This is a genomic window from Pseudomonas sp. (assembly GCF_028293835.1).
Lineage (GTDB): Bacteria > Pseudomonadota > Gammaproteobacteria > Pseudomonadales > Pseudomonadaceae > Aquipseudomonas.
Genome location: NZ_JAQGNX010000105.1, coordinates 57,672 through 115,168, shown reverse-complemented (window position 1 = coordinate 115,168; position 57,497 = coordinate 57,672). Strand labels below are relative to the sequence as shown.

The following is a 57,497-nucleotide window of genomic DNA, read 5'->3' as shown; positions in this document are numbered from 1 at the left end:
TGCCTATCTGGAACGCTACGGCGCGCCTACGCATCCGCAGCAAATCATCGATGAAAACTTCCCGGTTGCCGGCTACTTCTCGGCTCAAACTGGGGGGATGGTACCGTTGCATTTCAATCGGCAAGGGCATGCCATGGAAATCACACCGGCCTGCAAAGTCATGGTCAACGAAAGTAACGCTCACCTTGCCACGGCGATGGCCGGTATTGGTCTAGTACACACGCTGGATTTCATGCTGCGCCCTGCCATCAATGCAGGACACCTGGTCCCCATCTTGGAGACCTGGCGGCCAGCCCCCCTGGATGTGTACATTTGCTATGCACCCAGCCGCCAACTGAGTACCAAAGTCAGGGTATTTGCCGACTGGGTAACCGAGGTTTATACGCGCTTGGTGCAGGATCGTTGATCTCACGAATGAGCTCTGACTACCAATCGGCGAATGGTTTTCTGCGAGGACAAGTTGATGTTCTCAGTATCCAGCAGCACTTGATGTCCAGCAACAAGCTCGGCGATTAACTGGTCATCAATAGACGCGTAGAGCCGACCGAAAGGGTCTCGATAATTTTGAGCACTGGTACGCCAACTCAAAGCCAGAACACCACCCGGAACGAGCAATGCCAACATTTGCAGGATTGCCTGGCTCACTTGCTCCGGGGGCAAATGCATGATCACCGTTTCACACAAGACGTTCTGGAACACAGCCCGCTCGACCCCTTCAAGGGTAGGTAGCAAAGAGTGCTCAAAATGTATCTCAGGGTACCTGCGTTGCGCCTCCCCCAGAAGACCAGGAGATCCATCGTAGCCCACCACGTCGAAATCCTTCGACGCGAGCCAAGCGGTGTCTCTGCCAGCTCCGCAACCGATATCCGCCGTTTTTCCTGGCTCGAAATAATGCTCCAGTAACGCGTAGAGATCAGTAGGTACTGGTTGAGCTAGCCAATCCTCGGCGAAACCGGAAGCGCCGCTGTCATAGGCGGCCAATGTTTTAGTATCCATGGTTGTTCCTCGCTTACACGGATGAGGCTTGATGGGCATTGTCACCCTACACCGGTGACGCCTGCGGTCAAACAAACCGCACTGCCAATAATTGACATTGTTTACCTATTTTGTCAATCTTGTAGTCATGACTACTCAAACAGATTCTCCCTCTCCCAATTTTCAGCATCGCCGCATCGCAGTGATCCGGGCCGCGATTGACGTCTTCGCGCGTTTCGGATACCGAAAGGCATCGATGGAAGAAATCGCTAAGTCGGCCCTAGTCTCCAGACAAGGGCTTTACTTGAACTTCAGCAACAAAGACGATCTCTTTCGCGCGGCTGTAGAGCTTGCAATGCAAGACCAACTGAGTGCAGCAAAGGCTCAACTGACCGACGCATCGTTGCCGCTGGATTACCGATTGGCCGCAGCAATGACCGAATGGGCCGGCCGCTACGTCGAGGTTATGCGCCCGCACGCCACAGAGCTTATCGAGACGAGCCTTAAACTAGCGGGTGAAGCCGTAGGACTATATGAAAAGCAATTTGAAGATGCGCTGATCCTAGCCATTAATGATGCCAATCCCACGCTTACTCCTCGCACCGACTGCACAGCGCCCGACATTGCCCAGACCTTGCTTGCCACCGCAAAAGGACTAAAGCACAGCTGTCCTTCACAAGAGGTGTTTTTACAACGAATCACAGTCGCCACCCGCTTGCTATGCGCGGGATGGTTGCACGCGTGATAGCGCCCTCCTCAGCAAACTCAAATTGGGAGTCACAGCATGTCATCATCCATTTCCTATAACCGCCGCTCAACGGCTGAGTATGTTCTGGCCGACGTCGACCTTAGCGGGAAGAACATGCTCCTGACCGGCTGCAGTTCCGGTATTGGCTTGGAAACGATGCGGGTCTTGGCAAACCATGGCGCACATGTCATCGGCCTGGCTCGTTCGGCTGTAACAGCTCGAAATACCTGTGCCAAGCTGGGTATCCAGGCCACGATCATCGAGTGCGAAATGTCTGATCTAGACTCAGTCTGGCGAGCAATCGATTCAATACGAGGTCTGGGCAAATCCTTGGACGCTATCATCACCAATGCGGGCATCGCTGCTCCGCACTCGCTGGAGGTTCTGTATGGTGTCGAGAAGCAGTTCTTGGTCAATTATCTGAGTCATTTCCTCTTGGTGACCCAATTGCTCGATATCGTTCCAGACCATACTGGCAGGATAGTAGTCGGGAGTAGCAGTGCCAGCATTGGCCAAGCTCCCAAGGAAGGCATACAGTTCAATAATCTTGACGGTCATGAAGCCTACAAGCCTTTCGCTTTTTATGGACAATCCAAACTCGCCACCGCTTTGTTTGCCAAGGCGCTTTCACAGCGCTTGCAGCAAAGGCAAATCGCAGTCAACTCGGTGCACCCAGGCGCGACCCGTGGAACTGGCCTGAATGCTAGCCTCCCAGTACCGTTGAAATTGGTGCTGAGCGTCGCGCAATGGTTCATGAAGTCCGTTCAGCAGGGAGCTGCAACCCAAGTGTTGCTGGCCGGATCCGCACAAGTGCAAGGAGTGACGGGTCATTACTGGGCGGACTGCCAACCGGCTATAGGCCCAGCTTTGCTTGACGATCAGATCTTGATAGATCAGCTGTGGGCGGTGTCTGAAGACCTACTTCGCCTTCACTCGACACAGCAGTCATGATCAAAAATCTCAGCCGGTTCGTCGCATTCGACGCCGCAGCGCGTTACCTGAGCTTAGACCGAGCCTCTCGCGTATAGAGCTTGGCGCCATCTTCTGTAGCCGTAAATATCGCTAAGTTCGAACAACCCCTAGTCCCTGATTGATCTTGCGCCGCCAAGCAAAATTCATCTGCTAACGCTTCTGGTCAATAATTTCCCTAATTGCGGATTGAATGCTATCCGGATACTCAGGCCACTAACATCCGGGCGCTCGCTCCGCACTCATTTGGACAGGCAGTCGGGGCGCAACGACGCAGGTTTGCCCTATTAGTCTAGAGCCCATGCCATCGTCGAAGCATCCAACCAGACCTCAACTCACGTAGCACGCTCATCCAGAGCAATTCGCCGCCTTAAATAGCCACGGTATTAGCGTAGCGGCGCTTCCAAGCGACATGATTTCATTTGGTTGGACAAGTGAGACATCGTCCAGATTTACATGAATGACTGTGGCGCCAGCCGCGAGGGCGACTTCAGGTATATCAGCCGCTGGAGTAACAACTCCCAAGGTGCCCACGAAACAAGAACGTCGCAGGCTTTAACTAAGCTCACAGCGGTTTTCCAAGCCCCCCGAGGTAGATCCTCCTTGGACCTAGCTCGTAACGGCATTTCTGCGCGGGCGCCGTCAGGGCGCTCGGCGGTTTCGCACAATCTCAGATCCACTACTTACCATATGGCTGAGTGACTGCAATGGGCCGAAAGCGACGGGGTGACTGCCCCGTCGCGGTTGCCCGGTCAGACTTCAGTCTGCTCGGCCATCTCAAGCGCGTCGTCCACTTCGATGCCAAGATATCTGACCGTGCTTTCCAGCTTGGTGTGACCAAGAAGTATCTGTACTGCTCTGATGTTTTTCGTTCTCCGATAGATCAACGATGCCTTGGTCCGTCGCATCGTATGAGTACCATATGACACTGGGTCGAGGCCGATGGAGCTTACCCAGGCTTTCACTATGCGTGAGTATTGACGCGTGGATAGGTGTTGGGAAGTTGTTAGCCGACTGGGAAACAGGAAGTCTCCGTTTCTGAGTCCAGCCTGTATTACCCATTCCTCCACAGCGAGTCGCGTCTGCGCAGTGATCTCGAATTGGACGGGCCGTTTTGTCTTCTGCTGCATCACCATTGCCTAGCTACAACGTGATTTCCGTGCGCGACATCACGAACACGTAGCTTCGTCAGATCGCATGCACGAAGCTTGCTGTCGATTGCTAAATCGAAAAGCGCTAGATCCCTCACGTTTTGCGCAAGCTCAAGCCTGATTCTGATGCCCCAGATGTCTCGCAAGCGGAGCGGTGATTTTTGACCAACCAGCTTGCCTTTATTCCAGGGCTGGTACGAGGTAGCAGTTTTTGCGTTCATGTCATTACCTCCGTTGATGGAGGGTTAGCATGACCCTGTGCAAGAAGGGCAGCAGTCGGCCAGAAGCGATCATTCAAGACGAGGCAATAAGCCCTGTTACCAACAGAGGACATACCTGCGCGGCTCGCTCGGCAAGGAGATTGCGCAGAGTCTGCATTTGTTTGACACGTTCATTCAGCGGTTCACGCCAAGGGCGGACGCGCTTTCATGCAATTGATCCACGGCGGCCGTCAAAGCCACGTCGAAATGACGGGCGGCGTCGCCCCGCTGGCGCCTTCGGTGGTGCCGTTCGAAGGTGTTGCCTTGACTAAAGACGGTTTTGTCCCGGCGTCACCGCATCGGGCGCTGGCGATCGAGGAAATCCCAGGGATCATCGAGGAATTCCGCGTCGCTGCCCAGCGCGCACTTGAGGCCGGTTTCGACGGTGTTGAATTGCACGGTGCCAATGGTTATCTGGTTGACCAGTTCATTCAAGACGGCACCAACCATCGTACCGACGCCTACGGTGGCCCGATCGAGAACCGCGTGCGGTTTCTGCGCGAAGCCGTTGAAGCGCTGATTTCGGTGTGGGGTGCGGATCGTGTCGGCGTTCGAGTCTCGCCGTCGGGTCAATGGGGCGACATCTCCGACAGCAACCCAGAAGCCACTTTCAGCTATGTCGCTCAAGTGCTGGATGGCTACAAGATTGCTTACCTGCACGTGATCGAACCACGCATCAAGGGCGACGACACTCTGCTCGAAGATCACCCGCCAGTCGCCACCAAGTACCTTCGCCCACATTTCAAGGGCCCGATCATCGCAGCAGGCGGGTTTGATCGCGCTGGAGCAATGGCCATTGTCGAATCCGGCGATGCCGACTTGGTCGCGTTTGGTCGGCATTTCTCGTCGAACCCCGACCTGCCGTATCGCCTTAAGCACAACTTGCCACTCACCCCTTATGTGCGCTCTGCGTTCTGGGGCGGTGATGAAACGGGCTACACCGATTTCCCGGTCGCCGATGTCGCACTCACCGCCTGAGTTTAATTCCCTTCTTTTGGAGTTTTGACATGACCATCAGCAAGCGCAAAGTTCTGGTAACCGGTGCAACCAGACAGATTGGCGGCGAACTCATTCGTCTTCTGGCCAACGACGGCAGCCTTGGTGGTAGATTCGATCCGGGGCCACATGGCGCCGATCGAGCCCAACGCCCAGCAACAAATCGACGCCGTGTTGTCCCGCTTGCTTGCGGCTGCTTAAACCTCATCGCCTCAATTTTTCATACTCATGAGAGGACTTAACATGTCACGCATTATCCAGTTCACCACCCCCGGCGGGCCCGAGGTTCTTAGTTTCAAAGACATCGAAGTCGGGGCGCCCGGTCCCGGCGAGATCCGTATCCGGGTCAAGGCGCTGGGTTTGAACCGCGCTGAGTCCATGTGGCGCAGCGGAGAGTATGTCGAAGAAGTCAAACTGCCTGCCCGGCTCGGTTACGAGGCAGCGGGCATTGTCGACGCGGTCGGCCCTGACGTCACTGGCTTTGCAGTGGGTGACGCCGTGAATACCGTACCGGCGTTTTCACAGAATCAGTACGGCATGTATGGCGAGCTGGTATTGGCACCGGTGTCGGCGGTGGTGAAACATCCGCCGTCGCTGTCATTCGAGCAAGCGGCGTCGATCTGGATGATGTTCATCACGGTGTACGGCGCCTTTATCGAGGCCGCCAACCTCACCGCGGGCGACGTGGTCCTGATCCCTGCCGCGTCCAGCAGCGTCGGACTGGCCGCCATTCAGCTGGCGAACATGGTCGGCGCAACACCGATCGCCTTGACCCGCACCGGTGCCAAGCGTCAGCGATTACTGGACGCGGGAGCCGCTTTTGTCATCGCCACCGAAGAGCAGGATCTGGTCGCGGAAGTCATGCAGATCACTGAGGGCGCCGGTGCCAGGGTGGTGTTCGATCCGGTCGGCGGCCCAAGCTTCGGCAAGCTGATCAAAGCCATGACCACCGGCGGCATGCTGCTGGTGTATGGCGCGCTTAGCGAAGAACCGGCGCAACTGTCGTACCTCGATCTGTTGATCAAGTTGCCGACCATCGTGGGTTATACGATCTGGAACACCAGCGGCGATCCGGTACGTCAAAAAGCTGCGGTGGAATTCATCCTGGCCGGACTGGCTTCGGGCGAGCTGAAACCGGTAATCGACAGCACCTTTGCGTTCGACGACATGGTCGCAGCGCATCGTTATCTGGAAACCAACGCCCAGTTTGGCAAGATCGTGGTGACGGTGTAATACGCGACTGCCAACTGTGTCGGCTCTTGGCCGAACTGATCGAGTTTGGAGTTGGCCGTGACCGGAATAAAATCGTCATTGATCACGCACCTGACGGCCAGTCGGTGTAGCCTTTGGCGCCGCCGCCGTAGTACGACTCACGCGGGGCAATAGTGAGTTCTGCCCCATGGCGCAGGCGGGCAACCAGGTCGGGGTTGGAAATAAACAAGCGGCCGACCGCCACCGCGTCGATCTTGTCCTGAGCCCGGCGAACTGAAGAGAAGCCATCACCGAATCCATTAAAAATGGTGGTGGGTCGGGCCAGCTGGCCCTGGCAAGACTGCGCCATACCGTAAAGCAAATATCTCTATTGCCCGGCGGTCGCATCAAGAATCAAGGTTACCAAGCTGGGATTCGGGCTTTCGCTATTTGAACGGTTTGCGCACATGCGTTGGCTGGCGCGCTAATACGTCGACTATGCACGTGCGAAAAATATTGAACAGGGGTGCGTGGCGTTGCAGGTATTTGGCTACTAATACGATCTCGCGGTAAAACGTATCTTTTCCCAACTCGATAACCCGTACTTCGGCGGCATGCTCTAACCACATGCCAGCGGTCGGCACCAACGAGACTCCAAGGCCGCTGTGCACCATTTTTACAATAGCGTCAAGCTCATCCAGCTCCAGCGTTTGATTGACGTGAATTTTCTGCTCTCTAAGATATTGAGTCACCAAACGGCCGCCGAATGAGCTTCGGTCGTAACGAATGAAAGGATTGTCCCGAAGTATTTGTAGTGGATCGCTTCCCTTTGTCCCCTTTGAAGTGATGAGTACAAAGGGTTCCCTGATGATTACTTCGGCGTGGAGTTCTTTGGGGAGAGAAAACGGCGGCTTGATCATGATAGCTAAATCGAGATCCCCGGCGTCTACTTGACTGAGCAGATTCAAAGAAACGCCCGGTACCAGATTTGCGTCGATAAATGGCGCCCGCGTCTTCAGAGCTACCAGCGTTTGAGGCAGGAGGCCGGTCTGGACGGTGGCTATTGCACCTATGCGCAGTGCCCCGTGAAAGTCGTTGGCACTGTCGGGGGACCCCATACGAAGGAACAACTGCAGGATTTGTTCGGCCAAGGTCACAGCTCGCTGACCTGCCGGATTGAGCGTCGCAGCTCGACCCGTCCGGTCGAAGAGAGTGACGCCTAGCGTATCCTCAAGGTTTTTAATTTGTGCACTCACTGCGGATTGCGTCAGACCTACCTCTCGTCCAGCTGCGGCAAATGTACCTCTGCGTGCAACACAGATAAACGTCTTTAATTCTCTGATCATCATGAGGCCCCGATCGAATGGTGTAACCAAACCGGAGTTTTTAAGCCCTGGCAGCTACGTAATGGCAGTTGCGGCTGCGCCTGACCAGCGTGACCTGCGCATCAACAATGCGCCAGATATAAAAGCGAATTCCTTGGGGCAACACTAATAACGCGGAGGTATTTTAGGCGAGGCGGATGGGAGGCTGATCGAGGTAATCAATCACGAGAAATCCACGCTGCCCATGCTCGACGAATGTTTCAGCGCTAACTGATCGAAGTCTGTGTGCCTCAATGGTGCATAGCGAGCAATATCGGTGCAAATCCGGTTCATATCGCTTTAAGCATCGAATTTATTGTTGCTCAGGACATAATATTTCCGCTTTATAACGCGGCTTTTCCGGTTAAGAATTGGCTCATGTCAAAAACAACCACTAGGAAATGACCGTGAGCCTATCTCCTTTTCACCTAGCAATTCCTGTTTACGATCTTGCCGCTGCCCGCCACTTCTACGGCGATGTGTTTGGCCTCTCCGAAGGCCGTTCAAGTGAGCAGTGGGTAGACTTCGATTTCTATGGTCACCAGTTGGTGATCCATGAACATCCCAAGACGGCATCGCAAGAGTCAGTGCACTCCAACGCAGTGGATGGTCATGATGTTCCGGTTCCTCATTTCGGCATCATTCTGCACTGGCTGGAATGGGAAGCATTGGCCGAGCGTCTCAAGGCCCGCGAGACCCAATTTGTGATCGAACCGTATATTCGCTTCAAAGGCCAGGTGGGTGAGCAGGCCACGATGTTCTTGTTTGACCCGTGCGGCAATGCATTGGAGTTCAAAGCGTTCAAAGACATGAGTCAGCTGTTCGCCAAGTAAGTTGTTGCCCAAGCGACCGTCGCCAGCAGAGCGACGGCGCGCTACAAGCCGTGAAGCCTTGCAGCGTCTTGTTGGATATCAGCGAAAGTGTCCGCTTTCACTGTGTCTCATCGCGGGCCCGCCTGGCTTATTTTTCTGCCTGCCGCATGAGGATAGAGAGCGTTATGTCCGATGTCAGTCGCACCGTGCATGAGCCGTTGGCTGTACCCCATTACCCCGAAAGCGTGGGCTATCAATGGCAGTTTGAGGCTTGCGGTGATCGCTGTGTCATCCTGGTGTTCGGCAACGTCTTTTCGATCGATCTCAATCGTCAGGCCGCCTCGGCCGGAAATAAATTGCGTGCGCTTGCAGCCCAAGGTCTGCTGTCTGGGATCACAGATATTGTCGCTGCGATGGTGACGGTCGGCGTCCATTATTCTCCCGAGTCCGTCGCCACGCGCTATCCAGATGTCTCGCCTTACGAATCGATATGCAAGCTGGTGACGGAAAGTCTCAATGACTCCCAAAGCGTTTCATCAGCTGCCGGCAGCCGGTTTGAAATTCCGGTGTGTTACGAGGCGGAATATGCACCTGATCTTCAGGACATTGCGCAAGCCTGCCTGATCACCATCGACGAAGTTATAGCGGCTCACACCGCTGATTGGCTAGATGTCCTGATGATCGGTTTCGCGCCTGGCCATCCCTACATTGGAATGCATGACAGCGTGCTGTCGCTGCCTCGTCTGGCAGTACCGCGCAAGCTGGTCAAGCGGGGCAGCATCGGTATCGCCAACCAGCAAAGCGTGATTTATCCCGCCGATCTCCCGGGCGGCTGGAACCTTGTTGGCCGGACGCCGTTGCGAATGTTCTCACCGGCAAGTGAGCCTCCGTGTCTGCTGCAAGGCGGCGACAAGATTCGATTTGTACCGATAACCAGCCACGAATTTGAGCAGTTGGCTCGGGGGGACACGAAGTGACCATCAAGGTAATCAAACCCGGCATGCTCTCGTCCTTTCAAGACACCGGACGACACGGATTCCAGCACTGGGGCGTTCCGGTGGCCGGCGTGATGGATGAGGATGCTCATGCACTGTGCAATCTTCTGGTAGGCAATCCTCGATCCTTCAGCACCCTTGAGATGACCCTTCAGGGGCCGACCCTGTGTTTTCAGGCCAAGGCAGTTATCGCGCTAGCCGGTGCAGATCTTGGTGCCGATCTGGACGGAACACCGCTCAAGCCAGGCGTACCCGTCCTGGTTTCCCCAGGCAGTATTTTGCGCTTCGGCAAGCGGCTGCACGGCGCGAGGTGTTACCTGGCGGTGGCCGGTGGGTTCCTGCTCCAGCCTGTGATGAACAGTACCAGCACCTATTCGCGCGGAGGATTCGGAGGGCTGCGGGGCAGGACACTACAAGCTGGTGATCTAATTCCCATCTGTTCTTCATTTGCTAGCCCGGCACGCGTCAGTCCCGCTACACACCTCGGGCTTTATCAGGATGTCGCCTCCAGCCCCATAAGAGTTCTGGCGGGCCGGGAATGGGACGATTTTTCCACCCGGTCTCAAACGGATTTCCTGAACCACAGCTACAGGTTGACGAGTGACTCGGATCGCATGGGATACCGACTTGATGGAGAATCATTGGCCCTGTCTGCACCCAAGGAGCTTTTGTCCGAAAGCGTTGCATTTGGCACTGTTCAGGTTCCTGCAAGCGGCAAGCCGTTGATCTTGATGGCCGACCGACAGACCACAGGGGGATATCCGAGGATTGCCCAAGTGATCAGCGTTGATTTGCCTCGGCTGGCGCAGTTGCTGCCTGGCGATAAGGTGCGGTTTTCGCTGGTTGATTTGAGAACGGCCGAAGAACTGCTTTTAATCCGGGCTCGAACCTTCAAAACGATGGAGGCTTTCAATGCCTGAAATTGATTTCAACAGTGACCTGGGTGAAGGCTTCAGTATTTACCGCGCGGGCGACGACGCTGCGATTCTTCCCCACCTCACCTCTGCAAATATCGCCTGCGGATTTCATGCTGGGGATTCGCGGTCCATGCGGTCAACCGTAGCCTTGGCTGCGAAGCTGGGCGTAGCAATAGGTGCGCACCCGGGGTTCGACGATCTGCAAGGTTTTGGTCGGCGCATGATGACGCTGTCGGAAGATGAGGTTTACGAGTTAGTGGTCTACCAGGTCGGCGCTTTGATGGGTTTCACCAAAGCTGCAAATGTCGACTTGCGACACGTCAAACCCCATGGGGCGCTGTACAACTTTGCGGCCGTTCACCACCCACGGCAGGCGCCATATGCCGGGCAGTCAAAGACATCGATCCAGGACTGATCTTGTTTGGTTTGTCGGGAAGCGCTTTGATCACCGCAGCCGAACAGTGCGGCTTGACAGTGGCGCATGAGGTATTTGCCGACCGTAGTTATCAGGACGACGGAACCTTGACTCCCCGCAGTCAGGCCGGAGCAATGATCGAAAACGTCCATGACGCAGTCGATCAGGTAATGAACATGCTCCATCTAGGTGAAGTGCGAACGACGCAGGGCATCTGGATTCCTGTAAAGGCGCAAACCCTTTGTCTCCACGGCGATCAACCAGGTGCCTCAGGTTTCGCCAGCGCGATCAGGCAGGCGCTTCTCCGAGAGGGCGTGACAATTCAACGACCCGCGCGCCGGGATGACAGCGAGATCGATCTTCAATAATTAAAAACATTGTTGGCCAATAATAAAAAGGAACATCCCATGTGTTGCGAGTTTGAAGTCAAGTTATAACTGCCGAGCTTAAAACCTCGTCTGAAAACTGAATAGTAAAGAACGTCTTAGTCTGGACGATTGTATTCCCGGATGAACTGCGCACTGTCGGTTTTCAGCACGTTAATTTCAAGGCAGAACCCTCTGCCCCATAACTCTTTTGGCCAGTGGCCAGAGTGGAAGGTATTTATGTCTCGTGTTCTTTCCGAAATCACGAATCCATCCGGTATTGACGTCATGGTGCAAGCAACTGCGCCCGGTGATGGGTCGACTCTAATTGCGAAGCGCGCTGCCATGGCTTCCGCCACGGGAACCGCTGTGGAATATTATGAGTTCAGCATCTACGGCTATATGGCGACTATTATTGCGCCGTTGTTTTTTCCAGGTGATAACCCGGCAGCTGCGTTATTGGCAACATTGGCCGTGTTCGGTATTGCATTTGTCATTCGCCCAATAGGCGGGGTTCTGCTAGGTCGACTTGCCGACCGTATCGGCAGGCGCAAGGTGCTGCTGAGTACCGTTATCGGGATGGGCACTGCCACCGCGCTGATTGGCGTATTGCCTACCACCGCCCAGATCGGCCTGGCTGCACCCATCCTGCTGGTGCTGTTGCGACTGTCCCAGGGCTTTTTCGCCGGCGGCGAAGTGGTTGGCGCCGCGGCATTTGTGGCCGAATCCTCACCCAATGGCCGCCGTGGTTTTTTTGGTTCATTTACCCCACTTGGGGTGGCGGTCGGTGGCGCTCTAGGTGCGATTGTTTGCGGCATCACGACAGGGCTCCTTAGCGCCGAACAACTGCAGGCATGGGGATGGCGTATCCCGTTCTTCCTTTCCATACCGCTTGTGGTGTTTTCGTTTTATATGCGTCACAACGTTGAAGAAACGCCAGAGTTCAAGGCCTTCCTTGCCAAAGAGAAGCCACCGGTAGCGCCGGTCAAAGAAGTTTTCAGCAAGAATTTTCCTTCGTTGCTTCGGGTTATCGTGTTCGCGTCTGCACAAAACGCCGGGTATTTCATCGGGATGGTCTTCATGAATATCTACCTGACGACCTATCTACATTTCGACAAATCCAAGGTCTACTGGGTGATTGCGGTTATCAGCTTGTGCATGGCGGCCATGATGCCGTTCTGGGGTGGCTTGTCAGACCGCATAGGTCGCAAGAAAGCCCTGAGCATCGGCTTTATGGGTTACGTGGTTTTGGTAATTCCCATGATGGTACTCATGGACAGCGGCAGCCTCTGGATTGCCGCACTGGCTATGCTTGTCGCCACATTGCCCATGCCAATCGTTCAATCGGTAGGTTATCCCACTTACGCTGAGCAGTTCCCCACACGTGTGCGCTATACGGCGATGGCCATCAGCATTAATCTGGGCGCGATACTCGGAGGGGGAATTACGCCATACGTGGTCACCTCAATTATTACCAAGACCGGAAATCTATTGGTTCCTGGCTATTTCATGGCGGGTGCTGCGGTTTGCGCGTTGCTGGCGATCCTTACATTGCGTGAGACATCCAAAGGCGACCTTCTTCGCTAAGTCGGTTCAACTTCCCCACGGAGTCGAGGCTAGACTCGGCGCCTCCTGTAGATTTGCCACTCAACAACGACACGTACTCGCAACAGCGTATGCTTCCGGCGAACACACCTTCCTGATCCCGAAGCCAAAGGCGATGGTGTCCACCTAAATTTAAGTGGACACCAGTTCTAGCCTTTTAAGCGGGTATCGCATGCAACCACCACGTCGTTCCTATTCCAAATCCTTCAAGGCTCAGGTCATCCAAGAGTGCGCCCCGCCCGGCGCTTCGATTGCGAGCGTCGCACTGAGCCACGGCATTAACGCAAACCTCGTCCATAAGTGGGTTCGGCTGCAATCGCAGACAAGCGTTGCCAAACAACCAGCCTTCATTTCGCTGGCTCTACAAACAACCGCGTCACGATCAGACTCCACTACGGCAACCATTTGCCTCAAAATCCCGCACCCGCGCGGCACCGTCAAAATAAGCTGGCCAACCGAAAAGCAGCGGCTTGCGCAGCTTTTCTTCGAGATATGTTGCGATGATTCGCATCGATTTCATCTGGCTCGCCACTGAGCCCATGGACATGCTCGCTGGCACCGAAACCGCTCTGGCACGTGTGGTGGCGGTGTTCGGTGCGGCGCAGCCGCACTGTGCTTATTTGTTTGCCAATCGCCGCGCCAATCGCATGAAAGTGTTGGTGCATGACGGATTGGGTATCTGGCTGGCGGCCCGCCGTCTGCACCAAGGCAAGTTCGTCTGGCCGGGTTCTCGGCACGGTACTCAGGTGGAATTGGGTACCGAGCAACTACAAGCCCTAGTGCTAGGTTTACCTTGGCAACGAGTCGGGCCAGGCGGCGCAATTTCCATCCTGTGACGCCTGCCACAGCAGGTCTGGCTGTGCAATTCTCCAATGGATCTATCGCCGATATCACACCGCTCTGGCAAACTCAGCGGCATGACTTCGCTCCCCAACCTCGACCAATTAAACCCTGAACATCTGCGCGCTTTGGCGGCGCAGTTGTTATTGCAGGTCGACACCATGGGCAAAAAGATTCATCGTGATCAAACGGTGATCGAGAAGCTGACCCACGAGATTGCACAGCTCAAATGCTTCAAGTTTGCCAAGCGCAGCGAGCAGCTAAATCCGCAACAAGCCAGCTTGTTAGACGACCTAATCGATACCGATATCGCGGCAATTGAGGCTGAACTTCAGGCACTGCAAACACCTTCCGTTCCTACCGAAACAAAGCAAAAGCCTAAGCGCACCGCATTGCCGCCAGAGTTCCCGCGTACCCTGATCCATCACGAACCCAACAATAGCCACTGTCAGTGCGGTTGCGCCCTCAAGCGTATTGGCGAGGATGTCAGCGAAAAACTCGACTACACGCCGGGCGTGTTCACGGTTGAACGCCACATCCGAGGCAAGTGGTCTGCGATGATTGTGAAACGCTGAGCCAGGCACCGGTTCCGGCGCACGTTATCGACAAGGGCATCCCGACCGCAGGGCTGCTGGCCCATGTCATGATTGCGAAATTCGCTGACCATCTACCGCTTTATCGTCAGGAATCGATTTTCGGTCCGGCTGGTCTGCCTATTGCCCGTTCAACGTTGGCGCAATGGGTTGGTAATTGTGGCGTGCAGTTGCAGCCGCTGGTGGATGCCTCGCGTGATGCCGTTCTTGCCCATGGCGTGATTCACGCTGATGAAACGCCGGTACAGATGCTCACGCCCGGCGCAAAGAAAACCCATCGCTCCTATGTCTGGGCTTACGCTACCAGCCAGTTTTCGGACTTGGCTGCGGTCGTTTATGACTTCAGCCCCAGCCGCGCAGGCGAACACGCTCGCAACTTTCTGGAAGGCTGGAAAGGCAAGTTGGTCTGCGACGATTTTGGCGGCTACAAGGCCAGTTTTGATCTCGGCGTGACCGAGATCGGCTGCATGGCCCATGCACGGCGCAAGTTTTTCGATTTGCACGCCACGCACAAAAGCCAACTAGCAGAACAGGCTTTGCGATACATCCAGTTACTGTATGAAATTGAGCGTGAAGTCCGCGAACTGGAACCGGATTTACGTCGCTTAATAAGGCAAGAAAAAGCTGTATCCGTGATAGATGCGCTGCATGCTTGGATGATCGCCCAGCGCCAGATTGTGCACGATGGTTCGGCTATCGCCAGAGCTTTAGATTACAGCCTGAAACGCTGGGCAGCGCTGTCGCGCTACCTCGATGACGGGGCCGTATCCATAGATAATAATTGGTGTGAGAACCAAATCCGGCCTTGGGCCCTTGGCCGTAAAAACTGGTTGTTTGCAGGCTCACTGCGCAGCGGAAAACGTGCGGCGGCGATCATGAGCCTGATCCAGTCGGCCCGGTTAAATGGGCATGATCCGTATGCCTATTTAAAGGACGTCGTTACGCGCCTGCCGACACAGCGTGCGAGTGAAATTGAAGAGCTGCTGCCGCATCGGTGGCAACCGCTTTAAGCGGGCGAGTGAGATTTCCGAGCTGCTGCCGCATAAATGGCTACCCGTTTAGTTACGCAAGTCGGGATGCCCTGACGCGTATTGTTGTCCCTTCCGTGACCTCGAAACAAACATCAGTAATTCGTGAAACGGGTGCACACTGAGATATCAGACTGCATTTTAAAAACCAGCTGCAAGAATATGACTTCCAATAGCACGAAATTCAGGGTCGGCAACTACCAGCAGATAGGAAACGATGCCCACCTACGACGGCCCATGGTGCTGCGGTGGTGGTTCTATAGCAACAAATTCGAGATTTCTATATGAAACCCAATCCGCCAATCGATAATGCACTACGCGTCGCGTTGGTTACAGGATCGACATCCGGTATCGGCGCGGCCATTGCACGTGTACTAAGCGGGGCTGGCTATGCAGTGGTTCTCCATTCGAGAAATTCTGCGGATACAGGTCGCGCTATGGCTGCCGAAATGAAACAGGCTATCTACGTGCAAGCTGATCTTGCTTTTGAAGCTGACAGGGTCAGGCTTATCAACGAGGCGATTGGCGCGTGGGGTCAGCTCGACGTATTGGTCAATAACGCTGGCATCAGCAGAGTTATTCCGCATAGCGACCTTGCGTCTGCCACTTCGGCGGTGTGGCATGAACTTAACGAGATTAATGTCGTGGCGCCGTTCCACCTAGTCGCATTGGCCGAATCGGCATTGCGCGATGCCGCCCGTTACCGTCGAGCAGGTAGCGTTGTAAACATCAGTTCGCATGCTGGTGTCCGCCCTAAGGGTGCATCCATTCCCTACGCGGTGAGCAAAGCTGCGCTCAATCACATGACCCGCTTGCTCGCGGTGTCACTTGGGCCAGACATTCGCGTAAATGCTGTGGCGCCTGGCTTGGTCGACACGCCTCTGACCGCAGAGTGGACAGGTGCCCAAGAGTTGTGGCGAGATCGCGCCCCAATGCGCAGGGCCGCTAGCCCAGACGACATTGCAAAGGCTGTTGCAATGTTGGTTGATTCGGACTACTTAACCGGTGAGATACTCCTGTCAGACGGCGGATTAAATCTGACCTAGGTTTAGCGCGCTCCGCAGGGGCGGCGCGAGAAGACGAGTTAATTTGCTTTGCCGACGGGCTCAAACGCCGGACGGATACTCTGTATCGGCAGGAGAAAATCTTCGGGCGAGCCAGTTTAGCGATCCCCCGCTCAACGCTGGCTCAATGGGTCGGACAGACCGGTGTACAGCTTCAACCGCTGGCGCAAGGCGTGTTTCCCGTTCGCTTACGGATGTTTGGGAAGGCTGGTTGGCGCGTGGCTGGTGTCACTCCTCCACGATGCATAGGGAGGAGTCGTACTGGGGTTCCCGGCTTCTTATTGACGCGCACAGCGTTGATCCGAAAGAGACAATGGAGCGTATTGACCCTGCATATGTACTCAAGCTGGGTGAAGCACGAGGGTGGGTGCCCTCGGCTACCAACACTGTCGTTGACTATCTGCTTAGATGGCTTGCCGTAATGAGCGAAAGTGTCCGTCTCGGTTCTGTTGCGTCGTTGCCTGCGATGAATATTGCTGACGACTTGCGTGCGAGTCCTACCGACGCGTTTTCAGTCACGATATCGAGCATCGCCCCAGACCGTTCGATACGGTTTATTAGTCCGTCGATTATCTGGGGTGGCACATACGCTAGCGGAAGTTTGAGCAATGAAGTCTTCGAAGAGGAATCGGGTTCTGAATGGCAGGTTAGAAGTAACCTTGTGGTAGATGCTGTGCAATCTGCAAGGTCGCACGGTGCTTACTGGCTTGACGAACGAGCCACAGTGGAGGCAATCGAGCACATTCTGGAGGCTGATCCTTCGATCGAAGCAACGTTGTGTCAACTCACTGGGGCTGAGGGCACGGGATCGGACAACTTTATCGTAGAGTCCTATGGCCTGCTGGTCCCGTTGTGTTCACACCTCCTCAATAAAAAGCCGGATGTCGGTGCACAATTTTATCGTCGTTTGACAGCTCGCAAGACTGCTGTGAATCAGGTGGCCGGCGGAACGGAGCTGGACTGGGTCGATATTGTCCTGTTCGAGTCTTACGACTCCGAACCCGTACGGGCTCTCTGGGAAGAGGCACTTGAGAACTGCAAGTCAGATGGTGATCTGATATCGCTGTCTATGCTAACCCTCAACGGGGATGCTCGTGCCTGGATGGAATACAGAGTATCGGCGGACGAGAACGCATCGAGCCAGTTTGTCCGGGCCCGGGCCATCCTGATGGCGGGTTTGCTTGGTCTGACGATACCTCAAACACAACCCGAGACGTGGCTCTCGGATGTCGCAGAGCTTGCTACCCAATATCAAAATGTCGATTGTTGGGGCAGAGAGTGGTTCGACCGCTTTGTGACAGCTGAGGCTGACGCCCATGCATTCTCAGCATTCAAGTTGTTGCTCGAATGCGTGGACAGAAGGTTCTGGACCTGGAAGGAAACGTTGATCGCTGGTCGCTCTGAGCCCATATCCACTCGGCGCGCGGCTTTCCTGAACCAGAATATTGGAAACATCAAGACTGCAATCAATGAAAATGAGAAAGCGATAATCGAAAGCTTCCTGACAACGAAGGTGGCGGAAGGGCAGGTATGGCCGTGGCTGAATATTCAAGCATGAAAGCCAAATGCTCGGGACAGTTCCTAGCGTCAAATTGACACGACTATCAGGTAACACGCCAGCTCGACTTGAGCCGGCCGCTTTTGTTTCGACTGAATTTAGATTTGGGACCGGGCGCACGCGATGCTGGCGCGTCAGTTGTAGGTGTAAACGCCGTGGCGTGACTTAAGCGGAAGGCACACATCCCTCGATGTCTCGAGTCTCCCGCTAAGCGGACATTCGTTGGCCCTGCGTGAGTGACGCCTGTGGGTCGAAAGCAGTCATTCATGAATGGCAGATGTTGATCAGATTTTGTGATCCGCGAGCTTGCCACAACCGCTATTTGCCATGGCGCTTTCCTAAAGCTTTGCGAGTGTCTTACTGCGCCGATGCAACGCGGCGATCTATGCCTGTATTTCTGCTTGTTCGGCCTCGAGTGAAACCAGATTCCAGCATCCCTGTCAGGACAAGAACTGCACCTGCTGCCACGGCTGCGTGCTTGGCTGGCCCAGGCAGAACGATGCCTGGACTTGGTCAGCCAGCTCGAACACAACCGAGCCGAAGGTCTGGGTGCGGGTCTTGGCCCCGGGCTTGATGGCCAGCGGAACATCGGTGCGCGACAGCAAGGCCATCACGGCAGGGGCTTCGGCCGCCACGCCCAGGTTATCATCAAGGCATGCCAGGCGCGCTTCGGAGTTGGCCACTCGTCCAACCGATTCGAGCAGTGCCAGGCCGTGCGGGTTGATATCCTGGCTATGCAAAGGGTGGTTGGTATGGCGCACAGTACCGGCCCCAAGCCTCGGGCCCACCGCGCAGCCGATGGCAGAGCATTCCTGGCTGTAAAGACCATGGCGGTCGCCCACCAGGTAATGCTGGCCGCTGGCGTGATCCAATGCCTTCAGTGCCTGGTCCGCCGCCTCGGCGGTGTGTTGGGCCAGCGCATGGCGGAGCGCAAAGGCAACCGGCAGGCCGTTGGGCTGGTGGCGAAGCATCAGCAGGGTGTTGACGCACACACCTACGCCAGCGCGGTTTACCCCGGTAAGGCCGATAAGTCCGGCGGCGCTTAGCACCAAGGCTTCTGGCTGGTCGTTTGCAGCCAGGCGCAACACCACTTGGGAACCGTCCATGAACGCTGGCAGATCCATGTGCTGGGCCAAAACGGTTCGTTGGCCGGTTGTGTGACCCAGCACGCTGCAACCAGGCTCCCAAGGCGGCGGCGTGGGAAGGTCGAACCACCACTGCTCATCCATGAAGTTAGGCGGCGATCACTTCGAAAGGCAGCCCGGCGCCTTCGGCGATGCCGCGCACCTCATCCACAAAGTCTGGGAGTTGCCGCGTGGCTGTGTTCAGCAGCCCTGTGCTGCTCAGCATGCCTTGAGCATATTGCTCAATACTGACGGCCGAGGGGTTGCTGGCTAGTGTTGCCTGGGCCCAATGGTCAATGGCGGTTAGCACTTGGGCCCGGGCAGATTCGCCGTGTGCCCGGCCACGTTCCAGCCCGGTACCGCGGCAGTCGATAATGGTCATGAATGCTTCCAACTTTGGCTCAGACAAAGCGCGCATGATAGTCAAGCCAGATTGGGAATACACCTCGAATTCCGAGGTGGCCGCCAGGCGGGCGAGCTGGGGTTATTCGGGCGAGGGCGCTTGCAAGCCGGATGTAATGAACGGGGTGTTGTAAGTCAGACTGATGTTGCCTTCAGATGGACTGATAGGTGTGCTCATAAGGATCTCGTCGCTGGGCATTCACTCCCGGAGGGATGCTGCAAGGACGAGACTCACTGTGATGGAAATGCGGCGCACCATAACAACCATCAGCGGTCCTCATACAGTTCGCCGGAAGCATCGCTTAACTGTAGCGCTCTTCACGTCAGCTATCGGCTAAGAGCGGACGTTTTGAGTAGAGGAATAAATCCGTCCCCTTTATCCTAGGCACCTACGCAAGATTCACAGTAGTCCTAGATAGACGGGCTGCATATCGATCCGGTCAAATGGGGCTGGGCACCGTTTTGGGCCAAAGGCAAACGGCCAGCCCCTATTAACGCCCGAATCGAAACGGTCGCGACAGGTAAGTTCTTCAAAGAGCTTTGGCCGAACGGCCGCGGCTTGGTTCCTTCCGAAGGGTGGTATGAGTGGATCGCCGATCCTGTTGACCCTAAGAGGAAACAACCCTACTTCATCAGGTTGAAAAGCCAGGCAGCAATGTTCTTTGGCGCGTTGGCCCAGGTTTATCCGGGGCTGGAACCGCACGACGGAGACGGGTTTGTGATCATCACGGCGGCAAGTGATTCAGGAATGGTCGACATTCATGATCGACGGCCGTTGGTGTTTTTGGCTGAACATGCGCGAGAGTGGATTGAGCCGGGCTTGCCAGCGGCGCGAGCTGAGGAGATGGCCAAGGAGTTGTGCCGGCCGGCCGGCCGATGACTTCGAGTGGTTCGCGGTGAGTAAAGCGGTGGGGAATGTGCGGAACGATGAAGCGGGGTTGATTTGCCCCATATTCTGAACACGTACGTGACCCTGAACCTGCCCCCGTATCGCTACGTGCAGTTCGACTTGAGTGATTCCAGTGGAATCATAGTGGCAGTTGGGCACTGTGATTCCACTGGAATCACTTGACCTGAGGAAATAACGTCGTCATGCAAGAGGAATGGATTCAAGCCGTAGGAGCCGCCTTGGTGGTGATGGCGGTGACACGATTTGCCGGCCATCCGAATATGCTTTCGCCACCAAGGCAGCGCATATGCGCCTATGGTTTTAGCGCCAAGGTCTCAGACGAAAATGCCCATTCAAGAAAATCGCGCACAGCGGCGCAGGGATCGGCCCGCTGCATTAGCTGTATTGGAGGTAGGCCGAGGGTCCGAAGGACCGCCGGATAGTTTGTGGGGATTGACCAAACACGCGTCGAAAGGCCCGGCGCATTCGCTCGCGATGATCGTCGTTCGGGGCTGCCCACAATCATCCAGGGGTCTAGTCCGTCGATTGCGGTACAAACCAAGAAGCCCCCATGAGGGGGGCTTCGTTTGGTCTATCCGCTACAGCAATTCGCGCTTGGCGAAGACGTTACGCAGTCGCTTCTTCTTTATAGAACTCGTAGTCGGTGTAACCCACTTCGGTACCGCCAAAAAAGGTTGGACGGTCATAAGCGTTCAGCGGCAGATTGTGGCGCAGGCGTTCCGGCAAGTCAGGGTTGGCTATGAAGTGGCGACCGAAGGCCACCAGATCGGCGTCGCCAGCCTGAATGATGGCCTCGGCGGATTCGCCGTTAAAGCCACCGGCGGCGATGATCACGCCTTTGTAGTGTTTGCGCATCAGCTGGGCAGCGACCGGCGCCGGGTCGGCATTCTCGTCCTCGATGTTGCCCAGGATGCGCGGCTCGATCAGGTGCAGGTAAGCCAGGCTCAGCGGCGCTAGTTGTTGCGCGACGTAGGTGAACAGGCCTTCTGGATCCCTGTCGCCCATGTCACCCCAGGTGCCGCTGGGGCCGACACGTACCGCCACACGATCACTGCCCCACACCGAAATCAGCGCGTTGGTCACTTCCAGCAGGAAGCGTGCGCGGTTTTCGAACGAGCCGCCGTAAATGTCGGTGCGCTTGTTGCTGTTGTCCTGCAGGAACTGGTCGACCAGATAACCGTTGGCGCCATGCAGTTCCACGCCGTCAAAACCGGCTTTCACGCCGCGTTCAGCTGCGGTGCGGAAGTTTTCTACCAGGCCTGCGATCTCTTCGATGGTCAGGGCGCGGTTCGGGGTATTGGGCACCCAACCTTCGGTGGTGTAAGCAACGCCGCCGTGCAGGACTTCCGATGGGCCGACGGGGATACTGTCTTGAGGTTGCACGTCGACATTGGATTGGCGACCCGCATGATAAAGCTGCAGGAAGATCTTGCCGCCCTTGGCATGCACGGCGTCAGTGATTTGTTTCCAGCCAGCGATCTGGCTGTCGTCGAACAGGCCAGGTGCGCCGAGATAGCCGTTGCCGTTTGGCGCGGCGATGGTGGCCTCACCGATCAGGAAACCGCCTTCGGAAGTGCGCTGGGCGTAGTACTCGGCCATCAAGGTGCCGGGGCGAGCGCCATCTTCGGCACGCATGCGGGTCAGCGGTGCCAATACGACACGGTGGGCGAAGGTGAATGGGCCGACTTTAACTGGGGAGTGAAGTTTGGACATGATTGCCTCGATCTGAAGTGTAAGGAGAAGAACCATTGAATATCTGCCCGAGTCGATAGCCGTGTGGGCTTTCGGGGTTGAGGCGCTTGGTGCTAGTAAATGCGATTTCTCAGGGTGGATAAATGGGCCGAGTTTCCCAACACTTCGGACTTTTCGGCTGTAATGCATGTCGATCTATGAAGATCAAACTGTGGGATTAAGCTTGTTCGCGATTGATTGGGAGGGCACCCGCCTCTACTCTGCTTAAACCCTTCAGCATCGAGCACACCTCCCATGATGGACAACCTCAGCGGTATTACGGCCTTCATCCAAGTGGCCGAAACCCGCAGCTTCACCGAAGCAGGGCGAATGCTGGAAATCTCTTCCTCGGCCGTGGGCAAAAGCGTGGCGCGCATGGAAGAGCGTCTCGGCGTGCGTTTGTTCCATCGCAGCACCCGCAGCGTCACCTTGACCACCGAAGGCGAGCTGTTTTTGGACCGTTGCAAACGCATCCTCAGTGAAGTGGAAGCGGCGGAAATGGAGCTGCTGGAGTTATCCGCCACACCGCGCGGCAAGGTGCGGATCAGCGTGCCGATTCAGAACGTGCTGATCATGCCGGTGCTTGCCGGGTTCATGCGTGCCTATCCGGACATCGAGCTGGACGTGGATATGTCCGATCGCATGGTGGATGTGATCGAGGAGGGGTTCGATGCGGTGATCCGCACGGGTGCACCGCAGGATTCGCGGCTGATGGCGCGCAAGCTCGGTGGCTATCAGTTGCAGTTGGTGGCGTCGCCGGCGTACCTGGAGCGTAATGGCGACCCTGCACATCCGGACGATTTGATCCGTCATACGTGCCTGCTGCACAAGTTTCCGGCCACCGGGATGATCGAGCGCTGGCCGCTGCGCGTGGACGACACGCACATCGAGCCGAAGTTGGCGCGTGCATTGACCTGCACCACGATGGATCCGCTGACGTACCTGGCAATCGATGGGGTAGGGATTGCCTGCCTGCCGGATTTTTCAATCCGTCAACCGTTGGCCGATGGCAGGCTGAAGGTGGTGCTGGAGGACTACACTGACCACACCGGCAACCTTTGGATGCTCTGGCCTGCATCAAAGCAGACCGCACCGAGGTTGCGGGTGTTGATCGATTTCTTCAAGGACAACATTCTCAAGGTTTAGCGTTGCAGGGCCTCGGCAATTGGGGCTTTGCTGATACCGAAACTGAGCATCACCGCCAAACCGAGCACACCGATCCCGGCGCCCAGCCACAGCGACGAAGACACGCCCGCGTGATCGACCATCAAGCCGCCAAACAACGACCCCGAGGCGATAGCCACTTGAAAGGTGGTCACCAACATCGCCGAACTGGCTTCCGGCAATTGCGGCGAGGTCAGTTGCATCCAGCTGCTAACACCGAGCGGAATGGCGCCGTAAGCAATGCCCCATGCCAATATCGCCAAGGTCACTCCCCAGCCCTGCAACTGCGGCAAAGCCAATTGCGCAATCACCATCAGTAACAGTACCGAGCCCAGCGAGACACGTAGGTGTGTGGTGATGGTCCCGGCCATGGCGAAATTCGCCAGCATACCAACCAGGCCAAACCCGAGCAGAATCGCGGTGATCGCGCTCGGCGAGAAACCGACGTCATGCCCCAGGAACGGCGCAATGTAGGTGTAGGCGGTGAAGTGCGCTGCCACCACCGTACCCAACAACAGCATGCTGCGTCGGGCGTTGCTGCGTGAGAGAAACGCCAACAACGTGCGCATCTTCAAACCCTCCCTAGAGGGCAACGATGGCAAGGTCAATGCCTGCGCGGCCAGCGCTAGCAAGGCTAATCCAGCGGTTACCGCGAACGACATGCGCCATGAAAACAGCGTGCTGACAAATGTCCCGAACGGCACACCGAACACCGTCGCCAAGGTGATCCCGGCGAAGATCAATGCCGTAGCTTTCGCCGCTTTTGATTCACTGACCAGACGCCCAGCAGCCGCAATCGCCACTGCCCAGAAACCACCCAGCGCCACACCCAGCAACCCTCGGCCCAGCAGCATGATCGCCAGATTGGGCGCCACGGCCGACACCAGATTGGAAACTACCAATAGCAGCGTCAACAACAGCAGTAGATGCCGCCGATTCATTCGTCCCGCGCCGAGCATGATCGCCGGCGCCGACACCGCCGCGACAACGCCCGGCACGGTCACCATCAGCCCCGCCACCCCGTCGGTGACGCTCAAGCTGTTGGCAATCTGCGGCAGGACGCCGACAGGCAAATATTCAGTGGTAACAAACGCAAAGGCGCCAAGTGCCACCGAGTACACCGACAGCCAGTCGCGCCAGGAAGAAGGCGCCTGCTGCGCGAGCGCAGCTGGCGTCGGTAAAGCATGTAAATCGTTCATGGGAAAGCTCCACAGTAAAGAGTGAAGCCATGCTAGGGATCTTCTCCCTCGGGAAAAACGGGGTGCGGGTCCGATCACTGTGGATCAATCACTCCACAATCAAACCCCTCTGGCTAGAGGATTAGAGCCGTCCGTGTCCGCAGTGTTCGGCCTTTTGGCCGGTTTTTCCTCAAGGTTGCGCTCCCTAGACTTGACCTCCTCAACCATCACCTTACGAGGACTCTCCCATGACAACCCCACACTCTCCGATTCGCGTCGGCATCATCGGTGTTGGCAATTGGGCCCGCCACGGTCACCTGCGCGTGCTTAGTCTGCTGCCGCAATATCACTTGCAGGCGGTGTACAGTGAAAGCCGCGATCGCGCCGAAGCAGCAGCCGGTGAATATAACATCACGCAAGTGGCGGATTCCGTTGACGCGCTGGTCAACAACCCTGAAGTCGATCTCGTCCTGGTCCTGAACACCGCGCCCCAACACGCAAAAACTGTGCGCGCCGTCATCGCCGCCGGCAAAGACGTTTATTGCGAATGGCCGCTGACCACCAACACTTCTGACTCCGAGAACTTGCTGCAACTAGCGAACGATGCCGGTGTGCGTCATATCGTCGGCTTGCAGCGTCGCCATGCGCCGCACAACCGCTATTTACAAGACCTGCTGCAACAAGGCTACGTCGGCAAAGTGCGCTCGGTGCGCATGCACGTCAGCATGAACTACTTTCAGGCCCTGCGCCCCAACGCCCTGCGCTGGACCGCCCCCGAGGAAAACTTCTCCAGCGTGATCGCGATCTACGCCGGGCACTTCCTCGACATGCTCTTCACTTCCACAGATTGGCCAACCACTGTCTCAGGGTTGATGGTCAATCAGTTCCCCAAGATCACCATCAAGGAAACCGGCGAAGTGCTGGAGAGCAGCGCTCCAGACCAACTGGTGCTAAGTGGCTTGTTGGAAGACGGCGCGATCATTTCGATCCACATCGAAGGCGGCAAGCGCAACGGCTCGGGCGTGCAGATCGACATTACCGGCGATCAGGGTGACCTGAAAATCACGAACCGCTCAGCCTTTGGTGATGTCGGCGATGATTACCTGATTGAGGGTGCCCACGGCGACAATCTCGCACTGCAATTACTCCCGCTGCCTGAGTGCTACCAACGCCTGCCGGCCTCTTCATTGCCATCAGCCGTACTGGAACTGGCGGAGCTCTATCATGTGTATGCGCAAGATGTGGCCGAAGGCACCCATGCGGCGGCGACATTTAAGGATGCGCTACGCTTGCATCAGTTGCTGGATGCGGCAAAAAACGGGGTTCAGTCGCCACTTCGCTGAATCCTCTAGCGGCGTCCACGTACGTATCAAGTGGACGCTCCGTCCATTGGCTCACTGCCGTGAGCCAATGGACGGAGGGGCGAGAAATGTCATTGATTCTGGCCACTGCAGCAGTCAGCCGTGACCAGTCCCCGTCTTCCAGCTGGCCCCGCATCAAATTAGCCAAGTCCAGCTGACCGAGGATGGCCAACATCCGGTACATCAAGGCCTGGGCGGGCATTTCCAGGCTGTAAATCTGAACGGACTCGGTCGGATATTTCTGCAGCACCGCGTCGACAAAATTCAACGCAAGGCTGGTTTTGCCCATTGAAGGTCGTGCAGCAACGATGACCAGATCTGCGTCCTGGAATCCGCCGGTTTTCTGGTCCAGGTCTTCGAGCCCGCTGGGTACACCGGTAACGCCATTTCCGTAGTTAAAGTTGAAATCAACCTGCTCCAGCACTTTCATCAGCGCGTCGTTTACATCGACAAAGCTGTTGGGCGCACGCCCCTGCCCCAGGGCAAAAAGCTTTTGCTCAAAGCTCTCCTGTACCTCAAGACTTTTTGCCTGCGTAGATGACGCGTTTCGAGTGCACTCATGACCCAGCATGATTAGCTGACGCAGATGAGCGCGCTCTCGAACGATCTCGGCGTAAGCGCTGATGTTTGCCACCGAGGGGACGTTTTTTGCCAGCTCGGCCAGATAAGCGAGCCCTCCAGCCTCTTCCATTTTGGCCAGGGATTCGGACACAGTGACGACGTCGAACGGCGTGGTGGCCTCCGCCAGCTTTTCGATGGCTTTGAAGATCAAGCGGTGCTCATGCTTGAAAAAATCTTCCGCACCGATGATGCCCGCGACTAGTTCCCACGCTTCGTTGTCGAGCATCAACCCGCCGAGCACACTCTGCTCAGCTTCGACGGAATGAGGCGGCATCAAATCAAAGAGATTCATGAGGCCACCTCCTGGTCAGCCTTACGCCGGCCATTGAGCGTCTGCTCGCTCAACAGCTCGAACTGTGCCTTCCACTCTGGAAACAACTCCACGGCTAACGCTTTGATGACGCTGAAGGCCGACGGCGAGCGGCGATTGAGCGGCTGGCGGTATTCGAGCCGGTGGGCCGGAACCCCCTCAGTCGCCGCCCGACGGAAGCTGACTGCCGCTGGAAGGGTTGTTTGCAGCAGGTTGATCTGCGGATGGTCGGCCAGGGTTTCGGTGAGCGACTGGTAAATCAGGCTCGCATCGTTGGTGGCATCGAGCTTGTTGATCACAATGTTCAACGGCGGCGTATGCACGCCCAGCACCGCAAGCGGTTCCAGATCCTTGAGCAGTTGCTGTGTCCCCCGATAAAACTCACGTGCGGCGAGCATGTCCGGGGTGATCGGCGAGATCGCCAGGTCGGAACAGAGCAACGCCATCTCCAGCACCACAGACCGCGCACCTTGGGTGTCGATCAGGATCAGGTCAAAGTCATCAGCAAAAGCCGAGACCAGATTTTTCAGGCGTAAGCGCCCGTCAGCGGCGTGCAGCAGCAGGTTGCTGAGCTGGTTGTAGGGGTCGTTGGAGAGCACCAGTGGCAGATTGGGGATGCAGGTCCGGGAAATGATCTGCTCTGAGCGGGTATCGTTTTGGGCAATGAGTTGATAGGTCCCGCCGGCAGCTTCGTGATCGATGCGATAGAACGAGGACAACGACGGTTGGGTGTCGAGATCTATCAGCAGGGTACGGATATTGGCGTCGGCGCAGAACGCGCCCAGGTTTGCGGTCACCGTGGTTTTGCCAGGGCCGCCTTTGGTTGAAACGATTGATGCGATTTGCATGATGCTGGCCTCTAAATCAAGTCGATTAGAGGCAGCGCATTGCACGTGAAAACTGAACTGAAAACATTGTTACCAGATGTGTTTTCGAGGCGGTTAAGCGGGTTTTCGGACCTCAGGCGCCAATGATCAGAAATCATTTACCACTGGAAACGTCCTACAACACCCGCTCAACCCCTTGAAAAGTAACTGGCTCCACGACCTGGACTCGAACCAGGGACCCAATGATTAACAGTCATTTGCTCTACCAACTGAGCTATCGCGGAATGACTCGTATGTTACTGATTGAAAAGACTAAGTCAAGCCTTTCATACGTGCTTTACCCGAGTCCGATCTGAAACCAGGCCAGGTATAAAATCCGGCTCAGGACGGGAAGTTGGCCTTGAGCGCGTCCAAACCACCGGCGTAAACACCTTCAAATAACGCAACAGCTTCTTCCTCAGTGATGCCTGCACCAGTGAACGTGCCTGACCAAATGATTTTCGTCGCCTGCTTGCCTGGCACTTCGATGACTTCTACTTTTGCCAAGTAATGGGTCACTGGGAATGGACCTTCCTCGATGGAGTAGGTGTAGTTCCGTGCTGCGTTATCGAAGGTCTGCAGACGTTCGACAATCACGCCACCGTCGGCCGCCTTCAGATGACGAACCCGGCCGCCCTCCCCCAGCTTGCTTTCAACGATAAACGGCAGCCAGTCAGGCAACGAATCGAAGCCTCCCATCAATTGCCAAACTTCATCGGCGGTTGCCGACACTTCAACGGTTGCAGACGCCTTAGCCACGGTAGATCTCCAAAATTGATTGAAAAGGACTCAAACGGTCAGGTAAACGCAGTCGCCCAAAGAGAGGCGAACTCAGGTGCTGTAATGTAAACCACCCCCTGGGCGACTTCATCCCTTTCTGCAGCGTTTAACCCTTGATGAAGCTTAAATCCGGGTGGCCTTATCGGCACTTGGATGAACCGCGTCGCCTGCCTCGCCAACAAGTTGGCTCCTACCGAGGGGCGGTGTTTACACCACCATCCCGTCCCGCGCCACGGTCACGTTTTCTGGCAAACGATTCCCGGCCGTCATCAACCACGCATCCAGCGTATGGCCGATGTGGGTCAGGACTGCTCGCTCAGGTTTCAGGTCTGCAATACAGGCCAACGCCAGGTTTAGGTCGTTATGGTTTCGCGGCGGTTGCGGTTGCGCGGGCATCGAGCAGTCCAGCACCAGCACGTCCAGCGGTAGATTCTGCAGGAAGACCAGCGTCTGCTCGGGCAGGCCGACAGTGTCGGTCAGGTAAGCAATACGCCGCCCGTCGCCTTCCAGCACGTAACCCAGGGTTGGTTTTGAGTGCACCAACGGCACCGCAGTCACCGTTAATGCGCCCAGCTGTCGGGTTTCGAAAGCGCTAAACGGCTGGCTGAAATCCAAGATGCCGGGGTGCTTATACAGATCCGACAAGCCTTCCGCGTCCACCGGCCCGTGCACTGGAATCACCCAGCCTTGGCCCCAACGCAAATGCAGCAGCCCTTGGGCGTGATCAGCGTGGTAGTGGGTTTGCAGGATGCCGTTGAAACTGCGCGGCGCAAATCGATCCGTCAGGTCGGTCAGACCGGAATCAATTAACCAACGCTGGTCGCCACATTCGATCAATGCGCTACAGGGTCGACGACGCAAGCCATGATCGGCCTGGGCCGCCGCGCAGGCTGGACAATCACACCCATAGACCGGGACCTGCCGCGCATCGGCGGTGCCCAGCAGCGTCAGACGCATGCCGCGTCTTTGCCGATCAGTTGCAGCAAGCGTGCGAGGGTTTGTTCGATCGGCCCGGAGTTATCCAGCAGCCATAGGGCGGTGTTCTCACTGGCCATCAAGGTTGCGGCGAAATCGGCGTTACGGGCCAATCGTGCTTCGATCTCTGGCAGTGACTCGCGACCACGAGCCTGTAGCCGTTGACGCAAAATTTCCTGGTCTACGGTGAGTAACAAAGCGAGCAAATCCGGATAACGCTGCCGCGCTTGAGCCAGGTGCCCCCGTGAGCCGTTGACCAGTACGTCGAGCCCCGCCTCCAGCCATTCGTCGATCTGGGCAGGAATCCCGTAGTGCAGGCCGTTGGCTTGCCAACTGAGGGCAAACGCGCCCTCAGCCTGCATCGCCACAAACTGCTCCACGCTAACCGCTTGCGCCGACTCGCCCACCGCTTCCGCCGAGCGGGTGATGACCCTGCGCACGATCCGGCAGCCTTGATCGGCCAATGGCTCGCGCGCAGCATCCAGCAGGCTGTCCTTGCCCGAACCTGAAGGTCCGATGAGATAGATCAACCTGCCTGCCATCAGAACACCCTCTTCGCTTGTCGCCATACCTGTTGAATCACCGGCAGCCCGTCCTGATTTTTTGCATGAACCAAGTCCGCGCGTAAACCGATGCGAATCTCGCCGCGATCGTCAAGCCCCGCTGCGTGGGCCGGTGCGCGGCTGACCATGCCCACCGCTTGCGGCAGTTCGCAGCCATTGTCCCCGGCAGCCAGGATAAACGCTGCTTGCAGCAGACTGGCGGGATAGTAATCGCTGGACAGGATATCCAGTAACCCTTCTTTAGCAAGGTCTGCCGCCGCCACGTTGCCCGAATGGGACCCGCCACGTACCACGTTCGGCGCCCCCATCAATACGCCCATGCCCAGGCGGTGGCTGCCACGGGCGGCCTCCATCGTCGTCGGAAATTCAGCGATGGTCATGCCGTAGCCAGCGGACTCTTCGACGTGGGCCAGGGTGGCGTCATCGTGGCTGGCCACAGACAAACCACGGGCCAGGCAATCCTCAGCAATCGCACGCCGATACCGGTCGCTGAACTCACGGGAATTGGCCACCTGGAACACAATAAACTCATCCATCTGCTCGGTGTTCAGGTGGTACTTACCCATGTAGTACTCGCGGTACTTGGATTCAAGGGCAAATTGTCGCTGACCCGGCGAGTGGTCCATTACCGATACCAGTTGCACCAAGGGGTGCTCAACCAAGTCACGGTACACGCTTAAGGTGTCGGGATGGCACAGTTCGCAGCGCAGATGCAGCCGGTGCTCGGCACGGGTCAGGCCTGCGGCGTTAGCGCTGGCAATGGCCTCGAGCATGCCGGGCAACTTCTTCATGCGATTGCCCTTGGGGTTCACGTCGCCAATGGACAGCGCGTCGAACACCGTGGTGATGCCCGCCGCAATGATCTGCGCGTCATGACTCAGCACCGCAGAAACCGACGGCCAATCCACGCCGGGACGGGGGGTCATGTGCTTTTCCAGGTTGTCGGTGTGCAACTCCACCAGGCCCGGCAGCAGGTAATCGCCGCGCAGGTCTTGAGCCTGGGGCAAGCGGCTTCGGCCTTCGTCGACTTCGGCAATCAGCCCGTTGCGCAGGACCACAGTGCCATTGAACACGCGATCAGCAGTTACAACTTGAGCATTGCTGAGAATCTGTTCGGTCAGCATGGCGCGGTTTCCTTGGCGATCGGGGCGTTGGGTGTCATGTCGAGATGGCGATCGGAAACCGCTTCACGGGCAGCGCGGTCGTGGAAAATGCCGATCAAGGCCGCACCCGCCGCCTTGGCTTCTTGCATCAGCTCCAACACCACTTGGCGATTGATGTCATCCAGCGAAGCAGTCGGTTCGTCTAGCAACATCACCGGCCACTCAACCATGAAGCCCCGTGCGATATTCACCCGCTGCTGCTCGCCGCCGGAAAAAGTGCCGGGCGCCAGTTGCCACAGACGTTGGGGAATATTCAGACGGGCAAGCAAATGTTCCGCTCGGGACTTGGCGTTTTCTTTCGACCAACCGCGGGCCAGCGCTGGCTCCATCACCACATCCAGAGTGGCAACCCGTGGGATCACCCGCAGAAACTGGCTGACGTAACCCAGGGTTTGCTGGCGCACCGCCAACACTTCACGGGGTTGCGCGCCCACCAACTCCAGCCAGTCGCCGGCATGCCGCAAACGAATGCTGCCGCCTGCGGGTAAATAATTGCCGTACAGCGTGCGCAGCAAGGTGCTTTTGCCGGCACCCGATTGCCCGTGCAACACCAGGCATTCACCGGCACCGACGGTAAAGCTCAAACCATCGAGGACATTAAGCACCACACCGTTTTGCTGATGCAGCGTGAAAGTTTTCGAGAGGTCGCGGACCTCGATCAACGTGTTCATCAAGCTCACCCCAAAAAGACGGCGGCGACCGGAGGCTGTCCGGTCGCCGGATAAATCACGGTTGCAGCACCGACGACACCAGCAGCTGCGAATAAGGATGCTGCGGGTCATCAAGGATCTGATCGGTGAGCCCGGATTCCACAACGCGGGAACGACGCATCACCATCAACCGGTCCGCCAACAAGCGGGCCACCGCCAGATCGTGTGTGACGATCACCACTGCCAGGTCCAGCTCCCGCACCAGACCGCGCAACAGGTCGAGCAAGCGCGCTTGTACCGACACATCAAGGCCGCCGGTGGGCTCGTCCATGAACACCAGACGTGGGCCGGAAACCAGATTGCGGGCGATCTGCAAGCGTTGTTGCATGCCCCCGGAAAAGGTTCGTGGCAGGTCATCAATGCGCAGCGGATCGATTTCGACTTGGCTAAGCCAGTCGATACCGGCTGCGCGTAGCTCGCTGTAATTGCGCACGCCTTGGGCCATCAAGCGCTCGCCGATGTTGGCGCCGGCCGAGACGCCCATGCGTAGACCATCTCGCGGGTTTTGTTCGACGAAGCCCCATTCAGTGCGCAACAACGTGCGGCGCTCGGCTTCGCTGGCGCTGTAGAGGTCGATCCAGTCCCCCTCTTTGCGCCGATAAGCGATGTCGCCACGATCAGGCGGGCAACGGCCGCTGAGCAACGACAACAAGGTCGATTTGCCTGAGCCGGACTCGCCGACGATGCCCAACACTTCGCCGGGATACAGGTCGAAATCCACGTCCTGACAGCCCTTCTCGGGCCCATACAAACGGCTCAGGCCACGGACCTTAAGCAAGGGTTGTGCACGCTCAGCCTGGCGGTCCAGCTCAGGTATTTTCGCTGGACTGTTCATTGGCCAGCCTCCTGTTCGCCGCTGCGTTGGGCGCAATAATCGGTGTCGGAACAGACGAAGCTTTGGGTGCCCGCGTCGTCGAGGATCATTTCATCGAGGAAGGAATCGCGACTGCCGCAAATGGCGCAGCACTCTTCCCACTTCTGGACTTCGAACGGGTGATCCTCAAAGTCCAGACTCACTACTTTGGTGTACGGCGGCACCGCGTACAGGCGCTTCTCCCGACCGGCGCCAAACAGCATCAGCGCCGGGCTCATGTCGAGCTTGGGGTTATCGAATTTCGGATTGGGCGACGGGTCCATGACGTAGCGATCATCGACCATCACCGGGTAGGCGTAACTGGTGGCGATATGACCGAAAGTCGCGATGTCTTCATAAAGCTTCACGTGCATCACCCCGTAATCGTTCAGCGCGTGCATGGTTCGGGTCTCGGTCTCCGACGGCTCGATAAAGCGCAGCGGTTCCGGGTTTGGCACCTGATACACCATGATTTGACCGGCGTGCAGCGGCGTTTCCGGAATCCGGTGACGGGTTTGAATCACCGTCGCTTCGGGGGTGCGTTCGGTGGTAGCGATGCCAGCCGTGCGGGCAAAAAAGCGTCGAATCGAGACCGCGTTGGTGGTGTCGTCTGCGCCTTGGTCGATGACCTTCAGCACATCGTCAGCGCCAAGGATCGCCGCAGTAACTTGCATGCCGCCGGTGCCCCAACCATAAGGCAGCGGCATTTCCCGGCCGCCGAACGGCACTTGGTAACCCGGAATCGCCACGGCTTTGAGCAAACCACGGCGGATCATGCGTTTGGTTTGCTCATCCAGGTAAGCGAAGTTATAAGCCTCGTCCCGGGCTGGACTGGCCTGCGTCTGGCTGCTGCTCATTGCTGATTCTCCTGGGCGGTGGGCTGAGCCGCTGCGGGCTTGCGCAATTTGCGAATCAGTTCCAACTCGGACTGAAAATCGACGTAGTGCGGCAACTTCAAGTGCGAGACAAAACCCGCGGCTTCGACGTTGTCGCAATGGCTGAGGACGAATTCTTCCATCTGCGCTGGCGACTCGATCTCTTCGTTGAACTCAGCGGCCCGTAGCGCTCTATCCACCAAGGCCATGCCCATGGCCTTGCGCTCGGCCTGGCCAAACGTCAGGCCGTAGCCACGGGTAAATTGCGCAAGTTCGGTGCCCGAGCCGACGAACTGGTTGACCATCTCGCACTCGGTGACTTCGATGCTGCCGATGTTGATGGGGAAACCCAGCTCTTCCGGCTCGATCCAGACCTCCACTTCACCGATACGGATTTCTCCGGCGAACGGGTGATTGCGGCCATACCCGCGTTGGGTGGAATAGCCCAGCGCCAATAGAAATCCTTCATCACCCCGGGCCAGTGCCTGTAGGCGCTGGGCACGGTTGGACGGGTATTCCAACGGGTTACGGGTGATGTCGGCGATGCTCTCATCACTGCCGCTTTCGTTCTTGACCAAGCCTTCTTTGGCCAGCAAACCCAGTACCCGTGGGCAGGCTTCCAAGGTGGCGCCGTCTTGCACCAGCGGCCCCGGATGTTCGCCTTCAGCCAATAAGGCAAAGTCCAGCAAACGATGGGTGTAATCGAAGGTCGGACCCAGCAGCTGGCCGCCCGGCACATCCTTGAAGGTCGCCGACAAACGACGGCTGAGTTGCATGTCCGAGGTGTCAATCGGCAGGCTGCCGGTGAAGCGCGGCAGCGTGGTGCGATAAGCACGCAGCAGGAAAATCGCTTCGACCATATCCCCCGCCGCTTGCTTGATTGCCAGCGCGGCCAGTTGCTCGTCGTACAGCGAGCCTTCGCTCATGACTCGGGCGACGGCCAGCGGCAACTGTTGCCGAATCTGTTCCACCGCCAGTTCGGCCATTGACGTGTCGCCCCGGCGTCTTTTCGCCAGCAGGCGGTGTGCATTGTCGATGGCCTGTTCGCCACCTTTGACGGCTACGTACATCAGGCAAACTCCTCTGTCGTCGTGTGGGTTTCAGCGACGCTGACGCGGGTGCTGCGTGGAAGGCCAATGACGCTATTTCCCGCGAGGAAAAATGCATCCAGTCCACGGGGGAAGTCATTGCGCGTGGCGCGCTCGCTCCAGAAACCTTCGGCCAACGGCAACGCCACCTGGTTTTCGCTTTGAATGCCGGGGCCTCGCCATGTCAGGCAACGGCCGCCGTCCAATTGCGGCAGTTGAATCAGCAAGGTGCAGGACTGATCGGGATAACGATCATTGCCCAGTTCAAAGCCGCGCAAGTCATGCAGTTCGCTGTCGTCCAACAAGGCAAAACGCGCTTGCTCACGGCTGCCGACAATCGGGCAGCCGCAGTGGAACGTCAGGTTGGCGCGGATGGTCGGCGTATCGAACCCGGGCGCCAGCCACAGCGGCGTGTCCACGTCCAGCAATGTCAGGCACAGCGCATAGGTAGCCGCTGCCAAACCTTCCAGGGGCGGCGCGTCCAATGGCTGAGCGACACCCGGGCCGGCCAGGGCCTTGAGTGCGGCACGAAAGCTGCGCACGGAATCCAGCACCGCATCGGCGAATGCCGGTTGCAATAGGGTTGCACTCATCAGTCTTCTCCTCGCACCAGGGTGAAAAACTCAACTTTGGTGGCTGCGGTTTCTGCGGCTTTGACGGCGCAACGCGCGGCATGCGCTCGGGCCAGGGGTTCGATCAATTCAGTTAACCAACGTGATTGTTGCGAGCCTTGCAGGTGCGCATCAGCCAACGCGGCCAGTTCGGCGTGCAACTTGTCGCGCCCGGCACGGTAGCTAAAACCGGTGCGCCCATCGGCCAAACGCACCACGCAACGGGTGACGCTCATTTCACCGACGTTAAACGGCGCGCCGGTGCCGCCCATGCGCCCACGAACCAGGGTCATGCCGATTTCCGGGGCACGAATCAGTTGGTACTCGGCGTCGCGCAAGGCGGCTTCATGGCGGCTCAACTCGATAATCGGGGCGTGGGCCAACACGCTGATCCACTGTTGACGGGCGGTGGTTGTGGCTACAGGAGCGGGATTCATGGTTGAGGTCTCCATCAAGTAATAACCTGGTACTGAAAGCGATCCGAGCGGCTGGTGGACTGGGAAAGCTCCACCGGTTGCCCGGCGCTGTCACGGGAAAGGGTCAGGACGCTGAGCGCCGGTAAATGCCGAGGCATCAGCAGCAGGCCGGCTTCTTCGCGGCTTGGCAGGCGGGCGCCGATCAGGCTGAACGTACGGGTTAACGGCAGATCGTGCTCGGCGAAAAATTGCCGCATTGAGCCACCGGAATAGGCCGCCAGCATCTCGGTTCGGCTGGCGCAATAGCGGTGGCGGATCAGGCTGACCGGCTGGTCGTCGACCATGCGTAAAGTCTGCAATTCGATCAGCGGCGCCTGATCGGCGAGGCCCAAATGCCGGGCCTCTTCGGGGTTAGCGAGACACACCCGGCGCAGTAACAACCGCGCCTCGACGCCATGCCCCAAGGCCGAGACCGATTGGCTGTAGGCACTTTCAGCGGCCACGGGGTAAATCAAACGTCGCTCCAGCACTTGTGTGCCTTTGCCTTGTTGCCGCAGCACGCTGCCTTCGGCGACCAACTCATCGATGGCCCGTCGTACGGTGTGGCGGTTGACAGAAAAGCGCGCGGCCAGACGGATTTCTGCAGGCAGGTAATCTCCCGGCTGATAATCGCTAAGCTCACTGCGCAACGTGTCTGCCAGCTCGCGGTAAACCGGTTCAATTTGTCTAGACAAGTGCATGGTTAAAAAAAGCGCCGTGAGGCACTGTCTCCCTAGATGAACTGTTTGCGCAGGCGCTGCGACATAAGGTCGATCACGCTGACAACGAAAATAATGATCAGTAAGACGGCGCAGGTTTGGGTGAACTGAAACGAGCGAATGTTTTCCCAGAGGATCACCCCGATACCGCCTGCACCGACCATCCCCACCACCGTCGCCGAGCGCACGTTGGACTCGAAGCGATACAGCGCATAGGAAATCCACAGCGGCAGCACTTGAGGGATCACCCCGTAAATAACTTCCTGCAAGGCACTGGCGCCGGTGGCTCGCACCCCTTCAACCGGCCCCGGATCGATCGCTTCTACCGCTTCGGCAAACAGTTTCGCCAGCACACCGGTAGTACCGATCCACAAAGCCAGAACTCCGGCAAAAGGACCCAGGCCCACCGCCACCACGAACAACATGGCGAACACCATTTCGTTGATCGAGCGGAACGCGTCCATGACCCGGCGTACCGGCTGATGAACCCACCACGGGGTGATGTTCTCGGCGCACAGAATGCCCAACGGCACCGAACAGATGATCGCCAGAACCGTGCCCCAAACGGCGATTTGCACCGTGACCAGCATTTCCTTCAGGTACGAACGCCATTCGTGAAAGTCAGGCGGGAAGAAGTCGGCGGCAAAGGTCGCCATGTTCCCTGAGTCGCGGTACAGCGCCAGCGGGTTCATTTCAGCGCCATGCCATGACCAGACCAGCATGGCCAGAACCAGGCCCCAGCCGATGTAGCGGGGCCAAGTGCGCTTGCCGACGGCTTCGACGTATGCAGCGTGGGTCGTCATAAAAAGCTCTCGCAAGGTCAAACATTCAAAGGCAGCCACTCACCGACGCCGTCCCTGGCGTCAGGTCATTGGGTATTAACCAGCGCTGGCGGTGCTCTTCTTTTCAAGCTCGGTGATGCGCTGTTGCAGCTTGGCCAGACCGTCATCGAGGGTCTTCAAGCGCTCAGTCTTTTCTTTTTCATCCAGCGTGGTGCTGGCAGCGACTTCAGTGCGTTGTTTGAACAATTCAAGCTGACGGATTGGCAGGAGTTGATCGTCGGAAGACTTCAGGAACTTGCCCAGTTGCATGTCCTTGAGGACAGCTTTCTCGTGATCGGTGTCGCCGTAGGTGGCGAAAAATTCGCGGATTTTGGCTTTATCGGTGTCCGACAGACTCTTGTTCCAGACCATCGGGTCTGCCGGGATCAGCGGCGACTTCCAGATCACTTTGAGCAGTGCGGCCTTGTCCGGCTGAGTCACTTCCAGGCGATCCCAGCTTTCGGTGTTGAAGGTCGCTACATCCAGCTGACCTTTGGCCACGCTCAGGGCGTTGACTTCATGGCTGGAGTTCAGCGTGCGCTTGAACGCGGTCGAGGCGTCGACGTGGTTCTTGGCGAACACGTAGTAGCCCGGGACCAGATAGCCGGAGGTGGAGTTTGGATCGCCGTTACCGAAGGTCAGGTTCTTGGCGTTTTTCAGCATGTCTTCTACTGAGTTGATCGGGCTGTCTTTGCGCACGATCAACAGGCTCCAATAACCGGCAGCGCCATTGGCGGCGGCGGTCTGGGCGAAGATTTCACCGTTGGAACGGTCAACGGCTTCCATCGCGCCCTTGTTGCCCAGCCAGGCGATATCAACTTTGTTGAAGCGCATGCCTTGAATCAAACCGGCGTAATCAGACGCAAAGGTTGCGTTGATTTTCAGGCCGGTTTTTTTCGACATATCGTCAAGAAAGGGTTGCCACACGCTCTTGAGGTTGGTCGATGACTCGGTGGACATAAGGCCGAAATTGATGACTTTTTCTTCAGCTTGAGCGGTGCCCAGACAGAAGGTGGCCAACAAAGCGGCAGACGCAAAAACGCGACCGATACGATTCAACATGGGCAGGTTCCTGAAAGAGAAATAGGAGGTTCGGTTGGGTGCAACAGCAACGTTTTGCAAGCGGTTACCGCACGGCCGCCAAAACCAGCTTTACCGGTTTATCCGCACTGCGCGCCTTGTCGGAGAACAGCAGACGGGTGTCCAGGTCTGCGCCATACAGGTCGTTAAGGAACTCGGTGCTGAGGGTTTCGGCGGCGCCATCGAAATGAATCCGCCCGGCTTTGAGGGCGACGGCACGCTGGCAATAGCGCACGGCGTAATCCACTTGATGCAGGGTAACGACGACGGTTTTGCCGTCGCGTCGGTTGATGTCGGCGAGGATTTCCATGACTTTGCGTGCGGACTCAGGGTCCAGCGAGGCAATCGGTTCGTCCGCCAAAATGATCTCGGCGCGCTGGGTCAGCGTGCGGGCAATGGCCACGCGCTGTTGTTGGCCGCCGGACAAGGTTGAAGCGCGTTGTGCCGCCAGATCCGCCAGACCGACGCGGTCCAGAGATTCCATTGCCCGCCGCTTTTCTTCGGCATTGAACAAGCTGAGGTTGCCGCGCCAGCTAGGCATGCGGCCCAGGCAACCGAGCAATACGTTGTCCAGTACGCTGAGGCGATTGACCAGGTTGAACTGCTGGAAGATGTAGCCAATATCCGAGCGCAACTGACGAACATTCCTGTTCAGACGGCCGCAGGATTGCACTTCACGGCCCAGCACCTGAACGCTACCGCCGTTGTGTTTATCGCAACGGGCCAAGCCCGCCATATGCCGCAACAGGGTGGACTTGCCGGAGCCAGAAGCGCCAATCAGCGCGACCATTTCACCGGGTTGTATAGACAACGCAAGATCGATCAACGCCGTCTTGCGAGCAAAAGTCTTGTTCAGACGGTCGACATGGATAGCTGCGTTCATAGGCGTCTCTGTGTCTGGTTGAACAGCCTTTGCACGGCTGCGTTGAAGTGCGTCAGACATTAGAGAGGCTGTGTTTCAGCCCTATGAACTACGCATGACAATCCGATAACGGTTGGTTGACGGTTTGAGGTTGGGGCCGTCTGAAGACCGCCGCCGTCAGTGTGGTGTATGGTGCTGGCGGGCCCGGTTTGAGAGGCTTGTACTGGTGAGGAGAGTTCGCGAGATGAACAACGTGCAGCGCCTTAACACCCTGTTAATTCTGCTAATGAGTATTTTCCCGTTGGTCGCACAGGCTAATTCCACCCCGCAACAGCCGCCACAGTCGGCGTCCGAACCGACCCTCGCTGACCGTGGTTCTGCTTATTACCGCTTCGAGCGTTTGCATGTGGACTCCGCCGATGGCAAGCGCCGTTATCGCCTGGACCTCGCCATCCCCCGCCGCGCTGCGCCCGCTGCTGGCTACCCGGTGGTGTATTTGCTGGACGGCAATAACGTCCTGGCCGAGCTGCGTGACGATTGGCTCGGCGAACTGGACGCCGGTAATCCGCCGGTGCTGGTGATGGTCGGTTATGACATTGATGGGCGTTACGACATGGACCTGCGCACCCGGGACTACACCGGCGCCAGCTCGGCGGACTTTTTGAAAAGTTTGATTACAAAGATCAAACCACTGATAGAAAAACAACAGCCGATTGATCGAACCCGGCAGATGCTGTGGGGCCACTCCTTTGGCGGGCTGTTTGTGTTATATGCGTTATTTGAAGATCCACAGGCGTTTCAAACGTGGTTCGCCGCCAGTCCATCGCTGTGGTATCAGCCGCAAACGTATGCCAAAGGAATGGGGTTCGCCGGTATCGCCAAAGATTCGAAACGACACGTCATGATCATGCGCGGCTCCAAAGAAGGCCGCCCCCCGATCAAATCATTTGATGGCGGCTCGCTGGAACGCAGAAAAGCCATGGCGGCGGTGCCCTTGGATGCCAACCAGAAAGTGGCGGAGCACCTGGCGACACTGCCCGGCGTGACCGCTCACTACCAGGAATTCGAAGGGCTGGCCCATGGCGAGATGTTTAATGCCGCGTTGTACCCGGCGCTGAGAATGGCGGCGGGGTTGAAATAGCTTTCCGCAAGAGGCCAAATCTCCTGTAGGAACCAACGTGTTGGCGAGGCGGCAGATGTCTCGCCAACACGTTGGCTCGTACAGAAGCTAATCAAATCCTGAACGTCCCCACCAAATGCTGCAACTTGCTCGCTTGCTGTTCCAGATCAGCACAGGCAGCCAGGGTCGATTTCAAGTTATCGACCCCGGCCTGGTTCAGCGTGTTGATTTGGGTGATATCGACATTGATCGATTCAACCACCGCCGTCTGTTCTTCGGTCGCTGTAGCAACAGACTGGTTCATGCCGTCGATTTCGCTGATCCGGCCCGTCACGCTGCTCAAGCGATCACCCGCCTGGTTGGCGATGGTTACGCTATTTTCGCTCTGCTTCTGGCTTTCAGTCATGGTCACCACTGCCTGCCGTGCGCCGACCTGCAATTCTTCGATCATCTTCTGCACTTGCTGCGCGGAATCCTGAGTGCGATGCGCCAGGTTTCGCACTTCATCAGCCACTACCGCAAACCCACGGCCTGCTTCCCCTGCCCGCGCAGCTTCAATCGCTGCGTTCAACGCCAACAAATTGGTCTGCTGGGAAATGCTGGTGATCACTTCAAGGATCTGCCCGATATTCACCGTCTTGCCGTTCAGGCTTTCGATCGTGGTGCACGATTCACTGATGTTGGTCGACAACAGGCTCATCGCCTGAATGGTTTGCTGCACGACTTTTTGACCGTCGCCCGCGAGCTGGCTGGCATCGCTGGAGTGCTGAGAAGCCAACGCGGCGTTTTGCGCAATTTCTTGCGCAGCAGCACCCAACTCATTGATGGCCGCCGCGACGCTGCTGGTGCGATTGGCTTGCTCGTCAGAGTTGACCATTGACGAGTTCGAGGCACACACCACCCGCGCAGCAACTTCACTGAGGTGCCCCGCAGTGCCTGCCACTTCGCGGATCGAGCCGTGTATTCGCTCGACGAAATGGTTGAAAGACTGCGCCAACGCGCCGAACTCGTCCTGGGACTCGATGGCCAGGCGTTTGGTCAAATCCCCCTCGCCGTCAGCGATGTCGCGCATGGCACGGCCCATCTGATGCAGGGGGCGCATCAGTACCCGAATTAACAGGCCCAGCAATAGCACGACGAACACGACGATGATAATCATCGCCGTGAGCCCCGAGGTGCGGAACTCGCTGAGCATTGAATACGCTGCGTCCTGATCCAGCACCAGCGCCACGTACCAGTTCGCCGACGACAAGCCGTCAACATGAGTGAAGGAGATGAATTGGCTTTTACCTTGAGCATCCACTTCAGACACGCCCGGTACAATTTTCGGTGTGCCAACCGGGTAAGCCTCGCTGATGTTCTTCAGCACTAGCTTGCTGTCCGGGTGAACCAGGATCTTGCCATCGCCACTGACGATGAACGCATAACCATGACCACCAAAATTGAGCGAGTTAATAGTGTTGCTGATGCTATCGAGGGAGATGTCCGCGCCCGCAACCCCAACGAATTGAGTGTCATGTTTGACCGGCGTGGCCAAGGTGACCACTAACTTGCCTGACGAAGCGGCGATATACGGTTCGGTGACGATAGTGGTTTGAGCGCTGGCGGCCGCCTTGTACCAACCGCGCTGGCGTGGATCGTAATCGCTGGCCCGGTTGCCTGCAGGAACCGAAAACATCACGCCTTCGCTGGAACCGAAATAGCTCAGTTGGAAGTTATCGACGTAGGCCGGCAAACCCACCGCGCGCTGAAGGTCAGGGACTGCGCTGCCATCGACCGAAATCTGCTGCGCCATTGATTGCAGCAATTGAACACGGCTTTCCAGCCAGGTTTGAATATTTTGCGTGGTGAGATTGCCCAGCTGCTTCAGCTCCGAAAACACATTGGCCTTCAGCGTTTCACGTTGTCGATAGTCGTTTACAACGATGAAAGAGGAAAACGCGACCACGATAATGACCGTGGCGGCCAGCAATATTTTCTTGCTGAAGCCCAAACTTCTAATCATACGAGTGTATCCAGCCTGAAAATTAGCAATGGCGAGCGCGCAAAGTATGCGAACAGGGGGATTGCGATGGAGCGTTGTACGGACTTACATAACGAAAAGGAAGCACCTGTGCTGAAAAGCCATCAGCGTTCCGACCATTGGCTGTAAAGCCCTTCGGACGCAGCCCCGGTTCTGTGTTTGCTGCGCGACAGTGGGGCGTCGGCTAAACCTCCTCCAAAGTTCTGTGCTCCCGTTACCCCACCACTGATTCCAAATGGCAGCGCACTAGGTTGTCACCGATGGCGCCTGCTGCTGCGGCCAATAATTGTGGCTTGTCGCAGCCCGTTGTAGCTAGCGGGCAACGGTCGCGGAAGAAGCAGCCGGTGGGCAACTGGCGGTTACCCGGCAGCTCGGTAGGCGCCGCGACTTGCGCGTTGTCCAGGGGCGCACCCAGGCGGGGCACTGCTTCGAGGAGCAATCGGGTGTACGGGTGGCGCGGCCGTTCAAGCACTTCTGCGGTCCTGCCCAGTTCGACAATCTGCCCCAAATACATCACCGCTACGCGGTCCGCCATGTGCCGAACCACAGACACGTTGTGGGAAATCAGGATGTAGGTGAGGTCCCGACTGCGCTGCAACTCCTGCAGTAGATTCAAAATCTGCGCCTGCACCGATATATCCAGCGCTGAAGTCGGTTCGTCGAGAACGATAATGTCCGGATTGGATGACAGCGCCCGCGCGATGGCGATCCGTTGTCGTTGCCCACCGGAAAATTGATGTGGGAATCGCTCCAGGTATTCAGTACGAATCCCTACTTGTTCCGCCACCTTCGCCGCGATCTCGCGCATTTCCCCACGTGGCGCCGAGCGCTGGACAAACAGCGGCTCGGTGATGATTTTCCAGATCGGCAGACGCGGATCCAGTGAGGATTGCGGGTCCTGGAAGACGATTTGCACATTGCTGCTGCGCTCATGGGCATCGTTATAGATCCAGTTCAGCGAACCACTGGTGGGTTTGATCAAGCCCATCAACAGCTGCGCCAACGTGCTTTTGCCGCAGCCAGACTCACCGACCACACCCAGTGTTTCGCCCCCGCGAACGTCCAGGTCAATTCCGTTCAGCGCATGGGCCAGGCCTTTCGGTCGGCCCATCCAGTCGCTGCCCACCGGAAAATGCACCCGCACCTCCTTCAGGTCGAGAATCGAGGCGCTGTCCGTGGGCAGCGGTTTACGGGTGCTGCTGATCATGCCGATTGCTCCTGCACCGTCAGCCAACACGCGCTTTTGCGCAAGTCGTTGCCGTCGATGGCCTGTAGGGGTGGACGTTTGCTGCAAACCGGCATCGCATAGGCGCAGCGATCACGAAAGGTGCAACCGTCTGGCAGCGCTGACAGATTAGGCACCTGACCGGGAATGGTCATTAGCGCTTCGCCCGGCTGCACCTGTTCCGGCAAACCGCTGAGCAGGCCTTTGGTGTAGGGATGACGCGGATCGGCCATGACTTCGCCAGTTGCGCCCTGCTCTACCACGGCGCCGGTGTACATCACGTACACCCGGTCGCAGAACTGCGAAACCAAGGCCATGTCGTGGGTGATCAATAGAATCGCCGTACCGCGTTCACGGGCTTTCTCCCGCAGCAGCAACAGCACCTGACGTTGCACCGTAACGTCCAGCGCGGTGGTCGGCTCGTCGGCGATCAACAGCTGCGGATCACATGAAAATGCCAACGCAATCATCACCCGCTGACGCATGCCACCGGACAGTTCGAACGGGTAACTTTCCAGCACCTGTTCAGGGTCGGCAATGTGCATGTCGCGTAGCAGACCGAGGGCTTTCGCGCGGGCGTCGGACTTGCTCAACTGTTGGTGATGGATAATCACATCGAGCATCTGCCGGCCGATACGTCGGGTCGGGTTAAGCGCAGTCATCGGTTCTTGAAAAATCATCGCCGCATCGCGACCGCGAACCTTTAACAGGTCTTTTTCCTTGGCGGCGAGCATATCGCGCCCAAGAATATGCAAGCTGCCGCCGCTGACCCGGTAACTGCGCTCTGGCAGCAGCCTTAGGCTGAGCATTGCAGTGACTGACTTGCCAGAACCCGACTCGCCAATCACGCCGACGATTTCTCCTGGATTAACGTGCAACGAGACCCCGTTCAGCGCCTTGACCGTGCTGCGATAAGCCGGGAATTCGATACTCAGCTGGTCGATGACCAACACCGGAGTTTTGCCGACGGGCAGTTGAAGAGTTGGTGCGCTGTGCATGGTCATTTCCCCTGTTGGCGAGGGTCGAGCAAATCGCGCACGCCATCGCCCAATAGATTGAAGCCGGTAGCGGTGATCAGAATCGCCAGGCCGGGGAACGTCGAATACCACCATTGATCAAGGATGTAGTTACGCCCGGTAGAAACCATTGCGCCCCACTCTGCAGTCGGCTGTTGTGCGCCCAGGCCGATAAACCCCAGCGCGGAAGCCATCAAAATAGCGCTGCCAATATCCAGGCTCAGTTGTACCAATAACGGCGGCATGGCATTACGCGCCACATGCCAGAGCACGATGTGCCAGCGCCCGGCACCGAAAGTCTGCGCGGCTTTCACATAGCCCATCTGGCGAATGCTTAAAGCTTGCCCCCGGGCCAGACGCACGTAGAACGGAATCCGCACCAAAGTAATCGCCAACATCGCATTGAACAGACTCGGCCCTAAGGCGGCGGCTAACGCCATGATCAGCACCAATGACGGCACCGAGAGCATGATGTCCATCAAGCGCATCATCAGTCCGTCGAAGCGCCCACCGATGACACCGGACATGCAGCCCAGCAAACCGCCGATCAGGCACGAAGCGAAGGCCACGAACAGGCCGACACCCACCGATTGCTGACTGCCATACAGCACGCGGCTGAACAGATCACGGCCCACTTCATCGGTGCCGAACCAATGCGCAGCAGAGGGTTCAGCCAGACGTTGAGCAAGGTTCAGGGCGTTGGGGTCATGGGTCGCCAGCCACGGCGCAAACGCCATACAGAGCAATACCATCAAGGTGATTGCCATGCCGGCCATGGTCAGCGGACTGCGCCGGATCTGATAGCCCAGGTAGGCGGCTTTCTCCCGCCAGCGCGGAGTACCCGGCAACGGCGCAACCGTTATCGGCGTTAATGGAACGCTCATCTCAACCTACCTCGCCAATGCGCGGATCGATCACCCGGTACAGCAGATCAATAGCCATGTTCAGCACTACATAGATGAAGGACACCAGAATGGCGAAACCCATGACCGCCGGGAAATCCAACGACTGAATCGACTTGACCACATAGGCGCCCATGCCCGGCCAGGCAAAAACTGTTTCGGTCAATACTGCGCCATACAACAAGTCGCCCAGGGTCAGGCCGAGCACGGTTACCGAGGGGATCAACGCATTGGGCAGCGCATGCCGCAAGATCACCGCCCAGCGCGACAAGCCGTAAGCCCGCGCGGTACGGATGTAGTCTTCGCCCAGTTGATCGAGCATTGCCGAGCGAATCTGCCGCGCCACCACACCCAAATTGACGAAACCCAGGGTCACGGCTGGCAAGATCAAATGCTGCAGTGCATTCCAGAACAGCGCGCCATCCCCGGCCAGTAGCGAATCGATCAAGTAAAAACCGGTGCGCGTTGGCGGCGGGTCGAGCCCTTCGTCCAGACGCCCGCTGCCGGGCAACCACCCCAGATGCCCGTAAAACAACACGATCAAGCCCAGCCCCAGCCAAAACGCCGGGGTTGAAATCCCGGTTACCGCCAGGGTTCGCGCCAGTTGGTCAATGGCCCGGTTGTGGTACACCGCCGACAGCACGCCCAGCGGAACGCCCACCAGCATCGACAGGGTCAATGCGGTAATCGCCAGTTCCAGCGTCGCCGGAAAGTACGCCCGCAAATCTTCAAGCACCGGGCGACTGGTACGGATTGAGGTGCCGAGGTCGCCGTGCAACAGGTCGAGCATATAACGCCCGTATTGCTGATACAGCGGCAGATCCAGCCCGAGCTGGTGGCGAATGTGCGCGACGATGGCGTCGGTGGCGCGGTCGCCACCGATCAATCGAGCCGGGTCACCGGGGATCAGGTGCGAGATGGAAAAGGTAATCAGCGAAACGCCGAACACAACCAATAACAGGCCGAACAGGCGTTTGCGCAACATATTCAGGAAGGCCATAAGGCACCTCGGTATTGCGGCGGATCGACAATAACAACTGCCGTGGGCACAGCGCTGCAACGACCTTCGACTACCGGCAAGGTCGCTGGAGCGATAACAATTTCAGTGTTTGGCAGCGGCCTTGAAAGACCGCCGCGTTCTACCGGGTGATGCTTATTTGGTGATGGTGTCGATGTTGAACACTTGCTCAAGCATCGGGTTAAACACGTAACCCTTCACCGTACTGCGCATCGGCAATGTATAGGCCTTCTGATACAAATAAGCGTAGACGCTGTCGTTAAGCACGATTTTTTGCGCTTGCTGGTACAGCTCGGTACGCTTGGCGGCGTCATTGTTCGCGGCTGATTCGCGGATCAGCTTATCCACCGCCGGGTTTTCATAAAACGAACGGTTGCCCGGCAAACCCTGAAGTTTGGAGTCGAACCAGTAGTTCATGAACATGTACGGGTCGGCAAAGTCTGGGCTCCAAGAACCGATGGCGATATCGAAGTCGCCCGCGCCCAAACGCTCACGCATGGTCGCATTGGCCAGTTTTTCGGTTTTCAGGTTGATCCCCAGCGGCGCCAGGTCAGCTTGTAAGGTCAGGCCGATGGGCTCCCAGTTAGGGTCCTTGTCCGAGTACATGAAGTTAAGCGCCGTGATTTTTTGCGGCACCTTGGCCAGGTCAGCCTTGGCTTTTGCGCTGTCTTGTTTGAATGGCGGCAGCTTTGAGTCGTAAGCCCACATCCCCTGGGGGATCGGCCCGTTCATGGGCTTGGCTTTGCCCTTCAAGATGCCGTTGATGATGCCGTCGTAATCCAGGGCATCGACAATCGCCCGACGCGCATCGGGGTTATTCATCGGCGCCTTCTTGTTGTTCAAGTACAACAAGGTGACCCGCAGCGACGGATAATCGCCAATGACCACACCGGGTTTTTTGCTCAGCGCATCCAACTGGTCTTCTGGCATGTCTTCGATGATGTCCAGGTCACCGTGTTCCAGTTGCAAGCGACGCACCGAAGCCTCGCCGATGATTTTGACCACGACTTTCTTCAAGGCCGGTTTCGGGCCAGCGAAGTAAGTGTTTTGTTCCATGGTCAACGACTGACCTTTCTGCCAGGACGCCAGACGGAAAGCCCCCGAGCCGGCAGTGTGGGTCGACAGGTAAGCGTTAACGTCATCGGACTTTTTCACCACGTCCGGGTTGATGATGGCGCCGCCGTTGTGCGCCAGGGTGTAGAGGAACGGCGCATAGGGGGTTTTCAAGGTGAAGCGTACGGTCATCGGATCAACCACCGAGACCTCCATATCATCCGGGAATGCACCGGATGGGCCTTGCTTGAGCTTCATCAAGCGGTCGAATGAAAACTTCACCGCGTCAGCATTCACTTCGGCGCCGTCGTCGAATTTGTTGCCCGGCTTGAGCTTGAACTCCCAGACCAGGTTGTCGGCTGAGGTGCTCCAGCTGGCGGCCAGATCGCCTCGCACTTCGGTGCTGCCCTTGCCGTTCTCGACCTTGTAAGCCACCAGTTTCTGGTACGACGGGTAGGTCACGGTCCAATCGTTGTTATCGATGGTCACCGCCGGGTCGAGCGTTTGCGGGTCAGAAGGTTTGCCAATCATCAGCGTATCGGGTGGCGTAGCAGCGCTGGCCGATTGCCAGGCGCCCAGGCCGAGTGCTGAACACAGCAGGGCCAGGGCCAATTTGCGCGGGGTGAAAAGTCGGTTCATGCCGGTTCCTTGATCTTCAAACTATGGAATTTCATCGGTTTTTTATTAACGCTATACCGGGCAGATAAAACTCAAGCACGGGTCCGGGTGCTCGCTACGGGCAATCATCGTTGCCTGTGGCTAGACAACTGCGCCGGGTGTACGCCGGGATTCATGAGTGTCCCGGTCTGGTGAGGCGGTGTTACGGTTTAATCACGTGCAGGACGAATCGAGTGGTCGTCAATCAGCGGGTAATTCTCCGCATCCGGCAATTCGTAGTGCCACCATTCGCTGGCAATGTGCTGAAAACCAGCGCCGAGCATGATCCCCAGCAGCAGCAGGCGATTGCGCTGCACCGCAGGCGGCAAGTCAGGGAAAAACTGATGGGATTGCTCACGCATGTCATCGAAGCCGGTGCCCATGTCCAATGGCTGACCCTCGCCGTCGAGCAAGGTCAAATCCACCGCGACGCCACGGCTGTGGTGCGAACCCAGCTTTGGGTCACGCACGTATTCCGGGTTGGGCAGCGCTTCCCACAACAACAATTGCGCGTACGGCGGTCGGTAGGCATCGAACACACGCAAGCTCAACCCGGCCTGATGCGCTAATCGACTGGCAAGACGCAGGCAAATTTCAGCATCGCGATGCAGCAGGCAACGCGCGTCTTTATAAATCGGTTTGCCTGCCAAGTTATCCGCGCCGGCATAGATCAGGTCGATTTCGATCTTAAGCGCCTCGGCATCGACGTTGACAAGTGGGCTGCTGTTCACTCAAACACTCCAAATCAGATAAAACGGTGGTCAACCCACGGCGACTTTTTCAAAGGCGTCGGAGGCGCTATTCGAACTGGCCAAAAAGCTCTTGCAACTGCCGGTTTTTCGCCAGGCGTTCGTCCAGCCGACTGCCATATTTTTCTGCAACGGCCGACACCATCAGGTTAAACAGGCAGGCCAGCGGCGCCATGGAATCCCAGAACTGTCCGACGTCAGATTTCAACTGCAGCAAGTCCACGGGGTAATCCCGAGCCCATGGACAATGGAAGTCAGTGATCAATGCCAGCGGCAGGCTATTGCTGCTGGCGACCTCACAAAAGGTGCGCGCTACAGCGGAATAGGTACGGAAGTCGGCAATCACGGCGTAAGGGTTTTCGAACCGTGAATTCAGCGATTCGGCATAAGTGCCGGACAGACCATCAACGTAGTAAACCTTCGGCCGAATATATTCCAGGTGACTGTGAAAGGCGTTGAGCATGCCGCGGGTGGTTTGGATGCCGACAATAAAAACCGCATCAGCAGCGTACAAACGCTCGACGACCTGGCTGAACGTGTCGCTGCGGGCCAAGCCGTAGATGTGCTGAATGGCTTCCAGCTCCCGAGTAAGGGAGCGATCCAACGCATCGCCATGGGTGGCCTCCTCACGAAAAGCGCCCAATCGATCGGTGATCAACCACGTATTGCCAGAGTCGCCGCGCAAGCTTTGTTTGACGTCGTCCAGGTTGCGATAACCCAACGAGCGCAAAAACCGTCCGACCGAAATTCCAGTAGTCGCGGTCTGCTGCGCAATGCTATCCGCGGTCTCGAACGGCAGCTTCTGCGGATTGGCCAGCAGATAGCCCGCAATCCGCTTACCGGTAGGCGTCAGGCTGTTGAAGCGCTGCTCTAGCGTGTCGAGGAAACGGCTCTTGTCTACGATCATAATGTTAGATGACGTTCATTTTGTTTCAGGGTGTTATCAACATAACATCCGTATTTGATCGAGCACAACGGGTATTTTGCAGATTATTTCAGAGGGGAAAATAAGGACTCAAGAAGGTGCGCAGAGAAACGGAAATGCGCTGTTTAGGGGCAAAATGGCTGGCGTTTGAACGCACATGCTGTAGGAGCCAACGGGTTGGCTAAGCAGGCAACGCGGTCTTTCTCAAGTACCGCGATGTGCCGATATCGCCAACGAGTTGGCTATACAGGGGGTATGTCACCCAATCAAACGTGGGGCTCACCCGGTGGCTTAACCAATGGAATTGCATACTGTGGCTTCAACTTACCGTCTTTATCCAGCAACCAGGCGTCCAGAATCTGGCGCACCACCGGCCCCGCCACACGGCCACCGGCCTCGCCGTTTTCAATCATCACCGACACTGCGATTTTCGGTTTTCCTGCCGGGGCAAAGCCTACGAACAAGGCGTTGTCTCGGTTACGCTCCAAGGTCTTCAGGCGGTTGTAACGTTCGCCCTGCTTGATCGCAACCACCTGCGCTGTACCGCTTTTACCGGCAATTCGGTACTGAGCACCCACCGCCGCCGCTCGAGCAATACCGCGCGGGTCGTGCATTACCATCTGCATGCCGTGGTTGACCTGTTCCCAATCGGCACTATTGCGTAACACGATATTCGGCATCGGATGCTCGTCAACGGGGGCGACACCGGCCACGGATTTCGCCAGGTGCGGTCGGTTCCATACGCCTTTGTTGGCGATCAGCGCAGTGGCTTGTGCCAGTTGCAACGGCGTGACCTGCATATACCCCTGGCCAATCCCCAGAATCACCGTCTCGCCCGGGAACCAGACTTGCCGTCGGGTCACCCGCTTCCATTCACGGGACGGCATCAGGCCTGGCGCTTCTTCGAACATGTCCAGCGAGACCTTTTGGCCCAGGCCAAACATGGTCATGTAGTCATGCATGCGATCGATGCCAAGCTTGTGCGCCAAGGTATAAAAGTAGGTGTCGTTAGAGCGCATGATTGCGGCGTCCATGTCCACCCAACCATCGCCGCTGTGGTTCCAGTTACGGTATTTGTGGTCGTAATCCGGCAGTTGGAAGTAACCGGGGTCAAAGACTCTGGCCTGGGGCGTCACCACTCCGCTGTCCAGTCCGGCAATTGCTACCTCCGGCTTGATCGTCGAACCCGGTGCATACAAACCGCGCAGCACTCGGTTGAACAACGGCCGGTCCACCGAATCGCGCAGCGCAGCGTATTCCTTGAAACTGATGCCGGTAACGAACAGGTTAGGGTCAAAGCTCGGCTTGCTGACCATCGCCAACACTTCGCCGGTTTCCGGGTCCAGCGCGACCACCGAGCCACGACGATCGCCCAATGCGTCTTCTGCTGCTTCTTGCAGATGAACGTCCAGACTCAAGACGATGCTCTTGCCGGGTATAGCATCGGTGTGTTTAAGCACCCGCAACACACGGCCCTGGGCGTTGGTTTCAACTTCCTCGTAGCCCACTCGCCCGTGCAGTTCGGATTCGTAAAACTTCTCGATACCGGTCTTGCCAATGGATTGGGTGCCGCGGTACTCCACCGAATCCAGTTGCTTGGATTCTTTTTCGTTGATACGGCCCACATAACCAATCGAGTGGGCGAAATGCGCACCGTAGGGATAATGGCGCACAAACTGCGGCTCAACGTCTATACCCGGCAAGCGAAATTGATTGACGGCAATCAGCGCAATTTGTTCTTCGGTCAACTCGTACAACAGCGTCACGGGATCGAAATGGTGGCGCGCTTGCTTCAAATCCTTGTCGAAGAGGATCCGGTCTTCTTCCGGCAAATTCAAAATGCTGATCAGCGCATCCAGTACCTGACTCCAGTCTCCGGAACGCTCACGGGTCATGATCAGGTTAAAACTGGGGCGGTTATCGGCCAGCACTACGCCATTGCGGTCATAGATCATGCCCCGTTCCGGGGTGATCGGCAGCACGTGGACCCGGTTGTTTTCGGAAATGGTCGAGTGATAGGCGAATTCAGTAACCTGCAGAAAATACATCCTGCCCACCAGGATGCAGCTCAGAATCACGACCAGCAGGCCACAGGCGGCTAATCGTTTATTGACCAGCTGTCTTTCTTTCTCATGGTCTTTTAAGGGAATTGGATCAGGCATTGCTACAGCTTCTCGTTTAAAAAGGAGTAAACATTACAAATTGTGACGCACGATACCAAGAAGTGCGCAGGAATATGGATTCATCTGCCAGACGCGCGTTCTATAAATGCTGCACCGTGGCCTAAGACCCTGTGGTTGGGAGGGTTACACGCTATACATTTATGGGTGAAGAAACGGTATCGTGTGGCGCAAATGCCGACCGGAACGCCCTTCAGCCCATGCCTCTGCCGCCCCTTCCCCTGCCGAAAGCCTCCAGCCTGACCTTGATCGATGTGGCGAAGGTCGCGGGTGTCTCTCCTATGACCGTGTCCCGCGCCCTGCATCGCCCTGAATTGGTGAGCGAGCTGACCCGAGTGAAAGTCCGCGAAGCGGTTCGCGCCACCGGTTACGTGTCGAACATGCTCGCCGGTGGCCTGGCGAGCAACAAAAGTCGGTTAGTGGCCATTTTCTTGCCGACCATCGCCAACTCTATTTTTGCGGACACGGTTCAGGCTTTGATGGATCGCTTGACCGAAGCCGGCTATCAAACGCTGCTGGGGCTGACTGGTTATTCCGCTGAACGAGAGGAAGCATTGCTGGAGGCGGTACTCGGACGACGTCCTGACGGCATTGTCCTCACCGGGACCTTGCACACCGAGGCCAGCCGCCTGCGTCTGGCCCAAGCGGGAATTCCGGTGGTGGAAGCGTGGGACCTCAGCGAAGCACCGATTGATATGTTGGTGGGATTTTCCCACGAACAAGTAGGAGAAACCACGGCGCGGCACTTGCTCGACAAGGGTTACCGCCGGTTTTCGGTGATTAGCATCAGCGACCCTCGTGGTCTACGTCGTTGCCATAGCTTGATGGCCGAACTGGGGCGAAACGGCGTAACGGAAGTGCCCATTGAAGTGCTAGCGCCCCCCGCCACGCTGGAAATCGGCCGCGAAGGCTTGCGCCGCTTACTGGGACAGAAAAATTCGCCGGAGATTGTGGTCTGCAGTTCCGACACCATCGCCCAAGGTGTTTTGGCCGAAGCGGCCAGTCGCGGCTTGCGCGTCCCTGAAGACCTGGCGGTGATGGGGTTTGGCGATTTGAGCAGTGCGGCGCAAGTGTACCCGGCACTGTCGACCGTCAATGTCGACGGTTCGCACATTGGTTTCCAGGCGGCGCAAGCCTTACTGGAACGCTTCAAACACCCCAACAGCGGCGAAGCGCCGGTACGCATTGATACCGGGTTTCGGCTGATTGATCGCGCCAGTACCTAAACTTCGAATCACGCCGCCTCCCTACAGATCGTATTCTACAATCGTTGAATGATTGCGCAATCAGTGTAATATCCGCCAACAGAGCCACGGTTAAAAACGGTGTCTCGTTTTTTTTGATTACGGATGATTGCGCAATCATAGTCAGCAGATGGTTAAGGTAAATCCCGACGCCGCACCGCCACACGACAGCGATTTCACAATAAGGAAAATAATAGTGAATAACCCGATGCGCTCTGTAGCGACGAAGACCAACGTCCGCTATTTGATTCTGGTGATGATTTTCATCGTTACCGTGTTCAATTACGTCGACCGCGCCACGCTGTCGATTGCCGCCCCTAGCTTGCGCAAAGACCTGGGTTTTGATGCCGTGACCATGGGCATCGCCTTTTCCGCTTTTGGCTGGGCCTACACCTGGTTGCAAATACCCGGCGGCATCATCCTCGACCGCTTCGGCTCGCGGCTGGTGTTGGGCCTTAGCCTGATTTTGTGGTCGGGGCTGACCTTTTTGCAGGGCTACGTTGACCTGTTCAGCTCGGCGTTTGTGGCGCTGTTTGTGTTGCGTTTTTTAATGGGCGCAGCCGAAGCACCGGCCTTCCCCGCCAACAACCGCCTCACCGTGATGTGGTTCCCACGGCATGAGCGCGGGCTGGCAACCGCCGTATTTCAGTCAGCACAGTATTTCGCCCTGGCAGCGTTCACCCCGATCATGGTCTGGACCCTGAGCACCTTCGGCTGGCAGCACGTGTTTTTCTCCACTGGGGTCGCCGGCATCCTGATCGGCCTGCTGTGGTTCCGCATGGTCCATGAGCCGCGCAAAGACAAACGGGTCAATCAAGCGGAAATCGACTACATCGAAGCCGGCGGCGGCCTGCCTTCCATGGGCGATGCGCCAATTCCTTTCAGTTGGAAACGCGTCCGCACCATTGGCGGCAACCGCATGATGCTCGGCATCTACCTCGGCCAATTCTGCCTTACCTCGATCACTTGGTTCTTCCTCACCTGGTTCCCGACTTACCTGATCGAAGCCAAGGGCATGACCTTGCTCAAGGTCGGCCTGGTGGCGGCTATTCCGCCCATCGCCGGTTGCCTGGGCGGTGTGATCGGCGGTCTCTGGTCCGACTGGATGTTGCGCAAAGGCTACAGCCTCACCGCTGCGCGCAAGACCCCGATTATCTGCGGTTTGCTGCTGTCCAGCAGCATCGTGGTCGCCAACTACACCCAGTCGATTCCGCTAGTAATTCTGGTGATGTCCATCGCGTTCTTTGCCAAAGGCGTGGGCAATTTGGGCTGGTGCATCGTCGGTGACGTTTCGCCCAAGCGCGCCATGGGCGTCAGCGGCGCGATGTTCAATTTCTGCGGCAACCTGGCCAGCATCGTCACCCCCATCGCCATTGGCGTGATGATTAATCAGCTCGGGTCGTTTGACGTTGCGCTGATGTACGTCGCGGCCATGGGCCTATTGGGTGCGTTCGCTTATCTGTTCATCGTCGGCCCACTGAAACGCCTCGAATTCGACGAGCCGCAAGATCCGCCCGTGAACCCGCTGCTGAACGATGCCCACCTCAGCGATCTGCGCCAATCCCATTCATAAAGCTCTTAAAACCGTTCACCAGGAGAACTCCCATGGCCGCACCACACACTCCCCTCAAATCCTCGGATGACGACCGTATCGCCTGGGTCCGCGTGTCGTCGGTATTCTTGCCGCTAGCGAACCCCATCAGCGACGCAAAAGTCCTGACCGGGCGGCAGAAGCCCATGACTGAAATCGCCATGCTGTTTGTCGAGATCGAAACCGTCGATGGCCATAGCGGCCTAGGTTTCAGCTACTCCAAACGTGCGGGCGGTCCCGGCCAGTTTGCCCACGCTCAGGAAATCGCTCCGGCATTGCTCGACGAGAATCCCAGCGACATCGCCAAGTTGTGGACCAAGCTGTGCTGGGCCGGTGCTTCCGTGGGCCGCAGCGGCCTGTCGACCCAAGCCATTGGCGCCTTCGACGTCGCCTTGTGGGATCTGAAAGCCAAGCGCGCCAACCTTTCGCTGGCACGTTTGCTCGGCGCGCAGCGTGACTCGGTTCGGTGCTACAACACCTCCGGCGGCTTCCTGCACACCCCCCTCGACCAATTGATGAAGAACACCGATCTGTCCCGGGAAAAGGGCATCGGCGGGATCAAACTCAAGGTCGGTCAGCCGAACTGGGAAGTGGATTTGCACCGGGTCAGTACCGTGCGCAAACACTTGGGCGATAACTTCCCGTTGATGGTCGACGCCAACCAGCAGTGGGACCGCCCGACCGCGCAGCGCATGTGCCGCAAGTTCGAAGAACACAACCTGATCTGGATCGAAGAACCCCTGGACTGCTACGACGCTGAAGGGCACGCCGCCCTCGCCCTGCAATTTGATACGCCCATCGCCACCGGGGAAATGCTTACCAGCGTTGCCGAACACGCCGAGTTCATCAAACTGCGCGGCGCTGACTTCCTGATGCCCGACGCCCCTCGCGTCGGCGGCATTACTCCGTATCTGAAAGTGGCGGCCATGGCCGAACAGGCGGGCCTGATGCTGGCACCGCACTTCGCCATGGAGTTGCACGTACACCTTGCCGCTGCGTACCCGACCGAACCATGGGTCGAGCATTTCGAGTGGCTGGAACCGCTGTTCAACGAACGCCTTGAAACCCGCGACGGACGCATGTTGGTCCCAACGCGTCCGGGCCTTGGCCTGACCTTGAGTGAACAAGTCAAAGCCTGGACTGCACAGCAGGTCGAGGTCGGCAAACGCCCGTAACGCCTGAGCCGCCCGGCAACGTATGGCACGGGGCGGCTCCCTGATTGAGTCGGACCATAAAAACAACAACCGAGGACATTCATGTGGACCATTCAGACGTCGCAGCCACGCCTGTCGCTGCAGCACTCCCTATCGCCACAGCCGCTCGAAGCAAGGTTCGTTATCTGGTGTTGGCCATGCTGTTTATTGTCACCGCAATCAACGTCGGTGACCGGGCAACCTTGTCGATAACCGGCACAGCCCTTACCCAGGTACTGGGCATCAATTCCATCACGCTCGGTTATATATTCTCCGCGTTTGCCTGGGCCTACGTACTGGGCCAGTTACCGGGGGGTTGGTTGCTGGACAAATTTGGTTCGGCGCGGGTCTACGGAGTGTCGCTGTTTCTCTGGTCAACCGTCACCGTCGCCCAGGGCCTGATCGGCTTTCTGTCGGTACCCATCGCAATTGGTACGTTGTTCGTCCTGCGCTTCTTGCTAGGACTGATCGAGTCCCCGGTGTACCCGGCGAACAACCGTATCGTCGCCGCGTGGTTCCCCCTGCAAGAACGTGGCACCGCCACGGTGATTTACAACTCGTCGATGTACCTGTCGGTGGTCATGCTGGCGCCAGCCATGGGTTTCGTCGCCCATAACTACGGCTGGGAACATGTTTATTGGTTGATGGGCGGGCTTGGCATCATCGTCAGCCTGATCTGGTTCAAGGTGGTCAAAAGTCCGCGCGAGCATCCCATGGTCAACAGCGCCGAGCTGGCGTATATCCAGGAAGGCGGCGCGCAAATAGACATGGACGCACCCAAGGCCAAAGGCGCGTTTATCCCCACGTTTGCTGACCTGAAAGTGCTGTTGAGAAGCCCGATGATGTGGTCAATCTACTTGGGTAAATACTGCGACACGTCGTTGCAGTATTTCTTCCTGACCTGGTTCCCGATTTACCTGGTGAAAGGTCGCGGCCTGAACATCATGGAAGCCGGGGCCATTGCCGCAGTACCGGGAATCTGCGGTCTGTTGGGCGCGTTGTGTGGTGGTGCGATTTGCGATCTATTGATTCGCAAAGGCTTTTCCCTGACCGTTGCGCGGAAAATTCCGCTGGTGTGCGGCATGAGCATGGGCGCGACCCTGGTGCTGTGTAACTTCACCGAGTCGATCTGGATCGTCACGCTGCTGATGTCCCTGGCGATCTTCGGCAAAGGCATCGTTGCGGTGGATTGGACGTTGGTTTCCGACACGGCGCCGAAAGAGATCACCGGCATGGCTGGCGGTCTGTTCAATATGTTCGGCAACATCTCCGGGATCTTCACCCCGATCATTATCGGCTATATCGTCCAGACCACCGGTTCGTTCGAGGGTGCGCTGTACGTGGTGGCCGGTCATGCGCTGGTTGGCGCACTGGCCTTTTTGAGTATGGGAACACTGCGCAAATTGCAGCTGGACCGAGCGGTTTGATCCAAGCATGACATCTGTAGGAGCCAACGTGTTGGCGAGGCGTTGGATGGGGGCTGAGCACGTCAGACCTCTCGCCAACACGTTGGCCCCTACAGAAAACAATCTA

49 protein-coding genes, 1 tRNA gene and 9 pseudogenes (1 of these 59 only partly in view) are annotated in these 57,497 nt (G+C 57.3%); 24 read left to right on the top strand and 35 right to left on the bottom strand.

What is annotated here, in order from left to right:
- Positions 1-406, top strand: partial view of a LysR family transcriptional regulator gene (locus tag JWR17_RS14930; protein ID WP_299832681.1) — the final stretch only. It extends 503 nt beyond the left edge of the window; 406 of the gene's 909 nt are visible here — the last part of the coding sequence; the start codon falls outside the window, past its left edge; it ends in the stop codon at positions 404-406.
- A gap of 2 nt (positions 407-408) precedes the next feature.
- Here the strand turns inward: JWR17_RS14930 and JWR17_RS14925 are convergent, their stop codons facing one another.
- Positions 409-996: a bifunctional 2-polyprenyl-6-hydroxyphenol methylase/3-demethylubiquinol 3-O-methyltransferase UbiG gene (locus JWR17_RS14925; RefSeq protein ID WP_299832680.1), complete on the bottom strand. Its 588-nt coding sequence runs from the start codon at positions 994-996 to the stop codon at positions 409-411.
- A gap of 127 nt (positions 997-1,123) precedes the next feature.
- On the opposite strand from JWR17_RS14925, the gene JWR17_RS14920 reads away from it, so the two are divergent.
- Both JWR17_RS14920 and JWR17_RS14915 read left to right on the top strand, forming a co-directional pair.
- Positions 1,124-1,720: a TetR/AcrR family transcriptional regulator gene (locus JWR17_RS14920; RefSeq protein ID WP_299832679.1), complete on the top strand. Its 597-nt coding sequence runs from the start codon at positions 1,124-1,126 to the stop codon at positions 1,718-1,720.
- Positions 1,721-1,837: 117 nt separating this feature from the next.
- On the top strand, positions 1,838-2,674 hold the full coding sequence (locus tag JWR17_RS14915) for an SDR family NAD(P)-dependent oxidoreductase (RefSeq protein ID WP_299832678.1): 837 nt from the start codon (positions 1,838-1,840) through the stop codon (positions 2,672-2,674).
- A gap of 366 nt (positions 2,675-3,040) precedes the next feature.
- Here the strand turns inward: JWR17_RS14915 and JWR17_RS14910 are convergent.
- Positions 3,041-3,294 (bottom strand): annotated as a pseudogene (locus tag JWR17_RS14910) (NAD-dependent deacylase); the annotation flags it as partial.
- Between the two features lie 150 nt (positions 3,295-3,444).
- Positions 3,445-4,064, bottom strand: a pseudogene (locus JWR17_RS14905) (tyrosine-type recombinase/integrase).
- 186 nt (positions 4,065-4,250) lie between these two features.
- Here JWR17_RS14905 and JWR17_RS14900 point away from each other — a divergent pair.
- A pseudogene (locus tag JWR17_RS14900) lies at positions 4,251-5,081 on the top strand (alkene reductase); the annotation flags it as partial.
- 261 nt (positions 5,082-5,342) lie between these two features.
- Positions 5,343-6,332 (top strand): zinc-dependent alcohol dehydrogenase family protein, encoded by a 990-nt coding sequence (locus tag JWR17_RS14895; protein ID WP_299832677.1) that lies wholly within the window; start codon positions 5,343-5,345, stop codon positions 6,330-6,332.
- 82 nt (positions 6,333-6,414) lie between these two features.
- On the opposite strand, the pseudogene JWR17_RS14890 reads toward JWR17_RS14895, so the two are convergent.
- A pseudogene (locus JWR17_RS14890) lies at positions 6,415-6,582 on the bottom strand (alkene reductase); the annotation flags it as partial.
- 154 nt (positions 6,583-6,736) lie between these two features.
- A complete protein-coding gene (locus tag JWR17_RS14885; RefSeq protein ID WP_299832700.1) occupies positions 6,737-7,636 on the bottom strand; it encodes a LysR family transcriptional regulator in 900 nt (299 codons plus the stop codon).
- 425 nt (positions 7,637-8,061) lie between these two features.
- Between JWR17_RS14885 and JWR17_RS14880 the strand changes: the two genes are divergently transcribed.
- From JWR17_RS14880 to JWR17_RS14830, 11 genes and pseudogenes are all read left to right on the top strand, one after another.
- On the top strand, positions 8,062-8,487 hold the full coding sequence (locus JWR17_RS14880) for a VOC family protein (RefSeq protein ID WP_299832676.1): 426 nt from the start codon (positions 8,062-8,064) through the stop codon (positions 8,485-8,487).
- Positions 8,488-8,651: 164 nt separating this feature from the next.
- Positions 8,652-9,443 (top strand): allophanate hydrolase subunit 1, encoded by a 792-nt coding sequence (locus JWR17_RS14875; RefSeq protein ID WP_299832675.1) that lies wholly within the window; start codon positions 8,652-8,654, stop codon positions 9,441-9,443.
- A complete protein-coding gene (locus tag JWR17_RS14870) occupies positions 9,440-10,381 on the top strand; it encodes a biotin-dependent carboxyltransferase family protein (RefSeq protein ID WP_299832674.1) in 942 nt (313 codons plus the stop codon). The genes JWR17_RS14875 and JWR17_RS14870 overlap by 4 nt, the downstream gene beginning before the upstream one ends.
- A pseudogene (locus JWR17_RS26360) lies at positions 10,374-11,161 on the top strand (5-oxoprolinase subunit PxpA). The gene JWR17_RS14870 and the pseudogene JWR17_RS26360 overlap by 8 nt, the downstream one beginning before the upstream one ends.
- A 141-nt stretch (positions 11,162-11,302) precedes the next feature.
- Entirely contained in the window at positions 11,303-12,745 is a 1,443-nt protein-coding gene (locus tag JWR17_RS14855) for an MFS transporter (protein WP_299832672.1), read from the top strand.
- A 190-nt stretch (positions 12,746-12,935) separates the two neighbouring features.
- Positions 12,936-13,298 carry a transposase gene (locus JWR17_RS26355; RefSeq protein WP_366944156.1) on the top strand — a complete coding sequence of 121 codons (363 nt, stop codon included), beginning with the start codon at positions 12,936-12,938 and terminating at the stop codon, positions 13,296-13,298.
- Positions 13,264-13,599: an IS66 family insertion sequence element accessory protein TnpB gene (gene tnpB, locus JWR17_RS14850; protein ID WP_299832671.1), complete on the top strand. Its 336-nt coding sequence runs from the start codon at positions 13,264-13,266 to the stop codon at positions 13,597-13,599. Before JWR17_RS26355 ends, tnpB begins: the two co-directional genes overlap by 35 nt.
- 81 nt (positions 13,600-13,680) lie before the next feature.
- Positions 13,681-15,206: pseudogene (locus tag JWR17_RS14845) on the top strand (IS66 family transposase).
- A gap of 302 nt (positions 15,207-15,508) precedes the next feature.
- Positions 15,509-16,270, top strand: coding sequence for an SDR family oxidoreductase (locus JWR17_RS14840; RefSeq protein ID WP_299832670.1), 762 nt, complete (start codon positions 15,509-15,511; stop codon positions 16,268-16,270).
- 80 nt (positions 16,271-16,350) lie between these two features.
- A pseudogene (locus JWR17_RS14835) lies at positions 16,351-16,464 on the top strand (transposase); the annotation flags it as partial.
- A gap of 245 nt (positions 16,465-16,709) precedes the next feature.
- Positions 16,710-17,846 (top strand): hypothetical protein, encoded by a 1,137-nt coding sequence (locus JWR17_RS14830; protein WP_299832669.1) that lies wholly within the window; start codon positions 16,710-16,712, stop codon positions 17,844-17,846.
- A gap of 440 nt (positions 17,847-18,286) precedes the next feature.
- Here the strand turns inward: JWR17_RS14830 and JWR17_RS14825 are convergent, their stop codons facing one another.
- Both JWR17_RS14825 and JWR17_RS14820 read right to left on the bottom strand, forming a co-directional pair.
- On the bottom strand, positions 18,287-19,015 hold the full coding sequence (locus JWR17_RS14825) for a C45 family peptidase (protein ID WP_299832667.1): 729 nt from the start codon (positions 19,013-19,015) through the stop codon (positions 18,287-18,289).
- A gap of 64 nt (positions 19,016-19,079) precedes the next feature.
- Positions 19,080-19,352 carry a hypothetical protein gene (locus JWR17_RS14820; RefSeq protein ID WP_299832666.1) on the bottom strand — a complete coding sequence of 91 codons (273 nt, stop codon included), beginning with the start codon at positions 19,350-19,352 and terminating at the stop codon, positions 19,080-19,082.
- Positions 19,353-19,790: 438 nt separating this feature from the next.
- Between JWR17_RS14820 and JWR17_RS14815 the strand changes: the two are divergent.
- Positions 19,791-20,331, top strand: a pseudogene (locus JWR17_RS14815) (SOS response-associated peptidase family protein); the annotation flags it as partial.
- A gap of 557 nt (positions 20,332-20,888) precedes the next feature.
- Here JWR17_RS14815 and JWR17_RS14810 read toward each other — a convergent pair.
- Positions 20,889-21,995, bottom strand: coding sequence for an alkene reductase (locus tag JWR17_RS14810; protein WP_299832665.1), 1,107 nt, complete (start codon positions 21,993-21,995; stop codon positions 20,889-20,891).
- Positions 21,996-22,271: 276 nt separating this feature from the next.
- Between JWR17_RS14810 and JWR17_RS14805 the strand changes: the two genes are divergently transcribed.
- Positions 22,272-23,159 carry a LysR family transcriptional regulator gene (locus tag JWR17_RS14805; protein WP_299832698.1) on the top strand — a complete coding sequence of 296 codons (888 nt, stop codon included), beginning with the start codon at positions 22,272-22,274 and terminating at the stop codon, positions 23,157-23,159.
- On the opposite strand, the gene JWR17_RS14800 is transcribed toward JWR17_RS14805, so the two are convergent.
- A complete protein-coding gene (locus tag JWR17_RS14800; RefSeq protein ID WP_299832664.1) occupies positions 23,156-24,376 on the bottom strand; it encodes an MFS transporter in 1,221 nt (406 codons plus the stop codon). The genes JWR17_RS14805 and JWR17_RS14800 overlap by 4 nt on opposite strands.
- A gap of 227 nt (positions 24,377-24,603) precedes the next feature.
- Between JWR17_RS14800 and JWR17_RS14795 the strand changes: the two genes are divergently transcribed.
- Complete coding sequence (locus JWR17_RS14795) at positions 24,604-25,698, top strand: Gfo/Idh/MocA family oxidoreductase (protein WP_299832663.1); 1,095 nt, start codon at positions 24,604-24,606, stop codon at positions 25,696-25,698.
- Between the two features lie 91 nt (positions 25,699-25,789).
- On the opposite strand, the pseudogene JWR17_RS14790 reads toward JWR17_RS14795, so the two are convergent.
- From JWR17_RS14790 to phnC, 17 genes and pseudogenes are all read right to left on the bottom strand, one after another.
- Positions 25,790-26,629, bottom strand: a pseudogene (locus JWR17_RS14790) (DnaB-like helicase N-terminal domain-containing protein); the annotation flags it as partial.
- Complete coding sequence (locus JWR17_RS14785; protein WP_299832662.1) at positions 26,626-27,495, bottom strand: ParA family protein; 870 nt, start codon at positions 27,493-27,495, stop codon at positions 26,626-26,628. The pseudogene JWR17_RS14790 and the gene JWR17_RS14785, both read right to left, overlap by 4 nt.
- A gap of 187 nt (positions 27,496-27,682) precedes the next feature.
- Positions 27,683-27,758: transfer RNA gene (locus tag JWR17_RS14780), tRNA-Asn, on the bottom strand.
- Between the two features lie 97 nt (positions 27,759-27,855).
- Positions 27,856-28,272 carry an SRPBCC family protein gene (locus tag JWR17_RS14775; RefSeq protein ID WP_299832661.1) on the bottom strand — a complete coding sequence of 139 codons (417 nt, stop codon included), beginning with the start codon at positions 28,270-28,272 and terminating at the stop codon, positions 27,856-27,858.
- A gap of 228 nt (positions 28,273-28,500) precedes the next feature.
- Positions 28,501-29,250, bottom strand: coding sequence for a phosphonate metabolism protein PhnP (gene phnP / locus JWR17_RS14770; protein WP_299832660.1), 750 nt, complete (start codon positions 29,248-29,250; stop codon positions 28,501-28,503).
- On the bottom strand, positions 29,241-29,810 hold the full coding sequence (gene phnN, locus JWR17_RS14765; RefSeq protein ID WP_299832659.1) for a phosphonate metabolism protein/1,5-bisphosphokinase (PRPP-forming) PhnN: 570 nt from the start codon (positions 29,808-29,810) through the stop codon (positions 29,241-29,243). Before phnN ends, phnP begins: the two co-directional genes overlap by 10 nt.
- The gene (locus JWR17_RS14760) at positions 29,810-30,955 is read right to left on the bottom strand and encodes an alpha-D-ribose 1-methylphosphonate 5-triphosphate diphosphatase (RefSeq protein WP_299832658.1); all 1,146 of its coding nucleotides are present in this window, start codon (positions 30,953-30,955) and stop codon (positions 29,810-29,812) included. Before JWR17_RS14760 ends, phnN begins: the two co-directional genes overlap by 1 nt.
- Positions 30,949-31,665 carry a phosphonate C-P lyase system protein PhnL gene (gene phnL / locus JWR17_RS14755; RefSeq protein ID WP_299832657.1) on the bottom strand — a complete coding sequence of 239 codons (717 nt, stop codon included), beginning with the start codon at positions 31,663-31,665 and terminating at the stop codon, positions 30,949-30,951. The genes JWR17_RS14760 and phnL overlap by 7 nt, the downstream gene beginning before the upstream one ends.
- Before the next feature lie 55 nt (positions 31,666-31,720).
- Positions 31,721-32,539 carry a phosphonate C-P lyase system protein PhnK gene (gene phnK / locus JWR17_RS14750; RefSeq protein WP_299832656.1) on the bottom strand — a complete coding sequence of 273 codons (819 nt, stop codon included), beginning with the start codon at positions 32,537-32,539 and terminating at the stop codon, positions 31,721-31,723.
- On the bottom strand, positions 32,536-33,414 hold the full coding sequence (locus JWR17_RS14745; protein ID WP_299832655.1) for an alpha-D-ribose 1-methylphosphonate 5-phosphate C-P-lyase PhnJ: 879 nt from the start codon (positions 33,412-33,414) through the stop codon (positions 32,536-32,538). Before JWR17_RS14745 ends, phnK begins: the two co-directional genes overlap by 4 nt.
- Positions 33,411-34,502, bottom strand: coding sequence for a carbon-phosphorus lyase complex subunit PhnI (locus JWR17_RS14740; RefSeq protein ID WP_299832653.1), 1,092 nt, complete (start codon positions 34,500-34,502; stop codon positions 33,411-33,413). The genes JWR17_RS14745 and JWR17_RS14740 overlap by 4 nt, the downstream gene beginning before the upstream one ends.
- The gene (phnH, locus tag JWR17_RS14735) at positions 34,502-35,113 is read right to left on the bottom strand and encodes a phosphonate C-P lyase system protein PhnH (protein ID WP_299832652.1); all 612 of its coding nucleotides are present in this window, start codon (positions 35,111-35,113) and stop codon (positions 34,502-34,504) included. The genes JWR17_RS14740 and phnH overlap by 1 nt, the downstream gene beginning before the upstream one ends.
- Entirely contained in the window at positions 35,113-35,568 is a 456-nt protein-coding gene (phnG, locus tag JWR17_RS14730; protein WP_299832651.1) for a phosphonate C-P lyase system protein PhnG, read from the bottom strand. The genes phnH and phnG overlap by 1 nt, the downstream gene beginning before the upstream one ends.
- 14 nt (positions 35,569-35,582) lie before the next feature.
- Entirely contained in the window at positions 35,583-36,287 is a 705-nt protein-coding gene (phnF, locus tag JWR17_RS14725) for a phosphonate metabolism transcriptional regulator PhnF (protein WP_299832650.1), read from the bottom strand.
- 32 nt (positions 36,288-36,319) lie between these two features.
- Positions 36,320-37,108, bottom strand: a complete 789-nt coding sequence (phnE, locus tag JWR17_RS14720) for a phosphonate ABC transporter, permease protein PhnE (RefSeq protein ID WP_299832649.1) — start codon at positions 37,106-37,108, stop codon at positions 36,320-36,322.
- Positions 37,109-37,183: 75 nt separating this feature from the next.
- On the bottom strand, positions 37,184-38,188 hold the full coding sequence (gene phnD / locus JWR17_RS14715) for a phosphonate ABC transporter substrate-binding protein (protein ID WP_299832648.1): 1,005 nt from the start codon (positions 38,186-38,188) through the stop codon (positions 37,184-37,186).
- A 64-nt stretch (positions 38,189-38,252) separates the two neighbouring features.
- Positions 38,253-39,089 carry a phosphonate ABC transporter ATP-binding protein gene (phnC, locus tag JWR17_RS14710; protein ID WP_299832647.1) on the bottom strand — a complete coding sequence of 279 codons (837 nt, stop codon included), beginning with the start codon at positions 39,087-39,089 and terminating at the stop codon, positions 38,253-38,255.
- Positions 39,090-39,312: 223 nt separating this feature from the next.
- Here phnC and JWR17_RS14705 point away from each other — a divergent pair, with 223 nt between their 5' ends.
- Positions 39,313-40,209 (top strand): alpha/beta hydrolase-fold protein, encoded by an 897-nt coding sequence (locus tag JWR17_RS14705; protein ID WP_299832646.1) that lies wholly within the window; start codon positions 39,313-39,315, stop codon positions 40,207-40,209.
- A 91-nt stretch (positions 40,210-40,300) separates the two neighbouring features.
- Here JWR17_RS14705 and JWR17_RS14700 read toward each other — a convergent pair whose 3' ends face one another.
- From JWR17_RS14700 to mrdA, 9 genes are all read right to left on the bottom strand, one after another.
- A complete protein-coding gene (locus JWR17_RS14700) occupies positions 40,301-42,193 on the bottom strand; it encodes a methyl-accepting chemotaxis protein (protein WP_299832645.1) in 1,893 nt (630 codons plus the stop codon).
- A 232-nt stretch (positions 42,194-42,425) separates the two neighbouring features.
- Positions 42,426-43,418 (bottom strand): oligopeptide/dipeptide ABC transporter ATP-binding protein, encoded by a 993-nt coding sequence (locus tag JWR17_RS14695; protein WP_299832644.1) that lies wholly within the window; start codon positions 43,416-43,418, stop codon positions 42,426-42,428.
- The gene (locus tag JWR17_RS14690) at positions 43,415-44,440 is read right to left on the bottom strand and encodes an ABC transporter ATP-binding protein (protein WP_299832643.1); all 1,026 of its coding nucleotides are present in this window, start codon (positions 44,438-44,440) and stop codon (positions 43,415-43,417) included. The genes JWR17_RS14695 and JWR17_RS14690 overlap by 4 nt, the downstream gene beginning before the upstream one ends.
- On the bottom strand, positions 44,437-45,336 hold the full coding sequence (ddpC, locus tag JWR17_RS14685) for a D,D-dipeptide ABC transporter permease (protein WP_299832642.1): 900 nt from the start codon (positions 45,334-45,336) through the stop codon (positions 44,437-44,439). The genes JWR17_RS14690 and ddpC overlap by 4 nt, the downstream gene beginning before the upstream one ends.
- 1 nt (position 45,337) lies before the next feature.
- Positions 45,338-46,354, bottom strand: coding sequence for an ABC transporter permease (locus tag JWR17_RS14680; RefSeq protein ID WP_299832640.1), 1,017 nt, complete (start codon positions 46,352-46,354; stop codon positions 45,338-45,340).
- A 153-nt stretch (positions 46,355-46,507) separates the two neighbouring features.
- Entirely contained in the window at positions 46,508-48,064 is a 1,557-nt protein-coding gene (locus tag JWR17_RS14675; protein WP_299832639.1) for an ABC transporter substrate-binding protein, read from the bottom strand.
- Between the two features lie 188 nt (positions 48,065-48,252).
- Positions 48,253-48,813, bottom strand: a complete 561-nt coding sequence (ddpX, locus tag JWR17_RS14670; RefSeq protein ID WP_299832638.1) for a D-alanyl-D-alanine dipeptidase — start codon at positions 48,811-48,813, stop codon at positions 48,253-48,255.
- A 67-nt stretch (positions 48,814-48,880) separates the two neighbouring features.
- A complete protein-coding gene (locus JWR17_RS14665) occupies positions 48,881-49,738 on the bottom strand; it encodes a MurR/RpiR family transcriptional regulator (RefSeq protein WP_299832637.1) in 858 nt (285 codons plus the stop codon).
- Positions 49,739-50,022: 284 nt separating this feature from the next.
- Positions 50,023-51,918 (bottom strand): penicillin-binding protein 2, encoded by a 1,896-nt coding sequence (gene mrdA, locus JWR17_RS14660; protein ID WP_299832636.1) that lies wholly within the window; start codon positions 51,916-51,918, stop codon positions 50,023-50,025.
- A gap of 218 nt (positions 51,919-52,136) precedes the next feature.
- Between mrdA and JWR17_RS14655 the strand changes: the two genes are divergently transcribed.
- From JWR17_RS14655 to JWR17_RS14640, 4 genes are all read left to right on the top strand, one after another.
- Entirely contained in the window at positions 52,137-53,162 is a 1,026-nt protein-coding gene (locus JWR17_RS14655; protein WP_299832635.1) for a LacI family DNA-binding transcriptional regulator, read from the top strand.
- Positions 53,163-53,376: 214 nt separating this feature from the next.
- Positions 53,377-54,753 carry an MFS transporter gene (locus JWR17_RS14650; protein ID WP_299832634.1) on the top strand — a complete coding sequence of 459 codons (1,377 nt, stop codon included), beginning with the start codon at positions 53,377-53,379 and terminating at the stop codon, positions 54,751-54,753.
- A gap of 32 nt (positions 54,754-54,785) precedes the next feature.
- Positions 54,786-55,946: a mandelate racemase/muconate lactonizing enzyme family protein gene (locus tag JWR17_RS14645; RefSeq protein ID WP_299832633.1), complete on the top strand. Its 1,161-nt coding sequence runs from the start codon at positions 54,786-54,788 to the stop codon at positions 55,944-55,946.
- Between the two features lie 83 nt (positions 55,947-56,029).
- Complete coding sequence (locus tag JWR17_RS14640) at positions 56,030-57,391, top strand: MFS transporter (RefSeq protein WP_299832632.1); 1,362 nt, start codon at positions 56,030-56,032, stop codon at positions 57,389-57,391.
- Positions 57,392-57,497: the final 106 nt, after the last annotated feature.

Bases quoted from the DNA above. Each gene is read 5' to 3' on its own strand.
- JWR17_RS14915 (WP_299832678.1), top strand. From the start codon at position 1,838: ATGCTCCTGACCGGCTGCAGTTCCGGTATTGGCTTGGAAACGATGCGG.
- JWR17_RS14645 (WP_299832633.1), top strand. From the start codon at position 54,786: ATGGCCGCACCACACACTCCCCTCAAATCCTCGGATGACGACCGTATC.
- JWR17_RS14745 (WP_299832655.1), bottom strand. From the start codon at position 33,414: ATGAGCAGCAGCCAGACGCAGGCCAGTCCAGCCCGGGACGAGGCTTAT.
- phnE (WP_299832649.1), bottom strand. From the start codon at position 37,108: ATGACGACCCACGCTGCATACGTCGAAGCCGTCGGCAAGCGCACTTGG.
- phnL (WP_299832657.1), bottom strand. From the start codon at position 31,665: ATGAACACGTTGATCGAGGTCCGCGACCTCTCGAAAACTTTCACGCTG.
- JWR17_RS14740 (WP_299832653.1), bottom strand. From the start codon at position 34,502: ATGTACGTAGCCGTCAAAGGTGGCGAACAGGCCATCGACAATGCACAC.
- phnN (WP_299832659.1), bottom strand. From the start codon at position 29,810: ATGGCAGGCAGGTTGATCTATCTCATCGGACCTTCAGGTTCGGGCAAG.
- phnK (WP_299832656.1), bottom strand. From the start codon at position 32,539: ATGAACAGTCCAGCGAAAATACCTGAGCTGGACCGCCAGGCTGAGCGT.
- JWR17_RS14690 (WP_299832643.1), bottom strand. From the start codon at position 44,440: ATGACCATGCACAGCGCACCAACTCTTCAACTGCCCGTCGGCAAAACT.
- phnF (WP_299832650.1), bottom strand. From the start codon at position 36,287: ATGCACTTGTCTAGACAAATTGAACCGGTTTACCGCGAGCTGGCAGAC.
- JWR17_RS14655 (WP_299832635.1), top strand. From the start codon at position 52,137: ATGCCTCTGCCGCCCCTTCCCCTGCCGAAAGCCTCCAGCCTGACCTTG.
- JWR17_RS14840 (WP_299832670.1), top strand. From the start codon at position 15,509: ATGAAACCCAATCCGCCAATCGATAATGCACTACGCGTCGCGTTGGTT.
- JWR17_RS14695 (WP_299832644.1), bottom strand. From the start codon at position 43,418: ATGATCAGCAGCACCCGTAAACCGCTGCCCACGGACAGCGCCTCGATT.
- phnC (WP_299832647.1), bottom strand. From the start codon at position 39,089: ATGAACGCAGCTATCCATGTCGACCGTCTGAACAAGACTTTTGCTCGC.
- JWR17_RS14700 (WP_299832645.1), bottom strand. From the start codon at position 42,193: ATGATTAGAAGTTTGGGCTTCAGCAAGAAAATATTGCTGGCCGCCACG.
- JWR17_RS14810 (WP_299832665.1), bottom strand. From the start codon at position 21,995: ATGTCCAAACTTCACTCCCCAGTTAAAGTCGGCCCATTCACCTTCGCC.
- JWR17_RS14785 (WP_299832662.1), bottom strand. From the start codon at position 27,495: ATGCAAATCGCATCAATCGTTTCAACCAAAGGCGGCCCTGGCAAAACC.
- JWR17_RS14885 (WP_299832700.1), bottom strand. From the start codon at position 7,636: ATGATCAGAGAATTAAAGACGTTTATCTGTGTTGCACGCAGAGGTACA.
- phnH (WP_299832652.1), bottom strand. From the start codon at position 35,113: ATGAGTGCAACCCTATTGCAACCGGCATTCGCCGATGCGGTGCTGGAT.
- JWR17_RS14675 (WP_299832639.1), bottom strand. From the start codon at position 48,064: ATGAACCGACTTTTCACCCCGCGCAAATTGGCCCTGGCCCTGCTGTGT.
- JWR17_RS14805 (WP_299832698.1), top strand. From the start codon at position 22,272: ATGGACAACCTCAGCGGTATTACGGCCTTCATCCAAGTGGCCGAAACC.
- JWR17_RS14760 (WP_299832658.1), bottom strand. From the start codon at position 30,955: ATGCTGACCGAACAGATTCTCAGCAATGCTCAAGTTGTAACTGCTGAT.
- JWR17_RS14795 (WP_299832663.1), top strand. From the start codon at position 24,604: ATGACAACCCCACACTCTCCGATTCGCGTCGGCATCATCGGTGTTGGC.
- phnP (WP_299832660.1), bottom strand. From the start codon at position 29,250: ATGCGTCTGACGCTGCTGGGCACCGCCGATGCGCGGCAGGTCCCGGTC.
- JWR17_RS14925 (WP_299832680.1), bottom strand. From the start codon at position 996: ATGGATACTAAAACATTGGCCGCCTATGACAGCGGCGCTTCCGGTTTC.
- JWR17_RS26355 (WP_366944156.1), top strand. From the start codon at position 12,936: ATGCAACCACCACGTCGTTCCTATTCCAAATCCTTCAAGGCTCAGGTC.
- JWR17_RS14705 (WP_299832646.1), top strand. From the start codon at position 39,313: ATGAACAACGTGCAGCGCCTTAACACCCTGTTAATTCTGCTAATGAGT.
- JWR17_RS14665 (WP_299832637.1), bottom strand. From the start codon at position 49,738: ATGATCGTAGACAAGAGCCGTTTCCTCGACACGCTAGAGCAGCGCTTC.
- phnG (WP_299832651.1), bottom strand. From the start codon at position 35,568: ATGAATCCCGCTCCTGTAGCCACAACCACCGCCCGTCAACAGTGGATC.
- JWR17_RS14895 (WP_299832677.1), top strand. From the start codon at position 5,343: ATGTCACGCATTATCCAGTTCACCACCCCCGGCGGGCCCGAGGTTCTT.
- JWR17_RS14680 (WP_299832640.1), bottom strand. From the start codon at position 46,354: ATGGCCTTCCTGAATATGTTGCGCAAACGCCTGTTCGGCCTGTTATTG.
- JWR17_RS14800 (WP_299832664.1), bottom strand. From the start codon at position 24,376: ATGAACGATTTACATGCTTTACCGACGCCAGCTGCGCTCGCGCAGCAG.
- tnpB (WP_299832671.1), top strand. From the start codon at position 13,264: ATGATTCGCATCGATTTCATCTGGCTCGCCACTGAGCCCATGGACATG.
- JWR17_RS14875 (WP_299832675.1), top strand. From the start codon at position 8,652: ATGTCCGATGTCAGTCGCACCGTGCATGAGCCGTTGGCTGTACCCCAT.
- phnD (WP_299832648.1), bottom strand. From the start codon at position 38,188: ATGTTGAATCGTATCGGTCGCGTTTTTGCGTCTGCCGCTTTGTTGGCC.
- mrdA (WP_299832636.1), bottom strand. From the start codon at position 51,918: ATGCCTGATCCAATTCCCTTAAAAGACCATGAGAAAGAAAGACAGCTG.
- JWR17_RS14830 (WP_299832669.1), top strand. From the start codon at position 16,710: ATGAGCGAAAGTGTCCGTCTCGGTTCTGTTGCGTCGTTGCCTGCGATG.
- JWR17_RS14855 (WP_299832672.1), top strand. From the start codon at position 11,303: ATGAACTGCGCACTGTCGGTTTTCAGCACGTTAATTTCAAGGCAGAAC.
- JWR17_RS14820 (WP_299832666.1), bottom strand. From the start codon at position 19,352: ATGACCATTATCGACTGCCGCGGTACCGGGCTGGAACGTGGCCGGGCA.
- JWR17_RS14920 (WP_299832679.1), top strand. From the start codon at position 1,124: ATGACTACTCAAACAGATTCTCCCTCTCCCAATTTTCAGCATCGCCGC.
- ddpC (WP_299832642.1), bottom strand. From the start codon at position 45,336: ATGAGCGTTCCATTAACGCCGATAACGGTTGCGCCGTTGCCGGGTACT.